This window comes from Saccharibacillus qingshengii, assembly GCF_013185195.1.
In the GTDB taxonomy this organism is placed as follows: domain Bacteria; phylum Bacillota; class Bacilli; order Paenibacillales; family Paenibacillaceae; genus Saccharibacillus; species Saccharibacillus qingshengii.
Map to the genome: position 1 here is coordinate 115,344 of NZ_JAAZWC010000002.1, position 57,671 is coordinate 173,014.

At 56.4% G+C, this 57,671-nt stretch carries 47 protein-coding genes, 1 tRNA gene and 1 other annotated feature (2 of these 49 cut by a window edge); of the genes, 38 read left to right on the forward strand and 10 right to left on the reverse strand.

Annotated elements, in window-relative coordinates:
- Positions 1–174: the beginning of an AraC family transcriptional regulator gene (locus HRQ60_RS02420; RefSeq protein ID WP_172194048.1), read on the reverse strand. Its footprint begins 684 nt before the window's first position; only the first 174 of its 858 coding nucleotides appear in the window; it begins with the start codon at positions 172–174; its stop codon lies off the left edge, out of view.
- A gap of 232 nt (positions 175–406) precedes the next feature.
- On the opposite strand from HRQ60_RS02420, the gene HRQ60_RS02425 reads away from it, so the two are divergent.
- The 3 genes from HRQ60_RS02425 (at position 407) to HRQ60_RS02435 (ending at position 3,983) form a co-directional block, all read left to right on the forward strand.
- Positions 407–2,026 carry an extracellular solute-binding protein gene (locus HRQ60_RS02425; RefSeq protein ID WP_172194049.1) on the forward strand — a complete coding sequence of 540 codons (1,620 nt, stop codon included), beginning with the start codon at positions 407–409 and terminating at the stop codon, positions 2,024–2,026.
- A 37-nt stretch (positions 2,027–2,063) separates the two neighbouring features.
- On the forward strand, positions 2,064–3,026 hold the full coding sequence (locus HRQ60_RS02430; protein WP_172194050.1) for an ABC transporter permease: 963 nt from the start codon (positions 2,064–2,066) through the stop codon (positions 3,024–3,026).
- Positions 3,027–3,122: 96 nt separating this feature from the next.
- Positions 3,123–3,983: a carbohydrate ABC transporter permease gene (locus tag HRQ60_RS02435; protein WP_425501618.1), complete on the forward strand. Its 861-nt coding sequence runs from the start codon at positions 3,123–3,125 to the stop codon at positions 3,981–3,983.
- Positions 3,984–4,092: 109 nt separating this feature from the next.
- On the opposite strand, the gene HRQ60_RS02440 is transcribed toward HRQ60_RS02435, so the two are convergent.
- Entirely contained in the window at positions 4,093–5,052 is a 960-nt protein-coding gene (locus tag HRQ60_RS02440; RefSeq protein WP_172194052.1) for an ArsR/SmtB family transcription factor, read from the reverse strand.
- Positions 5,053–5,585: 533 nt separating this feature from the next.
- Between HRQ60_RS02440 and HRQ60_RS02445 the strand changes: the two genes are divergently transcribed.
- The 4 genes from HRQ60_RS02445 (at position 5,586) to HRQ60_RS02460 (ending at position 9,841) form a co-directional block, all read left to right on the forward strand.
- A complete protein-coding gene (locus HRQ60_RS02445) occupies positions 5,586–6,920 on the forward strand; it encodes an ABC transporter substrate-binding protein (protein ID WP_172194053.1) in 1,335 nt (444 codons plus the stop codon).
- A gap of 109 nt (positions 6,921–7,029) precedes the next feature.
- Positions 7,030–7,923 (forward strand): carbohydrate ABC transporter permease, encoded by an 894-nt coding sequence (locus HRQ60_RS02450; protein ID WP_172194054.1) that lies wholly within the window; start codon positions 7,030–7,032, stop codon positions 7,921–7,923.
- A gap of 43 nt (positions 7,924–7,966) precedes the next feature.
- Positions 7,967–8,806 (forward strand): carbohydrate ABC transporter permease, encoded by an 840-nt coding sequence (locus HRQ60_RS02455; protein ID WP_172194220.1) that lies wholly within the window; start codon positions 7,967–7,969, stop codon positions 8,804–8,806.
- A gap of 39 nt (positions 8,807–8,845) precedes the next feature.
- On the forward strand, positions 8,846–9,841 hold the full coding sequence (locus tag HRQ60_RS02460; protein ID WP_172194055.1) for a glycoside hydrolase family 43 protein: 996 nt from the start codon (positions 8,846–8,848) through the stop codon (positions 9,839–9,841).
- Positions 9,842–10,002: 161 nt separating this feature from the next.
- On the opposite strand, the gene HRQ60_RS02465 is transcribed toward HRQ60_RS02460, so the two are convergent.
- Both HRQ60_RS02465 and HRQ60_RS02470 read right to left on the reverse strand, forming a co-directional pair.
- Positions 10,003–12,582, reverse strand: coding sequence for a beta-L-arabinofuranosidase domain-containing protein (locus HRQ60_RS02465; RefSeq protein WP_172194056.1), 2,580 nt, complete (start codon positions 12,580–12,582; stop codon positions 10,003–10,005).
- Positions 12,583–12,945: 363 nt separating this feature from the next.
- A complete protein-coding gene (locus HRQ60_RS02470) occupies positions 12,946–14,934 on the reverse strand; it encodes a glycoside hydrolase family 127 protein (RefSeq protein ID WP_172194057.1) in 1,989 nt (662 codons plus the stop codon).
- Positions 14,935–15,103: 169 nt separating this feature from the next.
- Here HRQ60_RS02470 and HRQ60_RS02475 point away from each other — a divergent pair, with 169 nt between their 5' ends.
- Positions 15,104–15,979, forward strand: coding sequence for a helix-turn-helix transcriptional regulator (locus HRQ60_RS02475; RefSeq protein ID WP_172194058.1), 876 nt, complete (start codon positions 15,104–15,106; stop codon positions 15,977–15,979).
- A gap of 61 nt (positions 15,980–16,040) precedes the next feature.
- Here the strand turns inward: HRQ60_RS02475 and HRQ60_RS02480 are convergent, their stop codons facing one another.
- Positions 16,041–17,231: an ROK family protein gene (locus HRQ60_RS02480; RefSeq protein WP_172194059.1), complete on the reverse strand. Its 1,191-nt coding sequence runs from the start codon at positions 17,229–17,231 to the stop codon at positions 16,041–16,043.
- Between the two features lie 263 nt (positions 17,232–17,494).
- Between HRQ60_RS02480 and HRQ60_RS02485 the strand changes: the two genes are divergently transcribed.
- The 13 genes from HRQ60_RS02485 (at position 17,495) to HRQ60_RS02545 (ending at position 30,869) form a co-directional block, all read left to right on the forward strand.
- Positions 17,495–18,136 (forward strand): chromate transporter, encoded by a 642-nt coding sequence (locus HRQ60_RS02485; protein ID WP_172194060.1) that lies wholly within the window; start codon positions 17,495–17,497, stop codon positions 18,134–18,136.
- A 54-nt stretch (positions 18,137–18,190) separates the two neighbouring features.
- The gene (locus tag HRQ60_RS02490) at positions 18,191–18,727 is read left to right on the forward strand and encodes a chromate transporter (protein ID WP_172194061.1); all 537 of its coding nucleotides are present in this window, start codon (positions 18,191–18,193) and stop codon (positions 18,725–18,727) included.
- A gap of 198 nt (positions 18,728–18,925) precedes the next feature.
- Positions 18,926–20,056, forward strand: a complete 1,131-nt coding sequence (locus tag HRQ60_RS02495; RefSeq protein WP_172194062.1) for a PP2C family protein-serine/threonine phosphatase — start codon at positions 18,926–18,928, stop codon at positions 20,054–20,056.
- A gap of 32 nt (positions 20,057–20,088) precedes the next feature.
- The gene (locus tag HRQ60_RS02500; protein ID WP_172194063.1) at positions 20,089–22,203 is read left to right on the forward strand and encodes a flagellar assembly protein A; all 2,115 of its coding nucleotides are present in this window, start codon (positions 20,089–20,091) and stop codon (positions 22,201–22,203) included.
- A 42-nt stretch (positions 22,204–22,245) separates the two neighbouring features.
- Complete coding sequence (locus HRQ60_RS02505; protein WP_172194064.1) at positions 22,246–22,557, forward strand: STAS domain-containing protein; 312 nt, start codon at positions 22,246–22,248, stop codon at positions 22,555–22,557.
- Positions 22,558–22,648: 91 nt separating this feature from the next.
- Entirely contained in the window at positions 22,649–24,799 is a 2,151-nt protein-coding gene (locus HRQ60_RS02510) for an HD domain-containing phosphohydrolase (RefSeq protein ID WP_172194065.1), read from the forward strand.
- Between the two features lie 249 nt (positions 24,800–25,048).
- A complete protein-coding gene (locus HRQ60_RS02515; RefSeq protein ID WP_172194066.1) occupies positions 25,049–25,576 on the forward strand; it encodes a GNAT family N-acetyltransferase in 528 nt (175 codons plus the stop codon).
- Between the two features lie 6 nt (positions 25,577–25,582).
- On the forward strand, positions 25,583–26,446 hold the full coding sequence (locus tag HRQ60_RS02520) for a transporter substrate-binding domain-containing protein (RefSeq protein ID WP_172194067.1): 864 nt from the start codon (positions 25,583–25,585) through the stop codon (positions 26,444–26,446).
- Between the two features lie 76 nt (positions 26,447–26,522).
- Positions 26,523–27,305 carry an amino acid ABC transporter permease gene (locus HRQ60_RS02525; RefSeq protein WP_172194068.1) on the forward strand — a complete coding sequence of 261 codons (783 nt, stop codon included), beginning with the start codon at positions 26,523–26,525 and terminating at the stop codon, positions 27,303–27,305.
- Positions 27,305–28,015: an amino acid ABC transporter permease gene (locus HRQ60_RS02530; RefSeq protein ID WP_172194069.1), complete on the forward strand. Its 711-nt coding sequence runs from the start codon at positions 27,305–27,307 to the stop codon at positions 28,013–28,015. Before HRQ60_RS02525 ends, HRQ60_RS02530 begins: the two co-directional genes overlap by 1 nt.
- A complete protein-coding gene (locus HRQ60_RS02535) occupies positions 28,012–28,764 on the forward strand; it encodes an amino acid ABC transporter ATP-binding protein (RefSeq protein WP_172194070.1) in 753 nt (250 codons plus the stop codon). Before HRQ60_RS02530 ends, HRQ60_RS02535 begins: the two co-directional genes overlap by 4 nt.
- 221 nt (positions 28,765–28,985) lie before the next feature.
- Entirely contained in the window at positions 28,986–30,260 is a 1,275-nt protein-coding gene (locus HRQ60_RS02540; protein WP_172194071.1) for an amidohydrolase, read from the forward strand.
- Positions 30,261–30,389: 129 nt separating this feature from the next.
- Positions 30,390–30,869 (forward strand): DinB family protein, encoded by a 480-nt coding sequence (locus tag HRQ60_RS02545; protein ID WP_172194072.1) that lies wholly within the window; start codon positions 30,390–30,392, stop codon positions 30,867–30,869.
- Positions 30,870–30,968: 99 nt separating this feature from the next.
- Here HRQ60_RS02545 and HRQ60_RS02550 read toward each other — a convergent pair.
- Both HRQ60_RS02550 and HRQ60_RS02555 read right to left on the reverse strand, forming a co-directional pair.
- A tRNA-Pro gene (locus HRQ60_RS02550) sits at positions 30,969–31,042 on the reverse strand.
- A 146-nt stretch (positions 31,043–31,188) separates the two neighbouring features.
- Positions 31,189–32,136, reverse strand: coding sequence for a glycoside hydrolase family 43 protein (locus HRQ60_RS02555; RefSeq protein WP_172194073.1), 948 nt, complete (start codon positions 32,134–32,136; stop codon positions 31,189–31,191).
- A 124-nt stretch (positions 32,137–32,260) separates the two neighbouring features.
- Between HRQ60_RS02555 and HRQ60_RS02560 the strand changes: the two genes are divergently transcribed.
- The 5 genes from HRQ60_RS02560 (at position 32,261) to HRQ60_RS02580 (ending at position 38,142) form a co-directional block, all read left to right on the forward strand.
- A complete protein-coding gene (locus HRQ60_RS02560; protein WP_172194074.1) occupies positions 32,261–33,043 on the forward strand; it encodes a helix-turn-helix domain-containing protein in 783 nt (260 codons plus the stop codon).
- A gap of 139 nt (positions 33,044–33,182) precedes the next feature.
- Complete coding sequence (locus HRQ60_RS02565) at positions 33,183–34,259, forward strand: LacI family DNA-binding transcriptional regulator (RefSeq protein ID WP_343044593.1); 1,077 nt, start codon at positions 33,183–33,185, stop codon at positions 34,257–34,259.
- Positions 34,260–34,678: 419 nt separating this feature from the next.
- Entirely contained in the window at positions 34,679–35,548 is an 870-nt protein-coding gene (locus HRQ60_RS02570) for an ABC transporter permease (protein ID WP_172194222.1), read from the forward strand.
- 27 nt (positions 35,549–35,575) lie between these two features.
- Positions 35,576–36,487 carry a carbohydrate ABC transporter permease gene (locus HRQ60_RS02575; protein ID WP_172194223.1) on the forward strand — a complete coding sequence of 304 codons (912 nt, stop codon included), beginning with the start codon at positions 35,576–35,578 and terminating at the stop codon, positions 36,485–36,487.
- A gap of 77 nt (positions 36,488–36,564) precedes the next feature.
- A complete protein-coding gene (locus tag HRQ60_RS02580; RefSeq protein ID WP_172194075.1) occupies positions 36,565–38,142 on the forward strand; it encodes a DUF3502 domain-containing protein in 1,578 nt (525 codons plus the stop codon).
- A 128-nt stretch (positions 38,143–38,270) separates the two neighbouring features.
- On the opposite strand, the gene HRQ60_RS02585 is transcribed toward HRQ60_RS02580, so the two are convergent.
- Entirely contained in the window at positions 38,271–38,876 is a 606-nt protein-coding gene (locus HRQ60_RS02585; protein WP_172194076.1) for a DUF1349 domain-containing protein, read from the reverse strand.
- Between the two features lie 87 nt (positions 38,877–38,963).
- On the opposite strand from HRQ60_RS02585, the gene HRQ60_RS02590 reads away from it, so the two are divergent.
- The 3 genes from HRQ60_RS02590 to HRQ60_RS02600 all read left to right on the forward strand — a co-directional run bounded on the left by HRQ60_RS02590 (position 38,964) and on the right by HRQ60_RS02600 (position 41,200).
- A complete protein-coding gene (locus tag HRQ60_RS02590) occupies positions 38,964–39,470 on the forward strand; it encodes an MFS transporter (protein ID WP_281358033.1) in 507 nt (168 codons plus the stop codon).
- Positions 39,471–39,608: 138 nt separating this feature from the next.
- Complete coding sequence (locus HRQ60_RS02595) at positions 39,609–40,484, forward strand: ATP-binding cassette domain-containing protein (RefSeq protein WP_172194078.1); 876 nt, start codon at positions 39,609–39,611, stop codon at positions 40,482–40,484.
- Complete coding sequence (locus tag HRQ60_RS02600) at positions 40,481–41,200, forward strand: hypothetical protein (RefSeq protein WP_172194079.1); 720 nt, start codon at positions 40,481–40,483, stop codon at positions 41,198–41,200. Before HRQ60_RS02595 ends, HRQ60_RS02600 begins: the two co-directional genes overlap by 4 nt.
- Before the next feature lie 458 nt (positions 41,201–41,658).
- Here HRQ60_RS02600 and HRQ60_RS02605 read toward each other — a convergent pair whose 3' ends face one another.
- A complete protein-coding gene (locus HRQ60_RS02605; RefSeq protein WP_172194080.1) occupies positions 41,659–42,735 on the reverse strand; it encodes a HEAT repeat domain-containing protein in 1,077 nt (358 codons plus the stop codon).
- A 233-nt stretch (positions 42,736–42,968) separates the two neighbouring features.
- Positions 42,969–43,226: a binding site (T-box leader), on the forward strand.
- A gap of 58 nt (positions 43,227–43,284) precedes the next feature.
- Here HRQ60_RS02605 and leuS point away from each other — a divergent pair.
- From leuS to holA, 7 genes are all read left to right on the forward strand, one after another.
- Complete coding sequence (gene leuS, locus HRQ60_RS02610; protein WP_172194081.1) at positions 43,285–45,741, forward strand: leucine--tRNA ligase; 2,457 nt, start codon at positions 43,285–43,287, stop codon at positions 45,739–45,741.
- 187 nt (positions 45,742–45,928) lie between these two features.
- Positions 45,929–46,450, forward strand: a complete 522-nt coding sequence (locus HRQ60_RS02615) for a deoxycytidylate deaminase (protein ID WP_172194082.1) — start codon at positions 45,929–45,931, stop codon at positions 46,448–46,450.
- A gap of 270 nt (positions 46,451–46,720) precedes the next feature.
- Positions 46,721–47,365, forward strand: a complete 645-nt coding sequence (locus HRQ60_RS02620) for a helix-hairpin-helix domain-containing protein (RefSeq protein ID WP_246281067.1) — start codon at positions 46,721–46,723, stop codon at positions 47,363–47,365.
- Positions 47,366–47,373: 8 nt separating this feature from the next.
- Positions 47,374–50,169, forward strand: coding sequence for a ComEC/Rec2 family competence protein (locus HRQ60_RS02625; protein WP_172194083.1), 2,796 nt, complete (start codon positions 47,374–47,376; stop codon positions 50,167–50,169).
- Between the two features lie 276 nt (positions 50,170–50,445).
- Positions 50,446–50,991 carry a sigma-70 family RNA polymerase sigma factor gene (locus HRQ60_RS02630; protein WP_172194084.1) on the forward strand — a complete coding sequence of 182 codons (546 nt, stop codon included), beginning with the start codon at positions 50,446–50,448 and terminating at the stop codon, positions 50,989–50,991.
- On the forward strand, positions 50,992–52,419 hold the full coding sequence (locus tag HRQ60_RS02635) for an anti-sigma factor family protein (RefSeq protein ID WP_172194085.1): 1,428 nt from the start codon (positions 50,992–50,994) through the stop codon (positions 52,417–52,419).
- A gap of 233 nt (positions 52,420–52,652) precedes the next feature.
- On the forward strand, positions 52,653–53,672 hold the full coding sequence (gene holA, locus HRQ60_RS02640) for a DNA polymerase III subunit delta (protein WP_172194086.1): 1,020 nt from the start codon (positions 52,653–52,655) through the stop codon (positions 53,670–53,672).
- Between the two features lie 220 nt (positions 53,673–53,892).
- Here holA and rpsT read toward each other — a convergent pair whose 3' ends face one another.
- The gene (rpsT, locus tag HRQ60_RS02645; protein WP_141446331.1) at positions 53,893–54,168 is read right to left on the reverse strand and encodes a 30S ribosomal protein S20; all 276 of its coding nucleotides are present in this window, start codon (positions 54,166–54,168) and stop codon (positions 53,893–53,895) included.
- 246 nt (positions 54,169–54,414) lie between these two features.
- On the opposite strand from rpsT, the gene lepA reads away from it, so the two are divergent.
- On the forward strand, positions 54,415–56,229 hold the full coding sequence (gene lepA / locus HRQ60_RS02650; protein WP_172194087.1) for a translation elongation factor 4: 1,815 nt from the start codon (positions 54,415–54,417) through the stop codon (positions 56,227–56,229).
- 527 nt (positions 56,230–56,756) lie between these two features.
- Positions 56,757–57,671, forward strand: the 5' portion of a protein-coding gene (hemW, locus tag HRQ60_RS02655; RefSeq protein WP_172194088.1) for a radical SAM family heme chaperone HemW. 279 nt of this gene lie beyond the right edge of the window; the window shows 915 of its 1,194 coding nt (coding positions 1–915); the start codon lies at positions 56,757–56,759; the stop codon falls past the right edge of the window.

Consider the following 57,671-nt stretch of genomic DNA (forward strand, 5'->3'; position numbering starts at 1 on the left):
CACGGTGAAACGCTGGCTTCCGTCGGCCAGATACAAGACGCCTTCCGTGACGACCATCAGTTCGTAATCCGTCAGCGTGCGGCTGAGGTGAATCCAGTTGGCGTCGGGTGCGACGAATTTGCCGGTAATCGCCAGCTCGACGGGAGAATCGACGGACAGCTCGTACGCAATCATCAAAGCGGCCCCCTTTATCCAGTGAAAGTTTTTTTACAAAAAAAGGTCTAAAATAACGCTAACACAAAACATCCCCTCCCGCCAGAGATCGCCCCCTACAAGCTAACCTTTTGACACTTATTCGAACTTTAAACTATTTGCCGAGCCCTGCGATCCGATTAATCTAGAGTCGACAAACGAATATGTAAGCGGATTCAAAAATAGGGTATCGAAAAACGGAGGGGATCGGATCATGGGAAAAAGATTGGCGGTTCTGGCGATTCTGACGCTTGGGGCAGGACTGCTCTCGGGCTGCGGCGGTTCGGAAGAAGAGGGCGGAGCAAGCGGACAGACGACGCCGGACGGCAAAGTCAAACTGACCGCAATCATGACGAAGCACCCGCTGACCCAGGAATTTTCCAAAATGAAATGGCTGCAGGAAGCGGAAGAACGGGCGGGCGTCGAGATCGAATGGCAGGAAGTCAGCGCGGACTGGGGCCAGAAAAAAGGCGCGCTGCTTGCAGGCGGCGATATTCCCGATCTGATCATCGGTCCCAACGCTATTACGGATGCCGACTATGCGCAGTTCCCGGGGCTGTTCGAAGACCTGACGCCGCTGATCGAATCCGGCGCCCCCCATGTCCAAACCATGTTCGGGGAGAAACCGGAAACAAAAGCCATCTCCACCCAACTGGACGGCAAAATCTACGGGCTGCCCAAATACCAACGCTTCTGGCCGGAGACGACCACGCGTCAATTTATCAATAAGCAGTGGCTGGACAATCTGGGTCTGAAAGCGCCGACGAACTGGGATGAGCTGTACGAGGTTCTGGTCGCGTTCAAGGAGCAAGACGCCAACGGCAACGGAGATGCGAACGACGAGATTCCGATGGACTTTGCACCAAGCGGAACAGGCGGTTTCGGTCCGTTTATGCCGACGGTGCTGCTGGGCAGTCAGGGGATCACGCTTACGGATAACGCGGGACAAGGCTACTTCGTGGAAGACGGGCAGGTCAAGAACTTTTTCACCGATGAACGGTACAAAGATCTGGTGGCGTTCCTGCACAAATGCTACGCGGCCGGCCTGATCAATACGGAAGTGTTCACGCAGGATTACACCAAGTACCAATCCGTGGCGCGCGGCAGCGGAGACACGGCGGCCGTCGGCTTCACCTGGGGCTGGGAAGTGACCGACCGCGTCGGCAACACGCTCGCGCCGCAGTACGAATCGCTGGCGCCGCTTAAGGAAACGGCGGATTCAAGCGATACGCTGTCCTGGACGTACGATTACAATTCGCTCAACTACGGGGTCAATATGGTTTCGCTTGCTTCCACCTCCAAAAACAAAGAAGCGGCGGTGAAATTCATCAACGAACTGTACGATCCGGAAGTGAGTATGCAGGTCCTGTTCGGTTCGCTCGGCACCAATATCAAAGACAACGGCGACGGCACCTACGCGGTGCTGCCTCCGGAAGACAAAGCCATGGACCCGGGAACTTGGAAATGGACAACGACATGGGCGGACAACGGTCCGATGTATATCGCGGATTCGCTGAAGCTTGAACTGGGCACGGACATGCAGTCGGTCGGCAAGCAGACGGAACCGCTGAAGGCGGCACTGGACGGGATCGACAAAGAAAAAGACGTGCTGCCGAGCATGTTTATCAAATACAGCGTGGAAGACAACAATACGATGACGCTGAACAATACGTCCATGCTGTCGCTGACTTTGTCCAAATGGGCGGAATGGATTACCAAAGGCGGCGTCGAGGAGCAGTGGGACGGCTATGTGGACAATGTCAAAAAGACCGGCATCGATCAAAATATCGAAATTATTCAAAAATACTATGACGACTATATGAGCAAAAATTAAGCGGTCGTCCGTTCTCCGGGAAAGGAAGTGGCTCTCGATGGTTCCGAAAAATCCGTACGAGCATCCGGTCAATCTGCGCGCCTACAAACGCAAAAAGCCGACGGTGCTCAATACGTTCAGACGCGATTATCAGCTGTGGATCATGATTTTCCCCGCAATCGTCGTTATCTTCATCTTCAATTACATTCCGATGTACGGGATCCAGCTGGCGTTCCGCGACTACAATTTTGCCAAAGGATTGACGGGCGGCGAATGGCGGGGATTGTTTTACTTCAAGCAGTTTTTTGAAAGCTACCAGTTCGCCGATCTGATGAAAAATACGATTGTCATCAGCTTGTCGACGGTCGTGCTCAGTTTCCCGGCTCCGATCATTCTGGCGCTGCTGATCAATCAGCTGCGCTGGAAACGGGCCAAAAAAGCGCTGCAAACGACCGTCTATCTGCCGCACTTCATCTCGATCGTCGTCATGGTCGGCCTGCTGAACGTGCTGCTCTCGCCAAATTCCGGCGTCATCGGCCATCTGCTGCAGTCGATGGGGCTGGGAGACGTGAATCTGCTGGGCTCTACCTCGACGTTCGTGCCGGTCTATGTACTCTCGGAAATCTGGCAGCACTGCGGTTGGAACAGTATTATCTATCTGGCGGCGCTGTCGACGGTCGATCCGCAGCTGTACGATGCGTCGAAGATCGACGGGGCCAGCCGCTGGCAGACGATCCGCAATATCGAGATCCCGGCGCTGATTCCGACGATTATCATCTTGTTCGTGCTCAGTATGGGCAGCGTCCTCAGTACCGGCTTCGAGAAAATATTCCTGATGCAGAATTCGCTCAACCTGCCGGTATCGGAAGTTATCGCGACTTATGTATACAAGATCGGGATCGTGAGCAACCAGTTCAGCTATTCGGCGGCGATCGGGCTGTTCAATACGCTGATCAACTTCTTCTTCCTGTATACGATGAATCTCGTCGCCAGAAGAACATCGGAGACCAGCCTGTGGTAGCGTCGGCGGGTCTGCGAAGAAAGGAGCGGAGTCCTTATGCAGCTTGTGCAAAAAAAGCAAAAAGAAGCGGTGCATAAACGCAAATTCGGCGAGTGGATGTTCGATGCGGTCGTCTTGGCGATCTGTCTGCTGATCTTCCTCAGCATCGTTTATCCGCTGTATTTCGTTGTGATTGCTTCGATCAGCAACTCGACGCTTGTCTCGACCGGACAGGTAACGATTTTCCCCAAAGACATCAGTTTCTTCGGTTATTCGGAAATCTTCAAAGACCAGCGGATCTGGACCGGTTACGGCAATACCATCTTGTACACGGTGCTTGGTACGGCGGTCAATCTGCTGTTCACGCTGCCGGCGGCCTACGTGCTGTCCCGGCAGGAGTTCCGCGCCCGGCGCTTTATCATGTTCGCGTTCGTCGTGACGCTGTTCTTCGGCGGCGGACTGATTCCGACCTACCTGCTGATGAAAGATCTGCATATGCTCAACACGATGTGGGTGTTTATCCTGCCGTTCAGCGTAAACGTGTACAATCTGATCATTGCGCGTTCCTTTTTCGAAAGCTCGATTCCCAAAGAGCTCTACGAAGCGGCCGCCATGGACGGCTGCTCGCATTTTCGCTATTTCGGTTCGGTGGTGCTGCCGCTGTCCAAAGCGATCGTGTCGGTCATCGGACTGTATTATCTCGTCGCGCACTGGAACGATTTCTTCACCGGGCTGATCTATATTCGGAGCAACGATCTTCAGCCGCTCCAGATTGTACTGCGCGATATTCTGCTCTCCAATCAGGTCTTCTCGCAGGGAGCGGGCTCCGGCGGCGCGGCGGGCGGTTATGCCCAGCAGTATGCCGATCAAGTCAAATACGGCGTCATTATCGTATCGACACTGCCGATCCTGCTTGTCTACCCGTTCCTTCAGAAGTATTTCGACAAAGGGGTCATGATCGGTTCGGTCAAAGGCTGACGACGAATTCGGCCATCGAAAAAAATAGACAGCAAAAAAGAGGCCGGAAACGGCCTCTTTTTGCTGTCGCGCCAGTTCGACCAAGCGAAGCGAAGAAAGAATGCACGCGTTATTTGGCGGATAAAGCGGCGGGTCTGTCCGCAGCGGCGAACCCGCCTTCATGCGGATTGTACAGCACCCGTGCGAGCAGATGCTGGCTGTAATTCCCGAAGTGGCGTCCGAACAGCGTAAGACCGCGTTTGTTGGCAGGACGGTCGGTTACGGCCATCCGAAACGTCATTTCGCTCCGGTAATCAAGCCGGATATCTTCGAGCGTGACGTCCGAAATCCGGCAGCCGTCGATAAAACTGCCTTCGCTGTTGATCCGGATCAGCTTGAGCATCCCGTATTGATTCAAGTGGGGCGGCCACCAATCCGGATTGAACGTGCCGCGTACATCGCCGAAGTCGCCGGGGCTGGTCCAGGTGCCGATCGCGATCCCGTTCAGGGAAAAGTCGATATCGGAAGGATAATGATCGTTGTAACCGGGCGCTTCGGAACCGATCTCCATCGAAAATTGGATCTCGCGGAAACTGTGATTGGCTTTGAGGTAATTCGGAATGCGGTATTCGACGAACCCTTCGGCAAGCCAGATGATTTCCGCATGGATCCGCTGAGGATCGGCAAAATAACGCGGATCGTCGAAATCGCCGATGATACTGTCTTTGGTCGCGAGGCCGCAGGTCGGCAGGGCTTTGTAGTCGCTGTAGTGGCCCACCTGGATTTCCACTTCATACAAGTTGTCGGCTTCTTTGCTGCGCAGATCGACCATCAGTTTGTCTTTGTTCAGATAACACAGTTTTTGCAGCCCGTGTTTGCCGCCGGTCGTCCGGATTTCGATCAAGCCGCATTCTTCGAGTTTTTTGATATGGGGCGTGATCGCTCCGTTGCTCAATTCCAGCTTTTTGGCCAGTTCGTTCAAGTTGAGTTCTCCGTTATGCGCCAGCAGTTCAAGAATCCGAATCCGGATTTCCGAACTCAGCGCTTTAAAAATATCGATCCCGCTCATCAAGTCTTTGATATAGATCATGCCGGTTCCCACTTTCCCGAAAGTAGTCCTGAAACGTTTTACTATTTTAAAATATTATAAACGTAAAGCGCGAAAAAAAGCAGTCGGAAGCCAAATTGCCCGAAATACGGCATTTAAAACCCGGAAACAAACGTGAATACGTTATTTTAGTTCAATAAAACCTAAAGTAAAAGTATGAATATGAAAAGGCTCTTTTTCCTCCCCTTTGTTTTAGATTTGCCTCTTATAGCTTTAGAACTTCTTGAAAAGTTTTAAAACTTGTAGTTTACAAGGCCAAATCCTTATGTTATTTTAATCCTGTAAGCGGATACATTCAAGGTTAAATAAATTGTTTTAGATTATTCTAAACTAAAGAGGGGGTTTACCTTTTCATTGCAGGTGCGCCAAACAAGCTATCGAAACAAGCCGCCACAAACGGATCGTAACCCTGCCGGGCCAACCGCCTCTTACATAAACTCCGGCACGGAAAAAGATTCGGTGAGGCAGCCCCGCCAAGACAGTCACTATTCTATTTATATTCGGGAGGGTCAAGCATGATGAAAAAAGGATTTATCGTTTTGACGCTGTGCGCACTTCTGCTCGTGATGGCAGGCTGCGGGAATTCTTCGAGCAACGCGTCTTCGGGTGAGAAGTCGGTCATCGATGCGGGAGCAGGCGAAGGGGCAACCGAATTGTCCTACTGGACCTTCGTTGAACTGCACGGCAAACACTTCGAGAAGATGCTGGAGAAATGGAACAAGGAAAATGCCGATCGCCAGATCAAGCTGAATGTGACGGTCATGCCTTACGACGATATGCACAACAAACTGTCGATCGCGCTGCAGACCGGAACGGGCGCTCCGGATATCGCGGATATCGAGCTGGGCAAATTCCCCGATTTCCTCAAAGGCACACCGCAGCTGGAACCTCTGAACGACGCTATCGATCCTTACCGCGATACGATCGTCAAATCCCGGATCGATATCTACAGCAAAGACGGACAGAACTACGGTATTCCAACCCATGTCGGGGCTTCGGTCGCTTTCTACAACACCGAAATCCTGGAAGAAGCCGGCGTGGATTACACCAAAATCGTAACCTGGGACGACTTCAAAAAAGCCGGACAGCAGGTTTACGAGAAAACCGGCAAATACATGGGTACCGCCGATACCAGCGCGCCTTGGGAAGAATCGATGCTGCTCGCGCAGCAGGGTTCGGACTATACGGATGCCGACGGCAAGCCTCAGGTGAATTCGCCGGAGATGGTCAAAGCATTGACGATGCTCAAAGACCTGCAGGACAGCAATGTGATCTCGACGATTGCCGGCGGACAGCCGGATACGGAAGAAGCTTACGGCGAATATAACTCCGGCAATTATGCAACCGCCTTCATGCCGCTGTGGATGATGTCCCGGTATACGAACTATATGCCGGACCTGGCCGGCAAGATTGCGATCGCGCCGATTCCGGTCTTCGAAAAAGGCATGCCTCGTTCGGTCGGCGGCGGCGGTACAGGCACAGTCGTCACCAAGACGGCCAAAGACGTGCAGCTGGCCAAAGACTTCCTCGCTTTTGCCAAACTGTCCGAAGATGCCAATATCGAAATCTGGAACACGCTGGGCTTCGATCCGGTCAACATGAAAGTCTGGGATATGAAAGAAGTCACGCACAATCCGGAGAACGAATTCGTGAAATACTTCAAGAACAACCCGTTTGACGTGCTGCAAGAAATTCGCGAAGAAATCAAATTCGTCAAATCGGTTCCGGCTTCTCCGACGATCAACAACGTATTCGGCACGGTGACGCTGAACGAGATCTTCGAAGACGGCAAGGACATCAAGCAGGCACTGGACGACGCGCAGGCCCAGATCGAACAGGAACTTCAATAAACCGGCCGATTTCATCGAACGGTTTCCATCCTAACGGAATTCCCGCCTGCCGCGAAAAGTTTGATCTTTTCGCGAAGGCGGGGTTCTCTTTAAAAGAAGGTGCGAAAAGATGATCAAACGATTCCTGTATTCACAAAAAGTCGCTCCCTACGTGTTTGTCCTGCCTTTTATCCTGGTGTTTCTGATCTTCTGGGTGTATCCGCTCGGCAGTTCTTTCACAATGAGCTTTCAGAAACTATCGCTTGGGCAGGAAGCCGAATGGGTCGGTCTGGACAACTATACCAAGCTTCTGGGCGATACCATCTTCCTCAAAGCGGTCATGAACAGCGCCGTGTATATGCTCTGTACGCTGTTGATTCTTATCCCGCTGCCGATGCTGCTGGCGGTGCTGATCAACAACAAATTTATGTGGGGACGCGAATTTTTCAAATCGTCGCTGTTCTTCCCGGCACTGACTTCGGTCGTCGTGGCCGGTACTATCTTCCGCCTCATGTTCGGAGAAATGGACGGCTCGCTGATTAACAGTTTCCTGGGCTTGTTCGGCATCGAACCGGTCAAGTTCCTCAAAGGACAGGTCACCGGATTTATCGCGCTGCTCGCTCTGGCAACCTGGCGCTGGCTCGGCGTGAATATTCTGTACTTCCTGTCGGGACTCAAAAGTATTCCGGAAGATTATTACGAAGCCGCTTCGATCGACGGCGCTTCGGCCTGGCAGAAATTCCGCATGATTACAATGCCGCTGCTCAAGCCGACAACGATCTACGTGCTGACGATCAGTATTTACGCGGGATTGGCTATGTTTATCGAAAGTCTCATGATCTGGAACGGCAACAATTCTCCGAAAAATATCGGTCTGACGATCGTCGGTTATCTGTACCGCCAGGGCATCGAGAAAAGCAATCTCGGTTACGCGGCGGCGGTCGGCATCGTGCTTCTGGTGCTGGCGATGACGATCAATATGATCCAGCTCGCCTTCTCGGGCCTATTCAAGAAGGAGGATTGACATGAAGAAAGATGCAACGCTGAAAATGAACGAAGGCTCGGCGATGCGGGTGAGAAAAGACATTCCGCTCAAGATTCTGCTTTTCGTTCTGTTCACGGTACTGTGCGGCATTATCCTGGTCCCTTTTTATGCAATCGCTCTGGCTTCGTTCAAACCCGGTGAAGAACTGATCCGCTACGGGCTGAACCTGAAGTTCGATTTGTCCGTCATGAGTTTCGACAATTATGCGTATCTGTTCACGGGCGACCATTCGTATTTTGTCTGGTTCTTCAATTCGCTGCTGCTGACGGTCGTCCAGGTGGCGCTTACGCTGATCGTCAGCGCGACGGTCGCCTACGGCTTCTCGGCCTATGAATTCAAAGGCAAAAACTTTCTGTTTATCTGCGTGCTGCTCATCATGATGGTCCCGTTCGAGATTCTGCTGCTTCCGCTGTACACCCTTATCTTCAACCTGAAGCTGATGAATACGTACTCCGCGATTATCCTTCCCGGCATCGCAAGCGCGGCGACGATCTTCTTTTTCCGGCAGTACTTAAGCGGGATTCCCAAAGAGATCATCGCGGCGGGCCGTGTGGACGGAGCAAGCGAATACGGGATTTACTGGCGTCTGATTCTGCCGATCATGAAACCTTCGTTTGCGGCGATGGCGATCCTGAACGGGATGAACAGCTGGAACAACTTCCTGTGGCCGTTCATGGTGCTGAGCGACGAACGCAAATACACGCTGCCGATCGGACTCAAAACGCTGCTGACACCTTACGGCAACAATTACGATCTGCTGATCGTCGGTTCGTTTTTCTCGATCGTTCCGATCTTTATCCTGTTCGTGGCATTCCAGAAATATTTTATCGACGGAATGACGGCAGGCGCGGTAAAAGGCTGAAGACGGTCTACTTATAAGGAAGCAGGGAGAGCGATGGACATGGACGAAGCAAAAAGGTACCGCAATCCTCTAATCGAGCAGCGGGCGGACCCTTTTATCTGCAAGCACGATGACGGCTGCTATTATTTTATGGGTTCGGTACCGGAGTACGATCGGCTCGAGCTGCGACGGGCGCGTACGATCGAAGGTTTGAGGGAAGCCGAGCCCAAAGTCATCTGGACCAAACGCGAAAAAGGGCCGATGAGTGCAAATATCTGGGCCCCCGAGCTGCACCGGATCGACGGCAAATGGTACGTCTATTTTGCGGCCGCCCATACGACCGAGACGAACGAAGGACTGTTCGATCACCGCATGTATGCGCTGGAGAACGAGTCGGAGAATCCGCTGGATGGAACCTGGACGGAAAAAGGCCAGATTGTGACCGCCTGGGAATCGTTTGCGCTGGATGCGACTTCGTTCGAACATGGGGGCCGTCATTATTATGTGTGGGCTCAGAAAGATCCGGCCATCCCCGGCAATTCCAATCTGTATTTGTCGGAAATGGAGAACGGATGGACGCTCCGAGGCCCGCAGGTGATGATCAGCCAACCGGAATACGATTGGGAAAAGATCGGATTCTCCGTCAACGAAGGCGCAGCCGTGCTGAAACGTGGAGGCCGGATCTGGATCACGTTCTCGGGCAGCGCAACGGATCATCATTACTGCATGGGCCTGCTCTATGCGGAGGAAGATGCCGATCTTCTGTCGCCCGACTCGTGGACCAAGCTGGATCGGCCGGTCTTTGCGACCAGCGAAGAGAACGGGCAGTACGGCCCGGGGCATAACTGCTTTACGGTCGGAGAACACGGCGAAGATCTGCTCGTTTACCATGCCCGCAGCTACAAGAAGATCGAAGGCGATCCGCTGTACGATCCGAATCGCCATGCGCGGGTCAAAGCTTTCGGTTGGACCGAAGACGGAATGCCGGACTTCGGCGTGCCCGAAGCGGATACACCAAACGTACGGGAAGAGCAGAAGAGCGGACTCGAACGGTAAGGGTTGAAGATCCCGGCAGAAACGGGACATGAAAGAACGGGTTTATCCAAAAAGCGCTTCGTCCCATTCAAGGGGCGAAGCGCTTTTTCGGGATTCGGACAACGGAAGATCGTCCAACGGTAGATCGGGGAGAGATCCGGTTGGTCCTGCGCAGAACGGCGTCAGGAAAGAGGGTTCACGATTTCGATGATATAGTCCCGCGTTTGTTCGTGATCTTCCGCTGCAGCGGTCAGATGGAGAACGGTCCGCTCTCCATCAAGTTTCACGAGGCGGCGAAGCGTATCTTCGATCAGCACGCCGTCTGCATAGACCAGTCCGTTTCTGCGGACTGGAACGGCGAGAAAGTCGACATGCTCCGCGGTTTCCGGCATATGCAGCGTATAGCCCGTCCGGGAAGGTTCGAACGGAGGCTCCAGTCTGCCGGTACCGAAATCCAGACTCCGCAGCGAAGGGTCGGGATCAAACGGAGTCAGGACGCGCAGGATTCCGAAGATGCCGGTCTCTTCACCGCCGATCTTGAACGTTACATCCAGCTGTTCCCGTTCGCCGATCAGTTCCGCCGGCAGCGTATACCGATGCGAATGGAAACCGCGTCCGATATCGGACGGCGGAACCCCGTCGAAAATCACCGTTCCGCCGGCTTCGATCGTGATCGGCCGGTCGCCTCGGTGGCCGGAGAAAAAGGTTGCTTCCAGCACTTGTTCTTCGCCGGGGCGAACATTCAGCGTGTAGGCGAACCAGCCGCCTGTCTCGGCGCGGCGTGTGGTGCTGCCATCCCAGACGTCGACAAATGTCCGCTCGCCGCGGATCTTGTGTTCCAGCTCGTACTGGTCGTTGCCGACCGGCAGACTGTCGACCGTATGTTCTTCCGTTCGGCTGCCGCGTTTGGCTTCCCGAATATGCCGCTGCATTTCCGCCGAATCGGCTTCGGCGATCCGCCAGTAGATCCCGTAGCGTTCGCCGTGCCGCTTGTAATGCGGCGTGAAGATCAGGCGGTCGTCTTCGTCCGTTCCGCGAAGGACGAATTCAAGGGTGCCGCCGCGCCGTTCCCAGCGCGAAGCGAAAGATTGCAGCCATTCGTCCGGGCTGCCATTGACCGTCAGGAAGTCTTTGACGAGCTTATTTCTCGTCGGTACGCTCACCGCCACGCCGGTGGCGGACTCGGTCAGGTCATCTTGGCCGAGTCCCGCGCTGAGCACGGTAGGGCCGTACTTGAACGCGACCGAATGGGGCGCGTCGGGCAGACCGATCGCGCGCAGCGTCATCGGCAGGCGCAGCTCGACTTGGTCGCCGTCGCTCCAGACGCGGTCCATGACGGCGAAGCCGCTGTGCGCTTGAAGCGGGAAGCGCTCGCCGTTGAGCGTCAGCTCCGCTTCGCCGGCCAGCCATTCCGGCAGGCGGAAGCGGAGCGAGAGGCGGCCGGACTGCGGCCGGGTGAGCGCTACGGTGAAGAGCGCCGTGTCGTTGTCCGGCAGGGAAGAGCGCTGGTTGAGCTTCAAGCCGAATTCCTCGGCGTCAAGTTCCGAGGAGACGTATTGGTGGACGACGATGCCGTCCGCGGAGCGGAAATACAAGCTGTCGTTCAGCTTGGTGAAGCTCTCCATGCCTGTGCCGGTACAGCACCAGAAGTGCTCGAACGGCGAACTGTAGACTTTGAAATAGCCGGTCGCCATCGGTTGGAAATACATCGTCATCCCCGTGTGCGGATGCTGGGACGAGACGATCGCGTTCAGGAACGTATTCTCGTAGAAATCGGCGTATTTGGCATCGCCGCTCAGTTTGAACAGCTCGCGCGACAGCTTGAGCATATTGTACGTATTGCACGTCTCGGCCGTGAAATTGGACCGTTCGCGATCCAGCTTGTCGGGTTCGCCGAAGTGTTCCCATTCGCTGTTGCCGCCGGTAATATAACTGTGATGGTGGACCACCATTTTCCAGAAGGCTTCGGCCGCTTCCAGGTAGAAACGTTCGCTGTCGCCAAGGGTACGGTAGCGGTTTAGCGCCCCCAGGAATTTGGGGATCGTGGTGTTGGCATGTTTGCCGCGCAGGATATCGCGTCCTTCGCGCACCGGAGCAAACAGCGAATCTTCATCGAAACGGTGTGCGGCATCAAGGTGCGCCGGACTGCCGGTCAGTTTGTACAAATCGTACAAACAGTCGTTCATGCCGCCGTATTCCACGGCCAGCACGGCGGCATGGATCTCCGGCGTCCAGGCCAGAGCCCGCTCCGCGATCCAATCGCCCAGACGGGAAGCGATCTCCAGCGCTTGTTGGCTGCCGGCATATTCGTAAGCGGCGGTCAGACCCGCGACAATCTTGTGCATCGTATACCAGGGCACCCAGGCGGGCTGTTTGCGCTCGATCCGGTCAAACAGCTCTTCCGGGAAAGCGGACAAATATCCGCTCCCGAACTGGCACTTGTGCAAGCCTTCCACAAGTTCGTCTATACGTTCGCGCAGCTCGGCATCGCCGGATCCGGCATAAGCCTGCGCCAACGCTTTCAGATAATGGCCGAGCGTGTGACCGCGGATTTCGGTACTTTCCCAACCGGGATATTTCTCGGCGAGCGGAGGCAGTCCCCGGGTTTCCCGGAACCCGGCCAGCAGCCGATCGGGGCTGTAGCTTTTTAGATAGCGGACTTCCTGGTCAAAAGCGTTCCGCAGATAAGCATCATGGATCCGTACACGGTTCAGCGGATAATCGTCGAGCAGCGCCGAAGGCGCGGTGAATTCGGTAGGCATGGCAGTCTTCTCCCTGTTGACGGAAATATGGAATAAGGGCGGTATCCGTTCTGTGTCCAGCTTATCGGCCGCGGCCTTTTGCGTAAATGGCGTGACGTTCGAATAAGTGTCAAAACGTTTGAAAAATAAATAGAATAACGCAGCATTCACAAGCCGGAATTCGTTATTTTGCGCAGAAAGCTTGCAGTAGAGCCTTCTGTTGAGGACGGGTAGCCTGGAAGCTTAGGTGTCAAAAAGACAGAAAATCCGGAGTTTCGAAGTCAAACGTTCATATTCAAATGGGGATCAACCCATCATCCTAACGAAAAGCCCGTCCGCCGGCCCGAAGGCAGGCAAACGGGCAAACGGGCAGGTTATCGGCCGTCAAATCGGGGAGTGCGACGTTGTCAGCCATACGGCCATTTCGCCCCGGCCCCGATTGCCCCACAGATAATAGGGCACCGCGGTCAGGCGGGCCGGTTCGAGCCGCGGAGGCTGCGTGCCGTACAGCGGGCCGCTTACGGAATCCGTATCCGAAGAAGAGGTTACGCTGCGCAGTCCTTGCGTCTCGAGTGCCAGCGCGTCTCCCGGCAGATCTTCCGCCGGCCGCTGCATGAACGAAGCTTGCCGGGGCAGCAGCAGCGAAGAGATCTCTTCGCCATTATCGGCGCTCTCCACACAGTATACGAGGGGTCCCCGCTGAATAGCCGCTTTGTGGGCATCGGCACGTACCCGGCTGTCGGCGTATACAAGCCGGGGCTCGACCTGCAGCTTCGCTTCGACCCGGTCTCCGTTTCTCCACGACCGGCTCAGAAGCAGGTAACCGTCTTGGAAATCGTCGGCCGAGACGGGGATCTCTTCGCCGTTGACCAAGACGGTGAGGTTCGGCGACCAATCGGGCCGACGCAGGGCCAGCGCGAATACGGCTTCGGAATCGGTCTCGATATCGAACGCCGCCGTTCCGCTCCACGGAAGCTCCGCCTGCTGCCGGATCCGGACATTCGTTCCGCCGAGTTCGGCGGACCATTCGCTGCCGATATACAGATTGACGTAGACCGTATCGCCGCGTCGGGTATAGATATAACGCCCCAGGGAAGTCAGCAGCCGCGCAACATTGGGCGGACAGCAGGCGCATCCGAACCAGGCCTGCCGTTCGGATTTGACATGATGTTTGCCCGGATTGTGCGAGCAGGCCTGAGGCCAGACTTCCAGCGGATTAACGTAGAAATAATGCTTGCCGTCCTGGGCCATGGAGCCGAGCACGTTGTTATATAAGGCACGTTCCATCACATCCGCATATTCCGATTTGGGTTCAAGCAGCAGCATGCGCTGGGCGAAGAAGATCAAGCCGATCGAAGCGCAGGTCTCGGCATAGACCGTATCGTTCGGCAGATCGTAATCGAAAGTGAACGCTTCGCCATGATGCGTCGATCCGATGCCTCCGGTGATATACATCTGGGTCCGCGTCACGTTGTGCCAGAGGCGCAGGCAGGCGCGATGCAGCTCCCCGTCCTCCGTCAGGCGGGCCAGATCGGCCATAGCCGTATACATATACACGGCGCGTACGGCATGGCCTGCGGCTTCCGACTGCTCGCGAACCGGTTTGTGCGCCTGGAAATAAGAGACGTCGAGACGATCCTGAAGATTCGGATTGAAGTGGCCGCGTCGCCCGCGGCTTTCCCACTCGGTGCGCAGGAAATTCGGTTCTTGTCCGCGTTCGTTGATAAAGAAAGCCGCAAGCTTCAGGAAACGGTCTTCCTGGGTGAGCGTGTAGAGCTTCACCAGGGCCAATTCGATCTCCTGATGACCGTCGTATCCTTTCAGCTTGCCTTCTTCGGGTCCGAAGACCGTTTCGATATGGTCGACCATACGCCGCATAATCCCGAGCAGCTTGTCTTTGCCGGTCGCTTCATAATAGGAGACCGCCGCTTCGATCATATGGCCGGCGCAGTACAGCTCGTGGCAGTCGGTCAGATTGGTCCAGCGTCTGCCGGGTTCTTTGATCGTAAAATAGGTATTCAGATATCCGTCCGGCTGCTGGGCCGCTCCGATCAGATCGATCAGTTCGTCCGCGCGCCGTTCGAGATCGGGGTCACGCCGGATTTGCAGCGAGTAGCCGACCGCTTCCAGCCATTTGGCCAGATCGCTGTCCTGGAAAACCCAGCCGACGAACTCGCCTTCCGCCTGCTTGGCGGCAATCCGGAAGTTCTGCACAGCACCGCTGGGCTCCGCGCCCGGAGCACGGTCGTGCAGCGCTTCATATTGATAGGGAATTACCACCTGCCGGGCAAGATCGAGATAGCTGGACCAGAATTTGTCGTTCAAGGCAGCGGATACGGCCGTTCCGCCGGAACGTTCGGAGATCGGGTTCATCGGGTTTCTTCCTTTCGTTTCTCGACTAGTCGTTCGATTTACTCCTGTACATTCGTATTATATTCCTTAGAATAAAAGGATACGATTGATAGAAGAAGCTTATTTCTTGTCGGATTTCACACTCAATGAATACGCTTCCCTAAATTTGAAGAAGAAGGGGAGAGATCTGATGGAACAAAGGGAATCGGAAGTTTGTCTGGCGGCTCCGCCGTTTCCGTATTTCACGGAATGCGGCCGCAGCGTGTACCAACCGGGAGACCGTCATCCGAATCGCAGCAATTTGGGAATGTTCGATCTGATCCTGGTGGAGAAAGGAAGACTGTTTATCGGGGAAGAAGATCGGCAGTGGGAAGTTTCGGCGGGGGGAACCCTGCTTCTTCTGCCGGACCGTTATCATTATGCGGTCCGGCCCTGCACGGAAGAAACGAGTTTCGTCTGGATTCATTTTCGGGCTTTGGCGGAATGGGGAGTTCGGACCGATGGCGATACGGCGTTCGTCGATCGGGAAGGTCATATGAACCGGTATGCGACGGCTCCTTATACCATCCGTCTGCCGCAGCTTGGCACGCTGCCTGGAGCTCCCGGCAGCAGCGGAGAAGGAGAGCGCCTGCTCCGTCTGCAGGAACGAAGTTTGTCCGGTGCCGTCTGGGAACGGCAGCGATTATTCGAGCAGCTGCTTCGCTCGCTGGATCTTCGCGGCCGGGATCCGTCCGGCAGTCCCGCTGCAAGCGTCGCCGAACGGACGGAACGTTATATCCGGGCCCATTACGCCAAGCCGCTGACCGGGGCTGCCTTGTCGGAAGCGCTGCATTTTCACTACAATTACTTGACCCGCTGCATGAAGCGGGTCAACGGACTGACTCCGATGGAATATTTGGAGGAATGCCGGCTTGAACAAGCCCGGCTTCTGCTGCTGCGGACCGAATCTTCCGTGGCATCCGTAGCCGAACAGGTCGGCTTCGAGACCGCGCCTTACTTTTCGCGCCGCTTCTCGGAACGCTTCGGCGTACCGCCGCTGAAATTCCGGCAGCGGTATACGCGCTGAGCCGACCGGATCGTATCCGGCCGTCCGATCGAAGAGGTGCAGGGGGCGGCGCGCCGACGCGTCAGACGGACCATTCCTGCAGCAGCATAAAAGCGGCCCCCGCCGCCACGGCATTTTCTTTCAGCTCCGCCAGCGAAAAGGCGGGGCTGTATTCGTTTCCGCGTACAATATTCTTGAGCGCGGTCGCGACAGCCGTTTCATACACAAGCGGATGGGCTTCGATCAGCGGACCGCCAAGCACGACCATGTCGGGATGCAGCACATTGATAAGATTCGCAAGACCGATTCCGAGATAGGCAGCGGCTTCATGGAACTGTTCCTTGACCAGCGCATCGTCGGCATCCAGCGCTTCTGTCAGGTCTGCGAAACGGATCTGGTCCGGATGACGGTCTGCCAGGAGACTGGGCCGGCCAATCTTGAGCTGGGTACGTACCCGGTGTTCGAGCGCACGGACCGATACGAATGCTTCCCAGGCTCCGTGGTTGCCCCGGCCTTCGAAACGTGGACCGTCGGTGGCGATAATCATCTGGCCGACCGCGCCTTCCGCATCGGCCGCGCCGCGGATCAGCCTGCCTTCGGACATCATCGCCGCACGCAGACCGACGCCCGAATGGACATACAGCAGATGCCGGATGTTTTGTCCGCGCAGCGCCCAATGTTCGCCGAGCAGTGCGGTATTCGAACCGTTGTCCAGTCGGGCCGGCACGCCAAGGCGCGTCTGCAGCTGTTCGCAGATCGGAACTTCGTCCCAGCCCGCAGCCGGGAAAAATTCGGGGCCGAGGATCAGTCCGCGTTCGCGGTCCAGCGGGCCGACGGATCCGACGCCGATGCCGAGCAGCTTCTCGCGGGGAATCCCGTGCGCGGCAAGGAAGCTTTCCGCCTCGGCACCGACACGCTGCGTCAGCCGTTCGGGTGTCATATCGGCATCCATTTTCCAGCGGGTGGACGACAGCAGATTGAGATGCATATCATACAAACCCAGTGTGGAATAGATCCGTGAAATTTCCAGGCCGAGCAGGTACCGATAGGTAGGGTGGGTCTGGAACAGGATCGGTTTGCGCCCGCCGGTCGAAGTGCCGAATCCCGAGACCCGAATGATATCCTGGGCGGCCAAATCGTCGAGCAGGCGCGTCATGCTGCTGCTGGTCAAAGCGAATTCGCGCATTAATTCGGCTTTGGATACAGGGCCAAGCTCGAGAATGCGGTGATACACGTGTTTACGGATCGAAGGTTGAGCATGGGCGGTATGCAAGCGAATCTCTCCATTTCCGAGTATGTAAGTTGGTTATGAAACAGTATAAAGGAGCCGCACACTTATTTCTATACTAAATCCATATGAATAATCGACTTTTTGTTGAAATGGTAAAAAGTAGGGCTGTATCCCTCACTATACGGCTTTTTTTTCTCTATATACAATCTTTTTTCATTCTTTTGACGAAACTTAAAACCAAAACGAAGTAATGTGGTATAATGAAAAGATTGCGAAGAGAAGTTTTGCAGGAAAGGAGGAGAAAAATGCAGGTTTCGGCCGCACTAAAAAAGAAAACGCATAGGCTGGGGCAGATTTTCATGGCGTTTCTCAAGATCGGCCCTTCCACATTTGGCGGCGGATACGCGATGATTGCAACAATCGAACGCGAAATCGTGGAGCGGCGGAAATGGATGGAGACCGAGGAAATGGCCGATATGGTCTCGGTAGCCGGGTCGGCGCCGGGCGGCGTGGCGGTGAATTCGGCGGCTTTTGTCGGATACCGGCTGGGAGGCTTGGCCGGAGCCTCGGCCGCGGTCCTCGGAATTACGCTGCCAACCTTGGCTATTGTGCTGGCGCTCAGTTTCACTTTCGCCTGGTTTCGTGACAACCCGAAGGTGGAAGCCGCACTCCAAGGCGTGCATGCGGCCATCACGGCCCTTATTCTGCTGGCAGCCTGGAAAATGGCGCGTACTTCGCTGTTCGACGCGGTCACTTTCGGTATTACGGCAGCGGCACTGGCGATTCTGCTCCTGACCCAGGTGCATTCGCTCTGGCTGATTGCGGGCGGTCCGCTTGTCGGCCTGGCCGCGTCATTCATTCGGCGGAAGCGGGGATGGGAAGTGCGCACGGAACCTTCGCACCGTACCGAAGAAGACCGGGCCATGCTGCCGGAATACTATATTTGATCCGATATTCGCATCGGGAACGATCCGGAAATGTAAGGATTAAGGAGGGAACTTATGCTGTGGGAGCTGTTCGCCCTCTTTTTCAAAGTGGGCTGCATGGCATTTGGCGGCGGATATGCCGTCATGAGTCTGATCCAGCGCGAGACGTCGGACCGGGGCTGGATCGATGCGGAGTCTTTTCGCGAGATCGGTTCGCTTGCCGGAATGGCTCCCGGTTCGATCGCGACCAACAGCGCAACGCTGATCGGGTATGCGCAGGCGGGAGCCGCGGGCGCGATTGCGGCCACGGTCGGTATTGTTCTTCCGTCGCTGCTGCTCGTTGCGGTGCTGACCGCCTTTTTCGTCCGGCTGCACGATCGATTCGGAGTCAAGGCGGCTTTTTACGGGCTGCGTCCCGTTGTCGTGGCGCTGATCGTGTATGCGGGGATTCATTTTGGCCTGGGAGGTCTGCTGTCGAATCCGCAGCCCGCCTGGACGATAGCCGGAACGCTGTTGATCTGCGGCGGCTGTCTGGTTGCGCTCGTGAAGACCAAACTGCATCCGCTGGCGGTTATTTTGCTGTCGGCCGCGGCGGGCATCATCTGGTTTTGAAAGACTTTGCTTTTCGGATTCCTTTTCCGGAGCAAAGTCTTTTTTGGGTTTTCATGGTAAACTCTCAGAGAAAGAGATCGCTTTCCTGATTATCTTCACAATCCGGGTCCCGAAGTCGATGATATAGATAACCTGTTCACTGTTGTTCAAAACCCGACAGGCGATCGATCACGACTTTTGCGCCGGAGGAGAAACGCCATGAGCATACTGATCGTCGACGATTCGATGATGAACCTCGCTTATTTCAAGCAGGTACTGTCGGAAGCCGGTTACTCGGCCATCGAGACGGCTTCCTCGGCGGAGCAGGCACTCGAACGGCTCGGCATGAGCGGAGGACGCGTTCCTCGCAAAGCCGCCGCCTTCGACCTGATTCTGCTCGATATCGTCATGCCGGATATGGACGGAATCGAAGCCTGCCGCCTGATCAAAGAATGTCCGCCTTATACCGACCTGCCTATTATTTTCCTGACGGGCGACCGCAGACATTTTAAAGAAGCGTTCGGAGCGGGGGGAATGGATTTTATCGAAAAAGGAGCGCCCGAATACGAACTGCTCGCACGCGTTCAATCGGCGATCCGCCTCAAAAAAGAAACCGATATTCGCAAAAGCCGCGAAATCGGTCTTGTCAAAGAACTGCAGCTTGCCAAACGGGTCCAAAAAACCGTTCTGCCCCCGCCGATGATTGAGCCGGGGATCGAAATCCACGCCCAGTATATCCAATCGGACGAAGTGTCCGGGGATATGTTCTACTGGACGCGGATCGACGACAAACGCTGCGGAGTCATGCTGATCGATGTGGCGGGACACGGTTTGTCGTCGGCACTGATCAGCATGTCCGTCCGTTCGCTGCTGGACGGTATGGTCAAGCGGATTTCCGATCCGTCCGAAGTCTGCCTGGAACTCAACAAACAGGTGTGCAGCCTGTTTGGCGGCAGTCGGGATTCCATTTATCTGACCGCTATTTATTTGTTGATCGACCAGGAAGCCCGGGAGATCCGCTACTTCAACGCTGGACATCCGCCGGGTCTTTTTTTTCAAACCGACCGTAAAGCGCATTATCTGGAAAATACGGGCGTGCCTCTGGGCATCCGCAAAACGATCGAAGGAGCCAGCGGCGTCTTCCATTATGAAGGGTCGGGAAAAATCCTGCTGTACACCGACGGACTGGTCGAGACTCCAAGGCAGTCGATCCGTGCGGGAATCGGTCAGCTGGAGCAGTACGCATCCCGGATCCGGTATCTGCCGAATGATCGTTTTACCGAGAAGCTGGCGGTGCTCGGGCAGGGCAAAAGCGATGACGTCTGCATCGTATCCATTCAATTGAATTGAGACGCGATTCGGCCGAAAGGAAGGGAATGTCGATGGAAAGATCTATTATTACACGAGCCAAAAGTGCCGAGACGGCAGTGGAAGAAGCGCTGAAACTCTTGGCGGTCAATCGGGAATCCGTACAGATCGAAATTATCGAACCGGGCGGCCGAGGACTGCTGGGCCTGGGCAGCCGCCTGGCGGTGGTCAAGGTCACGGTGCTTCAGATGCAGGAAGGACGCGGATCGGCGGCGCCCGATTCGGCCGCGGCTTCGCCTGGCCAAGCCGATCAGACCCTGTCCGCAGAAGCAGCCGCTTTTTCTAGGGAAGAACAGCCGACTGCCGCTCCGCCTCGCGCGGCCGAACAGATACAGGCGGTTCAAACCAAGCCGGTGTCCGCCGATGCAGAACCTGTGCAGCAGGGAGAAATCGGGATCGAGAACGGGGTTTTCCGAATTGTGGCTTCCGGCGATCGTCTGCCGCTGCTGACCGCGCCTGCAGGGGCTGTGCTGTACAAAAACGGGGTTCCGGTCGAAGGACGGGTCTCGGTGTCCCGGGAAGACCGCCTGGAACTCGAGTCCAAGCCGCAGGTCGAACCGGCCGTATGGCGGATCGAAATCGACGACTTCTGCCTTCGGGCCGAACTGCATATACAGCCGGGCTTCGAGACCCGCTATACGCTTATCGACTGCAAACCGCAGACGCATCTGAGCGTACCGGTACAGGCAAGCCGGACATTGCTTCCGGTTTCGGAAGCCGAAGTCGCCGCACGGCTCAAAGAAATGGGAGTTCTCTACGGGATCCGGCCAGCCGAGATCAAGGCGGCCTGTTTCACGGAGCACGCCGGCGTCTATACGGTGGCCGAAGGTTCTCCTGCCGTGCAGGGGACCAACGGAAGTTTTGAAATGAATTTCGAGACCGAAACCAAACATCTGGGTCCCAAAAACCGTGAAGACGGTACGATCGACTACCGGGAAATTGTCGAATTCCCAACGGTAGTCGAAGGCGATGTGCTGGTACGTACCCTGCCGGCCAAGCCGGGCCGTCCGGGCCGCGATCTGATGGACCGTCCGATCCAGCCGAACCCGGTACATCCGATCCAGCTGGCGGCCGGCGAAGGGGTCTCCGTCACGGAAGACGGCAGACGGGCGGTTGCGATCCGCTCGGGCATGCCTCGGGTCAAGCATCAGGCATTTCGCGTGCATTTGTCGGTACTTCCGAAGTTGTCGCATCGCGGCGATGTCGATTTGAAGTCCGGCAATATCCGGTTCCACGGCGATGTGGAGATTTCCGGCGGGATTCAAAATGGGATGAAAGTGGAATCGTTCGGCAGTCTTGCGGTTCGCGGGGCAGTCGGTTCGGCGACGATCGACGCGGCCTACTCGCTGATCGCGTCGGGCAGTCTGATCGGCGCGCAGGTGAATGTTGGCAAACGGAACGAATTTGTCGATCAGGCGGAGCCGATGCTGCTCGAGATCGCTTCGCAGACCTTGATGCTGCAGTCGGCGATCGAACAGCTCAGCCAGACGGCCGCGTTCAAGCTGAACGACCTGCAGCAGACGGGACTCGGCGCTCTGCTGAACGTCCTGCTGCGCGGCAAATTCAAGACGCTGCATGCCGTGTTGGTCCGTTTCTCGGAGCAGGCCGGCAAAAACGAAGCGCAGCTGGACGAAGAATGGGCGGCCTACGCGACTCGTCTCAAGACCGGTTTTCTCGATTTGAGGCTGGGCGGTTTCCGCAACGCTTCGGAACTCGATCTGTTCCGCCGCCGGACGCTCGAATTGTATGAATCCCTCTGCGGACCGGAAGACCGGCCGATCTTTGCGGATATCCAATATGCCCAGAACAGTCATCTGTACTGCGGAGGCAGCGTTCGGGTCGCGAAAGGCTGTTACAACACGACCCTCTACTGCCAGGGGACGCTCGATTCGGGCGGAACGCTGCGGGGCGGGGTGTATTTTGCCGGAAAAGGAATCAACGTCAAGGAAGTCGGGGCGCACGGCGGCGTGGCAACGAAGCTTCAAGTATCGGAAAAGGCTTCGATCAAAGTAGGAAACGTCATGGAAGGCACGATCGTCCAGATCGGCCGGCGTTCGTTCCAGTTCATCGAAGCGGCTTCGAATGTACACGGGCGGCTGGGGCCCTCCGGTGAACTGCTGCTTTTCTGAACGGGGAAGCGAAATCGATCTACGAATAAAAGGAGGAACAGCATGTTTGCTTACCGGATTGACCAAAATGAAGATGAAGTGGTTGTAGTCTTTGAAGGGGATCTCGATATTGACAGCAGCGAGGTGCTGGAAGAAGATATTTTGCCCGTCGTTTCGGAATATCCGAATATCCGGCTTAATTTCGGCGAAGTCTATTTCGTCGATTCGTCGGGGATCGGCCTGATTATCCGTACGGTCGATGAACTGAGAGAAGGAGGGCGCTCCGTCAAGATTCAGAATGTGCGTCCCGAGGTGCTGGAAGTATTCGAACTGCTGCAAATTCGTGAGATTCTCGGCGAAGAAGTATTCGAGTAGACCTTTCGCTGCGCATCCCGATAGAGAAACATAAGGTCGACACCGCAGGACCTTACCGGTCCTGACTTCCCGAAGAAAGGAGCGGATGAGCGTGAACTTACCCCCGAATGCGGCAAAAGGCAAAGAGTTGGCTTATCCGTTCTGGGCACTGGCCGGCTTTCTCTATGGAGCCATGCTGGCCGTCGGGGCCGGACAGGTACCGTGGAGACTTGTTCTGCCGATTCTGCTGCTTACGCTGCTGCTGGATTTACTGCCGATTCGGCTTATCAGCGGAGACGAATTCGGAGCCGGGCTGATCGGGTTTCTGTCGCTCTTGATCGGATTCGGCCTCTATACGGCGCTGCTGGGCGTATTTATCAGCAGTCTGGCGAATGAAGCGCGTCAGTGCGGATTCAGACCCAAAGCGTTCGATCCGGTTCGCTGGTTCGCGAGGCTGGCCGTTTATACGCTCAGTACATGCGGAGCCGCGCTTACGCTGCAGGGACTGCACGCGTTGGAGGCCGACAGTTCTCTGTACGTGCAGGCTGCCGCAGCGGCGTTCGCATTCAAAGCGGTCAAAATGTCGCTGGATGCCGCGATGCGTAGAATGCTGTCCGATATCGCACTGCTCGCGGATATTCGAGGCCGGCTGCGGGAAGCGGTGATTCCGATTCTGCTCTGCATCCTGGTGATTCCGCATTTTCTCGGTACGCTGAACCGGAGCGATATGGTCTACCAGCTCGCTTTTACCGGGCTGCTGCTGTTTTTTATTCTGTACTTCTCGAGTGTTTACGTGCGGGAAGTCACCGGATGGCGCCGCACCTTCGAACGTTTCAGCCTGCTGTTCGAGTCCCGGCTGTCGCCGGATCTTGAAGGTCACGGCATACGTACCGGCGTGATTGCCGATCATCTGCTGGACCGTTTCTCCTATCCGCGCGAGAAAAAAAGAGTGCTGGTCCAGGTAGCGATCCAGCACGATATCGGCAAGTCGGCGCTGCCCGCTTATTTGTTCAACAAACGGGGGGCCTTGTCGCTGTCCGAAGAAGACGAATATCGCTCCCACAGCGAAAAAGGCGCCGATATTATCCGGACGCTCACCGAAGACGCACGGGCGTCCCGGTGGGTACGGCATCATCACGAGCGTTGGGACGGCAAAGGATTTCCATCGGGCCTCAAAGGAAAAGATATTCCGTACGAGTCCCGGATCCTTGCTCTGTGCAGTCGACTCGATCATCTGATCCGGCGCGAACCCGACGACGAAGCGGTCTGCCGGTCTGTTCATAAGCTGTCCGGTCGCGAACTGGATCCGGCACTGGCATCGGCGGTGGACACGAACCTGCTGCAGCGGCTGCGCGAGCAGCTGACCCAGCGGGGGCTGATGTTCCTGCCGATTCCGGAACCGGAAGGCAAGCAGGCGGGGGAAGCGCACCGCACCGGGCCGGAGTCGTCCGCCGGGAACGAACAGGGTTCGTACGTCGGAGCAAGCGTGCTGCTTAAGCTGGCTTCGGACGGTCTGCTGTACGGACTGGAACAGCCGGAGCTCGAAGCGGATATCGTCCGGCTGGCGCGCCGGGCCCAGGAGGAACAGTCTTCGTTCTACGAGATTCTGCCCTGCGAAAAACGGACTTACGAAGCCCACTTTTATCCGGAACACGGAGAAGTCCGGATCGTGCTGACGGATATTACGCCGGCGATCGCTTATCGGGAGAAACTGCACAAAGAGATGATGCTGTCGTACCGGGAGATCATGTCGGCGCTCTCGTCAGGCAAAGTCTCGCTCTGCTTGACGGAGCGTGAACTGCTTGAGCGACTGGGTGAGCGTTTAGCTGCCATTCAGGTTGCCGAGCGTACGGATGTAGGGCGAAGCCGGGATCTGGCGGCGGGATTTATGCAGCCGGGAGATCCCAAACGCATCATGCAGATCAAGCTGGCGGTATCCGAAGCGGCCACCAATGTGCTCAAACATGCTTTGGGCGGCGAAGTCACTTTGTTTGTCCGCGAACAGGGCCTGCAGGTACTGGTCCGCGACGACGGTTCGGGTATTGCGCTGCATGAGCTGCCCAAAACCTTTGTCGTTTCCGGCTACAGCAGCAAAAAGTCGCTTGGACGCGGCTTTGGCGTCATGTATGCTTCGGCCGACCGGATATTTCTGTATACGGATGCCAAAGGAACGCGGGTGCTGCTGGAATTCGACGGCATCCAGAATCTCGGCGAAACCGTTCTTCAAACGGGAGACGTGCAGGCGCAGGGAATGTCGCGCTAGATTTCGAACGGCAGCCGGGTCCGTCGCGGCGCCCGAGCAGCAGAATCGAATAGAGTGGAGCAAGAAGCGGACCTGCAGGTCCGCTTTTTTGTGCAATCCGGAGCGGACGGCCGCAGCCGCTTATCAATCTTTTGTATAAGCGAATCGAAAAACTCTATTAGCCCCGCCGTGTTTCCGGTGATAAAGTTAACAGCAATCAATCCCGAGTAAACAAATCGGCGATATGTAATTAAAGCGGAGGTGCCGAAAATGAGTGAAATTTACCGGAGAGCCGAAGCGCGGGATGCGGAGCGGCTGGTCGATATTACGTACCGGGCTTACGAGGTGATCCGCGAGCTGGGTCTGCACTGGCCCGCAGCCCATGCTGATCTGCCGCTGGTGCTGCAAAACATTGAGGAGAACGAATGTTACCTGCTGGAAGCGGACGGGGTCCCGGTCGCTACGCTGACCCTCTCCACCAACGGGGAAAGCAAAGCGATTACGGATCTTCCTTTTTTCAAATGGTTCGCAACCGATCCGGCTTTTTCCGGCAAAGGGTACGGGGGACGGCTGATCGATTGGGTCGAGCGCGAGATTGTATGGGGCCGGTACGGACACCGCGAAGTGACGCTGGCAACGGCGCAGAAGCATCCCTGGTTGGTACAGATGTACGAACGCCGCGGATATGAACGCATTCTGGAGATCGATACGAAGAACGGGGACGGCCTCATGTACCTGTTCCGCAAAAACATCGCCGATTACCGCTATTCGGATCCATACGCCATTCAAAGGGGATAAATAAAAATGAAGATCGAGACGAGCGCAAGAAAAAGAAAAAACGGGTTGATCGTATCCGCACTGGGTTTGATGCTGCTGGCTTCCGGCTGCGGAGCAAGCGGCGAAAAGACGGCACAGGCATCCGGCTCGGCCGCGGACGCGTCCGGCGAGAAGGTTACGAAGATCGTGGTCGGCACGGGAACCGGCTTCCCGCAGGTCTGCTTCCTGGACGAGAACGGCAAGCTGACCGGCTTCGACGTCGAACTGCTGCGCAAGATCGACGAGCGGCTGCCGCAGTACGAGTTCGAATTCCAGACGATGGATTTCGGCAACCTGCTGCTGAGCCTGGAGACGGACAAGATCGATCTTGTCGCTCACGTGATGGAGAAAAATCCGGAGCGCGAGCAGAAATATGCGTTCAACTCCGAAGCGTACGCGCATTGGCGCAACCGGATCGTCGTCGCCAAAAACAACGATTCCATCCGTACGCTCGATGATCTGCAAGGCAAAAAAGTACTGACCAGCGCCACGAGCGCCGAAGCGCAGATCGTTGAGAACTACAACAAGGAACATGACGCCAAGATCAATATCGTCTATCAAAGCGGTCAGGCCAACGATACGGTCAGCCAGATTGCTTCCGGACGCGTCGACGCGACGATCGCGGCCGATTTCGTGGTTCCGGTTATCGATCCGCAGGGCCAGCTCAAGCAGGTGGGCGAAGAACTCACATCCGACGATGTGCTGTATGTATTCCGCAAAGACGATGCCGATTCCGCGGCACTGTCGGGCGCCATCGACGGAGTGGTAAAAGAACTCAAACAAGACGGCACATTAAGCGATCTGAGCGTGGAATGGCTGGGCAGCGACGTCACGGGCGATCATGCCAAATAAAAAAGAACCGAGTCTTTTCGTTGACGCATGCAGATAACCTACCCGGAAGTCCGGGATAAAAGAAAGGAGATTGTCGATGGGCGCACCTTTTGAAATCGGCTACGTCTTTTCGTTCCTGCCGAAGCTGCTGGAGACGCTGGGCGTTACGCTCCTGATCGTCGCCGGTTCGCTGTTGACGGGGATCGTGGCCGGATTTCTGGTCGCGCTGCCCCGCATGTACAAGATTCCGGTCCTGCGTACGCTGTCCGGTCTGTACCTGTCTTTTTTTCGCGGAACCCCGATTCTGATCCAGCTCTTCTTGTTCTATTACGGCCTGCCGGAGCTGCTGAAGCCGCTGGGCTTCGACTTGAGCCGCGCACCGGTGCTGTTCTTCGTCATTCTCGCCTATGGACTGCACACCGGAGCCTACGCGGCGGAGATGATTCGCGCTTCGGTCGAAGCGGTGGACCGGGGGCAGGTCGAAGCGGCTTACGCATCGGGTATGACCTCTTATCAGGCCTTCTCCCGGATTGTGCTGCCGCAGGCGCTTGCCATCGCGGTACCGGTCTTCTCGAATCTGGTCATCGCGCTGCTCAAAGACACTTCGCTTGCATTCACGCTCGGCGTGATGGAGATGACGGGCAAAGCGCAGACGCTCGGCACGCTGACCCAGCATTTTTTCGAGACGTATATCGCGCTGGCGCTTATCTATCTGGTCATCAGTTTCACGCTCGAAAAGGTGCTGCTGGCCGCCGAATACCGTTTGAAACGTCATGAAGTCCGGGAAGAGAAAGTCGGCCGCAGCTTCAAACTGAGACGAAAAGGCTCGTACCGGGCCGTGCTGGCGGATATCGATGCCGGAAAAGGAGGGAGACTCTGATGCAGCTTGATCCTTCGTTTATTTGGACGGCATTCTGGCAAATTCTCCGCGCGATTCCGACCACGCTGTCGATCACGGCCGTATCGGTGCTGCTCGGTTTTGCGATCGGAACGGTAACGGCCCTGGTCCGTCTGTACCGGGTTCCGGTGCTGTCGCAGATGGCGTCGGCTTACGTCACGTTCATTCGCGGCACGCCGATGCTGACGCATCTGCTGCTGATCTACTTCGGTCTGCCGATGCTGATCGACGGATTGGCCGAATCGCTTGGCTGGAGCTTCCGCTCCGTGTCGATTCCCATGATCGGCTTCGCCTATATTTCGTTCTCGATCACGGCCGGCGCCTATATGTCGGAAGTGGTGCGGGCCGGTATGCAGGCGGTCGACCGCGGACAGGTCGAAGCGGCGCATTCCGTCGGGATGACCTCGTTTCAGGCGCTGCGCCGGATTTCGTTTCCGCAGGCTTTGGCCGCCGCGCTGCCGAACCTGGCCAACTCGGTGATCGGGATGCTGCACGGTTCGACGCTCGCTTTTGCCGTGTCGGTGGTCGACATCAATGCGCAGGCGCAGATCGTCGCTTCGACCAATTGGAAATTTTTCGAAGCTTATCTGGCGGCGGCCTTGATCTTCTGGGGGCTGACGGTGCTGATCGAACGCGCCGCGGCGCTGATCGAGAAACGGGTCGGGGCTTACAATCGGGGAGGTGTGGCATGATCGAGTTGAAAAAGATCTCAAAATCGTTCGGACGCCACCGGGTGCTCCAAGATATCAGCCTGAGTGTCAAGACGGGCGAGGTAGTCGTGATTCTCGGCCCCAGCGGATCGGGGAAGACGACACTGCTGCGCTGCGTCAATTATCTCGAAAAGCCGGCCAGCGGCGAGATCGCGGTAGGCGATTTCAAGATGGACTGCGCGCAGGCCAAGCGCGGCGATATTCTGCGATTGCGGCGCAAAACGGCGATGGTCTTCCAGCAGTATAATCTGTTTCGTCACAAAACGGCGCTGGAAAACGTCATGGAAGCTCTGCTTGTCGTCAAAAAGATGCCGGCCGCCGAAGCGCGGAGCCGCAGCGTCGCCCTGCTTGAAAAAGTCGGCCTCGGCGGTAAGTTGGACGAGTATCCGAGCCGCCTGTCCGGCGGCCAGCAGCAGCGGGTCGGCATTGCCCGGGCACTTGCGCTCGAACCGGAAGTAATCCTGTTCGACGAGCCGACATCCGCCCTCGACCCCGAGCTGGTCGGCGAAGTCCTCGAAGTCATCCGCGATATCGCCCGCGAAGGCATCACCATGATCGTCGTGACGCACGAAATGGGCTTCGCCCGCGACGTGGCCAACCGCGTCGTCTTTATGGACGGCGGCGTGGTCGTCGAAGAAGGCACGCCCGACGATGTCTTCCAGCATCCGAAAGAAGAACGCACCAAACAGTTCCTTCGCCGGATCACCCCCGAAGCTAACTGGGTGATTTAGTGCGTTGAACGAAATCTGCCGAAGCCTACGGGTAGGCGTGATTGCGTTCAATGCACCGGACTTCGGCAAAGCTGCCGAAGCCAAAATGAAGGGCGCGCTGTGCGGAAGTCTTTCGTGCGTTGAACGAAATCTGCCGAAGCCTACGGGTAGGCGCGATTGCGTTCAATGCACCGGACTTCGGCCGAGCCGTGTAAGCCCAATCGAGAAAGGAGGCTGTGCCCATGACTCGTGTCAGAGAGTCCTTGTTTAATCGGACAGACCCGCTTCGTATCGGCGAAGCCAAGCCGGCGTACTCTCCGGATGCCGGGCTGCCCGCTTCTGCGGATTCCACGGCCGAACCTTCGATTATCTGCGAATCCGAAGAATGGATTGCGATCCGGCGCCATCTGCACCGGTATCCGGAGCTGTCCGGCGAGGAATACGAGACGACCGCCTATCTGCGGGAACGCCTGGAGAATCTTGGCATCCGGATTGTCGATTACGGCCTTGAGACCGGTCTGGTCGCCGAGATCGGCAGCGGGGAAGGTCCGATTGCCGCGCTTCGCGCCGATATCGACGCACTGCCGATCGAAGAAGAGACCGGATTGGAGTATGCGTCAACCCGTCCCGGCAGGATGCATGCCTGCGGCCATGATTTTCATGCCGCGGTGCTGATCGGCGCGGCGCAGCTTCTCAAGCGGCGCGAAGCGGAGCTGCCGGGAACGGTCCGGCTGCTGTTTCAACCTGCCGAAGAGCGGGCCAAAGGCGCCAGGCAGCTGATTCAAGCCGGAGTGCTGCAGGGCGTAGGCGCCGTGATCGGCCAGCATAACAAGCCGGATCTGCCGGTAGGCACGATCGGGATTACGGCGGGGCCGATCATGGCGGCCTCGGACGGATTTACGGTAACGGTCAGAGGCACGGCGTCGCATGCCGCCGTGCCGGAAGCCGGGATCGATCCGATCGTGACCGCTGCCCATATCGTCACGGCGCTGCAGACGATCATCGGCCGCAGTATCAGCGCCCAAGAGCGGGCTGTCGTCAGCGTGACCCAGGTACACGCCGGGAATACATGGAACGTCATTCCCGATACGGCCGTGCTGCAGGGCACGATCCGCTCGTTCGACGAGTCCGTGCACAGCCGGATCAAAAAACGCTTCGCGGAGATCGCCGGCGGCGTGGCATCGGCGTTCGGGGCGGAAGCGTCCGTCCGGTGGAGCGGCGGACCTCCGCCCGTTGTGAACGATGCGGCGCTGACCGCTTTGGCCGGAATTTGCGCGCACGGACTCGGGCTTCGGGTCGCGGAGGGCATCACTTCGCCCGCCAGCGAAGATTTTTCTTTTTACCAGCAGAAGGTGCCCGGTGTCTTCTTGTTCGTCGGCACTTCCGGCGATAGGGAATGGCATCATCCGGCGTTTGAATTGAACGACGCTGCGCTGCCCGGAGCCGCATCGCTGTTGGCGGAGCTGGCGGTCCGGACGCTGCTTCATCTGTCGGAAACCGTGGAAAAAGAGGATTGATTATGTATAATCATTATATGAAAAATTCACAATAATGACCCTGAATAGATCCGAAAAATCGAATATCCAGTAAATCGGAAAAACCAAACGAAACCAGCAGCAGACTTATTCGAACAGGGAGGGAAAAAGATGAGCGAATCGGGGATTGCCGACTTTTCGGATACATCTCGCCGCCTGCGGCAGGCGATCGAAGGATTGGATGAACGGGAACTAACCTGGAAAGCCGCTCCCGGCAGTTGGAGCATTACGGAAGTGCTCGGCCATCTGTCGGATCACAGTCTCGTGGTCTCGTTTCGGCTGCGGGCCGTTTTGGCCGGATCGACCGAGACTCTTCCGGCGTTCGCCCAAAACGCCTGGGTAGAGAACCAGCATACGAATGAAGGGGCAACAGGCGATATTTTGGAAGCTTTTCAAGCGCTGCTGAAGTTTAATACCCTGCTGCTCCGCCGCCTCGAACCCCACGAATGGGAGTACGGCGGAGTAAACGCGCAGGGCAGCAGGGTCACGATCGCCGATATAGTCCGTGGGTTTTCGGCGCATGTGGATCGGCATCTGGGCCAGATCGACCGAATCCGTGCGGCGCAGGCCGAAGAGAGCCGCAGGGTCTAAGCGCCGCGATCTGCTGCAAACTATCAAGAGAGCCGCATAAAAAAAGGATAAGAAAAAGCCCGTTCGCATGTGCGAACGGGCTTTTTACGGTATAACGGATCGGGATGACACGATTTGAACATGCGACCCCCTGGTCCCAAACCAGGTGCTCTACCAAGCTGAGCTACATCCCGAAATAAATAATTCCTACAGCATTAGATTATACGTACTTCTAACCTAGCTGTCAACTATTTTTCGAAAAATACGCACAAGAAAAATATACGGAACCGGCAGGCTGCAATGGGGAGCCGTTCTGCCGGTTCACGTCACAGGACTTGTGTTACGCCCGCTGCTCCCAGTCATACGCCCGAATCCGCTCATACTCGCTTTGCGTAATCCCGAGCACGGTGCCGTGCTTGAAGCCATAAGGGAAGCTGAAGCTTGCGTCGGACCGGATAAACCGCCCATCCGCCAGGCTGTCCGCGATAAACGGAACGTAACCCTGACCTTCGCCTTGCACGCCGTAGAAATCAAGCATGAGGCACCATTTGCCGTCGCGCAGCCGGAAAGCGGTGGGAGCTTCATAGACGCCCTGCTCAAGCTTGGCCATTTCTTCGTCAAAAGCGGTATTGCGCACATAATCGTCGCCCGTCAACGAAGAGCCTTTTTCCAGGATCAGCGTCTCGGGATTGGCTTCGCTTTTGAGGAACCGGTAGAACAAGCCGTCTTCTTCGTAGATCGCCGAGTCGATAATCCCGCTGTCCGCTTTGCGGCAAAGCAGTTTCGGTTCGGTAAAATGTTCGAAGTCCCGGGTGCGGGAATAATAGATGGCTTTCGGCCCGTAATCGTTGGACGCATGCGAAGACGACCAGTGCAAGAGGTAATCGCCTTCCTGCGGGTCGCGAATGATATCGGGCGCCCACAGGCAGCCGAACTCTTCGCTGCCGAGCTCGATCAGCCGCTGCTCCGACCAGTTGACGAGATCGTCCGACGACCAGAGCGACAGACTTTTGCTTCCGCCGGTTCCGATATTGGCCCAATCCCCTTGGTATTTGCCGTGAAAAGAGTTTGCCAGGCTGAGGTCGGTCGCAAGAATATGGAACCGGCCTTCGTCCGTACGGACGATCGTATGGTCGCGAACCCCTTTTTCCCCGAGCACGCTTTCCAGGACCGGAAGTCCGCCGTTCACTTGTTCCCAATGAAAGCCGTCCGTGCTGAGCGCGAAGTACACCTGCTCGCCGTCCGGCGTCTTTTTTTCTTTGAAATGCACGAATAGGTAAGCGTCCAAGTTCGATCCCTCTCCTTCGTCGATATCCTTTTCACCATACCCGTTTGCCGAAAGGCGAAGCAATGAATTATAATGGCTAAAAACTGACGGATCGTGCTTGAAAGGCGATTGAAGGAGGGACGCAATGATCCGGTTGGTCAGCTGCGGTTGCCGGTTCACGCACCGCGAAGGCATATCGATCGAACGCCCGCATGGTGCGGGAAATTACGCTTTCGTCTTCTTTCGCTCGAAGGCGGAAGTCACCGTGAACGGACGAAGCCGGCAGGCGGAATCGAATTCGTATATCCTGTTCTCGCCGGATTCGCCCCATGCTTATCGAGACCTTGAACAGCCTTATGTCAACGATTGGTTTCACTGTGAAGGCGAAGGGATTGAAGAACTTCTGCGGCGGCTCGGGTTTCCGACGGACCGGCTGCTCCCGGCTTCCGATCCTTCCCTCGTCCCGAGGCATATTCTGGAGCTTCAGAACACCGGGCGGGAAGGCGGACCTTTTCAGGAAGAGATCGCGGAACTCGAACTGCGCAGTCTGCTGACCAAACTTGCGGCGGCGCAGGCACGCGATACGGCCCCTGCCCGGACGCTCCGCTACGCGGAACAATTATCCCGGCTGCGCGCCGACTTGTACGGTTCCCCGGATGCCCGGATCTCGGTAGAAGAACTAGCATCCCGGGTCAACTTGAGCAAGTCTTACTTTCAACATTTGTACAAAGAAACATTCGGCTGCTCTGTCGTCACCGACATGATCCGCGGCCGTGTGGAGTATGCCAAGTATCTGCTCGCCAGCACCGCTCTATCCGTCGGAGAAATCGGGAGACTATGCGGGTATGATAGCGAGACGCATTTCATGCGGCAGTTCAAGCAGTTTGCGGGCATGACGCCGGGTGCGTACCGCAAAGGATTACGCTGATAAATACCCGCCGCCGATACCGCTATCGATCCGCCGTTCGGCGAGCTTCTTTTTCGTTGCTTCCGGCAAAAGGGGCGCGTATAATCGAACCCAGGATGAAACCCGTTTCACAAACAAAAAATTCCAAGGGGAAAGAGGAATGCCGATGCGTCCGGTAACCGTCTACGATATCGCAAGGGAAGCCAATGTGTCCGTAGCTACCGTCTCCCGAGTGCTCAACAACACCGCTCCCGTCAAAAAAGAAACCCGGGAACGGATCGTCGCACTCATGCACAAGCATCAGTTTCAGCCGAACGCGCTGGCCCGAAGCCTGTCGCGCAAGGAGACGGGGATGATCGGATTCATTCTGCCGGATATCACCAATCCTTTTTTTCCCGAGGTGCTGTCCGGGTTCGACTACGAAGCGCGCAAATTGGGTTATACCTATTTCCTGTGCGATACGATTTCCACGAACGAAGAAAACGAGCGTCTGTACGATCGCCAATATGAACGCGAGTCCCAGTATCTGAGTCTGCTTATGGAGAAGCAGGTCGACGGCATCGTAATCATCGGCGGACGGGTCGATCTGGCCAAACCGGGCGAAGAACTGGCGCGAGAAGTCGAAGAAGCGGCCAAGCGGGTGCCGGTTCTGCTGCTCAACGGCAATCTGCCGCAGACCCATCTCAACCGGATCGCCGCCGACCAGAAGCTGGGGGCGCAGCTCGCCGTGCAGCATTTGATCGACCTGGGCCATCGGGATATTGCCGTGATCGGCGGTTATGCCAAGATGACCAATACCCAGCAGCGGCTGCTCGGCTTCCGCACGGCAATGAAGGAAGCAGGGCTGAACGTACGCAAGGAATGGGTGCTGACCGAAGGGTTTTCCGTGCAAAAAGGTCAGGAATTCGCTTCGCGCCTGCTGGGAGCGAAGCGCCGTCCGTCGGCTATTTTCTGCATGAACGACCTGCTGGCGATCGGCGCGCTCAAAGCGGCTCACCGCCTCGGGATCCGGGTGCCGGAGCAGCTGTCGATCGTCGGATACGACGATATTCCGCAGGCGACCTACAGTATTCCGGAGCTGACGACCGTCTCGTTGCAGTCTCAGGAAATCGGCCGTCAAGCCGCGAAAACACTGGACAAGATGATCGCCGGCAAAAAAGTTCCGCGTCTGCAATCCATCATGCCGGAACTGATCGTACGCGAAACGACGGCTCCCTTCACGGAGCCGTCCGCCTAAAAAATATTGCGAAAAATATTGACAACAGCAGAAACAGGGATTATTCTGATGTCAAAAGAAAGCCCTTACATTTTGATTTCGAATGAAACGGGTTTCACTAAAAGTCGCCGCACTGGTACCTTGTCAACTCTTAACCTTACCTCACCTCCAGCGTTGACAAGGTACTAACAGGGAGCTATCCGGGAATATCGCTTAAACTCGTATTTTAAGTATGAGAAGAACGCATAAACCTGACAAGATAGGTCCCTTTTTACGGCCGCAAAAATGTAATCGGTTTCATAGTTGGACGTTCTCGTCGACCTGAGAAGGAGGGGATTGCATTGTCCGTATTGACCGAGAAAGAAAGAAGCCTGGAGCTGGAGAATCGGCGGGCAGGTTCCTGGTGGAAAAAGTTCAAGAACAACCGCACGCTGCTCATCATGTGTCTGCCCGCCATTGTCTTTTTCGTCATCTTCGCGTACCTGCCGATGCCGGGACTGTATCTGGCCTTTATCAAGTACAACTACTCGGACGGTATTTTTAACAGCCCGTTCGTCGGATTCGAAAACTTCCGCTTCCTCGTGATTACGGGAGACTTGTGGAAGCTCACCTTCAACACCGTCGCGTACAACCTGGCGTTTATCCTGCTGGGCAACGTGCTGCAGATCGCGGTGGCGGTGCTGCTCAACGAACTCAAAGGCAAGTGGTTCAAAAAGATTTCCCAGACGCTTATGTTCCTGCCCCACTTTATCTCCGCTGTTCTGATCGGCCTGATCGCCTACAACATCCTCAGCTACGACTACGGCCTGCTTAACGGAATCCTTCAAGCCCTCGGAATGGAACCGCTCAAAGTCTATTCGACGCCGAACGCGTGGCCGTTCATCATCGTGCTTACCTACCTCTGGCAGGCGACAGGCTACGGATCGATCATTTATTTCGCCGCCATCATGGGACTCGACAACGAAGTGGTGGAAGCCTCGGAGATCGACGGAGCGAACGCGTTCCAGCGTATCCGCCATATCGTGCTTCCGTGGCTCAAACCGACGTTCATCATCTTGCTGCTCTTCTCGCTCGGGGGCGTGCTCAAAGGCAACTTCGGACTCATCTACAACCTGGTCGGAGCCAACAATACGGCGCTCTACGCGACTACCGATATTATCGAGACGTACGTGTTCCGCTCGCTGATGACCAACTTCAACTTCTCGCTCGGCAGTGCGGTCAGTTTGTACCAGTCGCTGTTCGGCTTTGCGATCGTATTGACGGCCAACTGGCTGGTTCGCAAATTCTCGCCGGAGAATTCACTCTTTTAGGAAAAGGAGGAGTACACGATGGGCGTTATGGATGAAGAAAGGGTCAGCACTCGAAAAACGACGGATCGAAGCAGTATCATCATTCGCGCAATCAGTTATGTCTGTATCGGCGGGTTCGCGCTCTGCTGTCTGCTGCCGTTCCTGCTTGTACTCGGGACTTCGTTTACTTCGGAAGCTGCCGTCAAACAAAGCGGCTTCAATTTCTGGCCCAAAGAATTCAGTACGTTCGCTTACCGGATCGTGCTGGAGAACCCGACACAGATCCTCGGTTCTTACCTCGTGACGATCGGCATCACGGTGACGGGGACCGCCGCAGGCCTGCTGATCGTGGCTATGACCGGCTACGCGCTGCAGCGTCCCGACTTTATTTTCCGCAACAAAATTTCGTTCTTTATCTACTTCACGACTTTGTTCTCCGGGGGACTGGTCCCGTTCTATCTTCTTATCACCCAGTACCTGCACCTCAAGGACAATTATCTGGCGGTTCTGCTGCCGGGGCTGCTCAGTCCGTTCCTGATTATCATGATGAAAAGTTTCGTCCGTTCGATCCCGCATGCGATTACCGAATCGGCCAAAATCGACGGCGCCGGCGATTTCACGATCTTCGTCAAGCTGATTCTGCCAATGACGACGCCTGCACTGGCCACAATCGGATTGTTTATCGCTCTCGGCTACTGGAATGAATGGTACAATTCGATGCTGTTCCTGTCTTCGGATATGGAATTCAGGCCGCTTCAGCTGTATCTGTACAATGTAGTCACCAAAGCCGACGCCATCCGCAACTCCGCGGCTGCTTCGAATGTACCGCTCAGCGATGTGCCGATCGAGACCATGAAGATGGCAATCGCGGTTATCGCGACAGGGCCGGTCATTCTGTTCTACCCGTTCGTACAGCGTTACTTCATCAAAGGCATTACGGTAGGAGCGGTCAAAGGCTGATCGTTTCCCGTTTCATACGTAAGCCAGCCGATTTGAAAAGTTTGGCCACCACCAAATTGTTCGAAGGGGGTATACAGATGTTGAGATGGAAAAAGGGATGGGCACTGCTGATGACGGCGATGCTGGTTGTGCTGACGGCCTGCGGAGGAAGCGGGGGCGGAGGCGGAGGAACGAGTGCTTCGGGCGGAACGACGGCCGACGGCAAACCCGATACTTCGAAGTTCGTGAAGATCAGCTACGTGGTTCTCGGCGACAAACCTCAGAACGGCCAGTTCGAAGCGGTGATGGACAAAGTCAACGTCATCATGAAAGAAAAAATCAATGCCGAACTGGAATGGAAATGGGTCGAGTGGGCGGATTGGCAGACCAAATACAATCTGCTGCTGGCATCCGGCGAACCGGTTGACCTGATTACGATCGGAACGGATTGGCTGGATACGTGGGCGAATGCGCAGCGCGGAGCGTTCATGAATCTGGACGAACTGCTGCCGACCTACGCGCCGGAGACCTGGAAATCGATTCCGGAAGAAGACTGGAACGAAAGCAAATACAACGACAAGATCGTTCTGATTCCTGAAAACGATTACACGCAGTGGGTCAACCACGGGTTCTTCTACCGCGGCGATTGGGCCAAGGAAGCGGGAATCACCGAGCCGATCAAGAACTGGGAACAAATCGGCGATTACCTGCAGTATATCAAAGACAACAAGCCGGACGTCGTGCCGTGGGATATGGCTTCGGGTGCCCAGACTTGGGGCGGTTATGTTCAATCGTACACGGACAACCTCGATCTGCCGATCTCGACCGGCTATATGCCGATCTTCACCGCCGTATCGAACGACGAGAAATACACGGTAGCCGAGCCGGTATTCAGCGATACGCTGGTCGATTACGCGACGATGATGAAAGACTGGGCGGACAAAGGGTTCTGGCGCGAAGATGCCCTGAACAACAAAAACGATAACCGCGTTGCGCTCAAAGCCGGCCTGTCCGGTATGGACCAGCATCATACGCAGACCTTCTCGGGACTTCGCGTCGAGATGGACAAAGCACAGCCGGGTTCGGAACTGCAAATGTTCGCCTTTAATACAACGGGCGGCAAAAACCTGATGGAGCTGTCGATTACGCACGGCGGCACCTCGCTCGGCGCGCACAGCAAGAATCCGGAACGCGCCCTGATGGCTTATGACCTGATCCGCAACAACGAAGAAATCTACCACCTGCTCAATTACGGTCTCGAAGGCGTACAGTACGAACTCAAAGACGGCAAGCGGACACGTCCGGAAGGCTACGAAGAAGCGCGCGATCAATTCTACTCCGACTTCTGGGGCGGACGCGTGGACAAGTTCGAAATTCCGAGCGATACGACTTGGGACAAGATCGATACGGTCTATGCCGAATACGACAAGATCAAGATTCCTTATCCTTACGGTCAATTTGTCTTTGACAAGACCGCAGTCGAGAGCGAACTTACCGCTATCTCGCAGGTAGCGGGCGAGCTTGGTCCGGCGCTTAACTTCGGTAAAGTCGCCGATCCGGTTCAGGCGGTCGAAGAATTCCGAGCCAAGCTCAAGACGGCTGGCTACGACAAAGTCAAAGCCGAACTGCAAAAACAGCTCGATGCGTACAAAGCGAAGATGGAAGCACAGCAGTAAAGGCGCAAGCTTTTACTCGGGGCGAAGCGGAGAAATCCAAACGAACGCTGCATGCGATCCGAAGAAACCCTCGACTGTCCAATCGGCAGTCGAGGGTTTCTTTTTGATATTCGGTTTGCGGTTCGGGATCAGATTCCGGCCCGAATGTTTTTGACCGTCTTGTTTTCCAGCGAAAAGTCCGAATAGATGCGTTCTCCGCCTTGTCCGGTCGGGGCCTGCGGCACGAATCCGACTTTGACCGTATCGCCGACAGGCAGCGTGAAGTAGCGAATCATATCGTAGCGAATCCCGTCTACCGAATAGTGGAAAGCAAACGACGGACCGACGCGTGCGATCTGAAGCCAGGCCTGCTTGCCGTCCAGATTGCTGCCGTTGGCATCGTCGGATACTTGATTGGTGACAACGCTGACGATCGCATTCGTTTCGAAATCGGTACGCTCGAAGCAGAGTTTGGCCCAGACGTTCAAGTCCTGCATGACCATGACCGAAGCGGAATCGTAGACGTCTTTGAAATCATGTTCGACCTTGACGCGCATCACAAAATCGCCTTCCGCTTCCGTGTAAAAGAAAGGAGCGTTAGTGAGTGATTCGGGAGTCGTCCCTTCTTCGGAAGCGTTCCCATGATTGCAGAAAAAATCGCTGTTCGCAGGAGCTTCCAGAACGATTCGTTGCTCTTCGAAACGGATCTTGCTTTCGTTCAACCAGCGGAAATGTTGGAAATCGGACGGATTCAAACGAAATTCCTCCTTAGGTAATCCGGATTGGAGAAGCTTCCTGTCAAGGGACCCTTCTCTCTATGATTATACCCTCTATTACTGGTGATGCTTTTCTATAACGGTTCGGAAACGGCGGTCGGCTTGTGGGCGGCGTCTTACCTCATTGCGGGCAAAGGTTTGGCCGTCAACGAAGCCGCCGCGTATTCTTCGCTTTATTTTATCGGGATTATCGTCGGCCGGATCTTGTCCGGGTTTCTCTCCGAGCACCTATCCGCCAAGCGGCTGATCCGTTACGGCATCCTGATCGGCGCTTTGGGTTTGTGGGTGCTGATCGGCTCTTCGGGGATGATTCTGGCCGGCATCGGGTTGTTCGTACTTGGTTTCGGCGGCGCTCCGATCTATCCGAGCCTCGTACATATGACGCCGGAGCGCTTCGGGAAAAAAGCTTCGCAAAGCGTCATCGGCCTTGAAATGGCCAGCGCTTACACCGGGTCCACCGTCATTCCGCTGCTGGTAGGTCTCGTTGTGGGATCGCTTGGCATGGCCGTGATGCCCGTGGTCTTTCTGCTCTTGTTCGCGGCTATGTTTGTTTCGTCGATATTGATGCGATAACCGCGAAGAAGCCGAATATTCGGGCATACACATAGAGATCGGCCTCGATTCCCGCAGCGGGATTCGGGGCTTTTTGTCAGGGGCTTTTTTGAAAATGCGATGCAATTCCCTTAAGATGGGAAAGGAGGAGATGAATTTATGGATATGGCGAAAACGGCAGCCGAACCGCTGCTGAGGTTGGAACAAGTTAGCAAGATTTACGGTTCAAAGCAGGTGTTGAACGGGATTTCGTTGATCCTGTACCGGGGAGAAAGTCTGATTCTGCGCGGCGGCAACGGTTCCGGCAAGAGCACGCTGCTCAAGCTGATCGCCGGACTTATTCCGGCTAGCACAGGCAGAGCGGCAGGTGCGGCGTCCGGACTGCGTATCGGGTTCGCGCCGGACCGGCTGCCCAAGCTGCGCATGACGTCCGAAGAATATTTGATGCATATGGGCCGGATCGCCGGCATGGCGAAAGCTTCCGCAGCCGAGAGGATCCAAGAGCTGCATACGCTGTTGGAACTGCCGGCAGGCAGTCGGTCGATGCTGATCCATTATTCCAAAGGCATGCTGCAAAAAGTGAATCTGATGCAGGCCTGCCTGGCCGAACCCGACCTTCTTCTGCTGGATGAGCCGTTCTCGGGTCTGGATGTCAACGCTTCGGACAAACTGCTGGCTCTGCTGCACGGTCTCCGGGCGAAAGGGACGGCGGTTGTCACCTCGCTGCATGACCCGCTGCCCTCCTGGGAAAGCGCGAGTACCACGTATCGGCTGCACGAAGGACGCCTCGTTCCGGAAGAAAGCGGCCGAAGCGGCGAGCCGCACACGGAATCCGCTTTTTACGAGTTGGACGGGCTGCTGCCGGAATTCTCGCGTCTCGTTCTGGCCGGACACTTCCCGGATACGGCTTGGACAGCGGCCGGACAAGCGGTGCGCTGCCGGATTCCGGCTTCCGACTGCCAAGCGTTTCTGCATGAATTCTGGCAGGCGGAAGGGACCGTATTGTCGCTGAATCGGAAGGAGGAGAGCCGGTGATCGCCATGCTGGAGTACGTACACCGCTGCTTTATCCGTTCTTACCGTTACGGGGCGCCCACGGTCATCTACATAGGCATCCTTCTGCTGATCTACAGCATGGGCAATAATGCCATTATGGACAGCTATGCGTTTACGTCTTCGATGCTGTTCGTCGCCGCAGCGGCGATCGGAAGTCTGGTGATCGATGTCGAAGTCTTCAATCAGGAGATGGCGACGACGCTGCATGCCCGCAGTCTGGTTCGGCTGAGCGCCGCCAAACTGCTTTACGGTTGGATGTTCGCTTCGGTACTCGGTTTGTTCGCCGTGCTGTATCCGGCCCTGCTCGGCCGGTTCGAACGGCTGCCAAACGTCGAGGAACTGACGATGGGGCTGCTGTATCATGTCTTCTTGGCCGGACTCGGAGTCTCGCTCGCCGGCTGGTTCAGCGTCAAGCTGTTCGAGTCGCGCTTCTATGCGATGCTGGGGTTGTGCATCTGGATTGCGCTGGCGTTTGGCGCGCGCGGTATCGCCCATGCGCTTCCGGACGGTTGGAGCGGGATCACTTACCTGCTGCCGCCTATCCAATTGACGCTGCATGCGCTTATGTTCTACGACGGACTGCCGACCGGAGCCAAATGGAGGCCGCTCGGCGCTTTGCTGCTGTATGCGGGAGTCTCGGTTGGTCTGCTGCTGGCTGTGCTGAACCGGCGCCGGCTCGATTATCCGGGAGAATGAATCTTTCCGGATTTGGTGACGTTGGCCAACGGGATAATGGAATGCTAACGGAACCAGGAGACGCTTAGCGGGTATTTTGGAACGTTTGAGAATTTTAACGGATTCAGATGACGCTTAGAATGAATTTGGGCTTGTTTTTGGCGGAAAAAGAGTACGAAAAAGCGGCTAACGGAACTACGACCCGTTAAAGATAGGGAAAGGCTGGATTCGGCGCTCTAACGGACATACAATCCGTTAGCCGAGCCGAGCCGAGCCGAGCCGAGCCGAGCCGGAAGGAGGCCCGTCCGGCTCTTTTGCCGGCAGCGGGGAATCGAATCAGCGCTTTGCCCGGCGTACCACTTGCCCGACAGCAAAAAGAGCAGACATTAGTCTGCTCTTTTTGCTGGGTTTATTTGGCGTGTGCTTGCCGTGTTCCCGGCCGAATTTCGGATTCGCCGGTCGAGCGTAACTTCAGGGATTTAACCCTGCAGTTTCTTCGCCCGTTCTTCGTCTTCGGCCGCGATCTCGCGGCGCCATTCGTCAAGCTCGGGCAGCGGGCGGCCCAGGATGACGCAGCAGGCGTAGACCGATTCTTTGAGTTCGACGTAGTCTTTGTCGTAGCCGATCTTCACGAGTTCCTGCACGACCGGGAGCGCCTGCTCGGAGCCGAGGCGGCACAGGCCGTCTGCGAGTTTGGCAATGCGGGTGAAATGGTCTTCTTTTTCCAGCAGGGCAATCAGCGCTTCTTCGGCGGACGGCAGCAGAATACGCGACAGGATATCGACGATGCCCAGCAGCAGGAAGCCGTCTTTTTCCTCGGCGTACATCTGCACCAGCTTCTCGACCACTTCTTCGCTGCCGACGCGAACGAGCGCATCCGCAGCCTGCTCGGCCACAAGATCGTTGTCGGACTTGAGAGCATCGTAGAACAGCGGCAGCGCGTACGCGATCTTCAGTTTGCCGGCCGCCTGCATCAGATACACCGTGCGGACGGATTCCGGTTCTTTCGTGTATTGTTCCTGCAGTTCGTCCATCGTCTCGCGCGGCTGCAGCATCTCGCGTTCGATCATTTCGCCGAGCAGCAGATCCAGCGTATCGTAGTCGATCTCGCCGTAATCCAGACCGCTGTTTTTTTGCGTTTCTTCATTAAACATGCGGCGTACCCATTCGTCGGTTAATTCCGACACGCGCACGCGCTCGGCCGCTTCGTCGTACCAGTCTTCGTCCAGTTCCTTGATTGCCGGAAGATGGGACTTCAGCAGGTCGGGGCTGCTGCCGAGCAGCATACGGGACAGGAAGATGCGCGCATTGCCCGTTACGAGATTCGCTTTGAGCAGATGGAGCATCGCCTGCACCGTGACTTTGGTCTGCGGGAAAGCCGCGGCGCGGTGCAGATATACGTCTTCTTTGCGCGGGGCGGCCACAAGCTTTTCCAGGACCAGCGCGGAGATGTCCTGCGGGTATTTATACGTCTCGGCCAAAAACCGGATTGCCGCGTTGCTGACAAGCGGGTCGGCGTGCGTGATAAACGGTTTGACCTGTTCGGGTGTGAACATATGAAAATTCCTCCTCAAGTGCTTCGAGTGCGCCTACCAGTATACCACAGCTGGGGAGGAGAAGGCGCAGAGTATCCTGTCAACGCTAGAAGTAAGGTTACGCCCCCTCGAACGCACCTAAAGCGTGTGCATTTGACGCGGACGTAAACCTCGGATTAGGAGTTGACAACACACGGAGTCATTGACTTTTCGCTTTTGTTTTCTATATAATAGGGGCATTGCACAGGTAGAAAAACTAGTCGATGATGAGGAGCAGTAGGCAGGGGTGCGTTTCCAAGAGAGTCGGCGGATGGTGGAAGCCGGCAGCGAACCCTGTACGAACTCGCCTCGGAGATATGCGGCAGAAGGCGGCTCGTCCGGTATGACCGGCAGGCGCGCGGTAAGTCGCATCGGCTCATCCCCGATAACGGATGCTTAAGTGAGCGGCAGCAGAGAACATTCGGCCGCTAACTAGGGTGGTACCACGGGAAGCAGCGCCTCTCGTCCCTAGCGTCGTTGACGCTGGAGACGGGAGGCTTTTTGATTTTAGAAGCGAAGGGACAGATGACGATGAGCGAAAGAAACGAGCAGGGAGCCGGTTCGCAGGGCTACCGCGCCCAGACGATCGAACCGAAATGGCAGCAGAAATGGGACGAGGAAAAAACATTCAAAACGGATGACGCCGATCATTCCAAACCGAAGTTTTACGCGATGGACATGTTCCCGTATCCGTCCGGCGCCGGCCTGCACGTCGGTCACCCGGAAGGCATGACCGCAACGGACATCGTGTCGCGCTACAAGCGGATGAAAGGCTACAACGTCATGCATCCGATGGGCTGGGACGCGTTTGGCCTGCCGGCCGAGCAGTATGCGATCGACAAAGGCGGCCATCCGCGCGAATTCACGATTCAGAACATCAACAATTTCCGCCGTCAGATCAAATCGCTTGGTTTCTCGTACGACTGGGACCGCGAGATCAGCACGACCGACCCGGAATATTTTAAATGGACGCAGTGGATCTTTATTCAGCTGTACAACAAAGGACTGGCTTACGTCGCCGAAATTCCGGTGAACTGGTGTCCGGCGCTGGGTACGGTGCTGGCGAACGAAGAAGTCATCGACGGCAAAAGCGAGCGCGGCGGCCATCCGGTCATCCGCAAGCCGATGCGCCAGTGGATGCTGAAGATTACCGAATATGCCGACCGCCTGCTGGAAGATCTGGACGAACTGGATTGGGCGGAAAGCATCAAGGACATGCAGCGCAACTGGATCGGCAAATCGCAAGGTGCGGAAGTGACGTTCCAGGTGGAAGGCACGAACGAGTCGATCGCCGTGTTCACGACCCGTCCGGACACGCTGTACGGCGCGACTTACTGCGTGCTGGCGCCGGAGCATCCGCTCGTGGACGCCATCACGACCGAGCACGAAAAAGAAGCGGTCAAAGCGTACCAGGAAAAAGCTTCGCATAAAAGCGACCTGGAGCGGACCGATTTGAACAAGGATAAAAGCGGCGTGTTCACCGGCGCTTACGCGGTCAATCCGGTCAACGGCGCAAAACTGCCGATCTGGATCGCGGATTACGTGCTGGCTGCTTACGGCACCGGCGCGATCATGGCCGTACCGGGCCATGATACACGTGACTGGGAATTCGCCAAGAAATTCGGCATTTCGATCATCGAAGTCGTCAAAGGCGGCGATATCGAGACGGAAGCGTATACGGGCGAAGGCGAACACGTCAACTCCGGCTTCCTGGACGGCCTGAACAAGGAAGACGCGATTGCGCGCATGATCGAATGGCTGGAAGAAGGCGGCAAAGGCGAAGGCAAAACGACTTACCGTCTGCGCGACTGGCTGTTCAGCCGTCAGCGTTACTGGGGAGAGCCGATTCCGATCCTGCATCTGGAAGACGGCAGCATGAAGACCGTGCCGGAAGACAGCCTGCCGCTGCTGCTGCCGGAAATGGACGAGATCAAACCGTCGGGCACCGGCGAATCGCCGCTCGCGAACGCGACCGACTGGGTGAACATCATCGATCCCGAGACGGGCATGAAAGCCCGCCGCGAGACGAACACGATGCCGCAGTGGGCCGGCAGCTGCTGGTATTACCTGCGCTACCTCGATCCGACCAACGATCAAGAGCTGTGCAGCAAAGAGAAGCTGGATCACTGGCTGCCGGTCGATCTGTATATCGGCGGCGCGGAACACGCGGTCCTGCATCTGCTGTATGCGAGATTCTGGCATAAAGTGCTGTACGATCTCGGTGTGGTCAGCACCAAAGAACCGTTCCAGAAGCTTGTTAACCAAGGCATGATCCTCGGCCCGAACAACGAGAAAATGAGTAAATCGCGCGGCAACGTCATCAACCCGGACGAGATCGTGAACGAATACGGAGCGGACACGCTGCGCATTTACGAGATGTTCATGGGACCGCTGGAAGCGACCAAACCGTGGAACACGAACGGCGTCGAAGGCGCGCACCGTTTCCTGTCCCGCGTCTACCGCATGTTCGTCGACGACAACGGCGGCTTGAGCACCAAGATTTCCGATACGGCGGCCGGTACGGACGAATTCAAGCGTACCTGGCACAAAACAATCAAAAAAGTCACGGAAGACATGGAAGCCCTGCGCTTCAACACGGCAATCAGCCAGCTCATGATCTTCACGAACGACGCGTACAAGCAGGAAGAACTGCCGCGCCAGGCGATGGTGGACTTCATTCAACTGCTGTCCCCGCTTGCGCCGCATCTCGCGGAAGAGCTGTGGGAAAAAGTCGGACGCGGCGACAGCCTGACCTATGCGGCCTGGCCGGCGTTCGATGAAGCGTGGACGACGGAATCCGAAGTCGAGATCGTCGTGCAGGTAAACGGCAAAATCGTGCAGCGCGCCAACGTCCAGAAAGACTGGGACGCCAAAGCGCTGGAAGATCACGCGATGAGTCTGGAAAACGTGCAGAACGCGCTGGCCGGCAAAACGGTCCGCAAAGTGATCGCCGTACCGGGCAAATTGGTGAATATCGTCGCAAACTAAAGATTTGCACGGCCGGACAAGCCGGACTCCGTTTGCAGGTTGCGCACGGGCTCAAAGCGCGTATCCGGCGGAAGCACGACAATTTACGGCATACGAAGCGGGCTGCGGCTCGAACAGAGGCGGGGCGAATCTTCGCTCCGTCTCCTTTGCGCGCATTCCGGCGGAGCGGCCGACAACGGGAGTGGGAATGACAGTGGGGAGCAGTCCGCGCAAAGATTGGGATACGTATTTCATGGATATCGCTTTTATGGTGTCGACGCGTTCGCAGTGTCCGAGGCGGCAGGTCGGCGCGGTGCTGGTGCAGGGCAAGAAGCTGCTCGGCACGGCTTATAACGGAGCGCCGATGGGCGTGCCGGACTGTTCGGAAGCGGGCTGCATGATCGCCGAAGAGTACGAGCTGGTGCAGGTGGGCGAAGCGGAACAGGTAGTCAAAAAGCAGCGCTGCGTGCGGACGATCCACGCCGAGCAGAATCTGCTGCTGTTCACCGACCGAGCCGACCGCGAAGGCTCGACGGTATATGTGACCGACGAGCCGTGCTGGACATGCGCCAATATGCTGGCGAACAGCGGCATTACGGAAGTCGTCTACTGCCGCGCCTATCCGAAAGACAGCGGCAAAGTGCAGGCGATGATGGAGCAAAAAGGTATTTCTTTTCGCGGGATCGGACCTTACAGCCCGCCTACGAAGTCTGCGGAACCGGTCTCTTAAGCAGGCGAGCATTGACTTCAAGTTTCCTCATTCCCTATAATAAGGAAATCAGGATATTCCAGCGATCGGCTCATCCCCGTTATCGGATGAAGGGAGACGGCAGGCGAAGCACGCTTGTCCGTCGACCGGGGATCTTACGGGAAGCACAGCCTCCCGTCCCTGGCGTATATACGCCGGGGACGGGGGGCTTTTTTTGTGTGGGCGTACGATCGAGCAGCCTATTACCTTTAGTGTTGACAAGGTACTATTCCATTCGGGAGGAAAAAAGAGATGAAAAAGGAAATATGGATCGCGGCTTGTTTATCGGCCGTATTGGGAGCCGGTGTGTTGGTGCTGTCCGGAGGAGGCGAAGCCGAAGGAGGACCGTGGGAACCGCTGAACGGGAAGATCGAGGCCGTATTGGCCGCTCAGGAACACCCGGAAGAAAAGGGAGATTCGGACAGGGGCATCGTTAAAAATGTCAAAAGTGAAGACTCCATGCCAAAGGAGACCGGGGAAGCCAAATCAAGCCCGGAAAAGGCTGCGGTTCAGCCCGTGCAGGAAACCGCGGTACAGCCGATCGGACCGGATCCGGCTGCGGAAAAAGCCGTCTCAACAGGAAGTGCCAAGGATCGTTTGCCGCCGCCTGGGAAAGACAGCCCGGTGCCGTCCGCAGCAGAAGAAGGCCCCGGTTCTGCGCAGAACGTTCCCGCCGCTTCCGCTCCTGCCGGACTTTCCGAGGCCGGGAAGATCCATATCAATACGGCCGATGCGGCCGGGCTGATGGAACTGCCCGGAATCGGGGCGAAGAAAGCTCAAGCGATTCTGGATTATCGGAGTCAGAACGGTCCGTTCCGCAGCGTGACCGATATCGTCAAAGTTAAAGGGATCGGGCCTAAAATGCTGGAAAAAATGATGCCGGATCTGGCCTTATAGGGGCCGTCATGAACCGTAGACCTTTAATCGTATTTACTATCTGTTGGCTCGCCGGAGCGGCTTCCGCCCAACTGTACGGAGGGCTGCGCTTGGCGGCCGTCCTGGCGGGGCTTACGCTGCTGCTGGCTGCGGCCGTTCTGTTCACCCGGACTTCCGCCAAGCTGCTGTTAATCTTCGGGCTGGCCTTGGGGTCCGCCGCCGGCTATGGCCTGCTGCGGGAAGCGGGCAGCCTTTCCGTCCTGCCGGAAAGACTGGGCGTCTCGCCCGGAGAAGCAGACGGTTATTCCGGTATCCGGATCGAAGGCCGTATGGCCGGTCCGGCCAAAATCGATGGCGATCTGGCCCAGTTCGTATTGAAAGCCGAACGGGTGCTGGAGCCAACCGGCCCGCTGTCCGGAGAAACGCCGGGCGGCGCAGGCGGTAAGCTTGGCTCGGCTGTACCGGACGAGAACAGGAGATCGGAAGCGAAGCCTGCGGCCTTCGGACCGTTATCCCATACCGAGAAGGTCGTCGTACGCGTCAAATTGGCGGCCGAAACGGAACAGGCAACAGCGGCTTCCTGGCAGCGGGGAGATCTGCTGATCGTATACGGAGATCTGGAAGCTCCTTCGGAAGCCCGCAATTTCGGAGCTTTCGATTATCGCGATTATCTGCGGAACCAACGTATTCACTGGATCGTCAAAGCGGCCGGCGCATCAAGCGTGGAAACCGCCGATGCCGCCTCCGGCGGGCTGCAGCTGCTTCGCCGCAGCGACGAGCTGCGCATGAAGCTTGCGGATACGCTTGCGAAGCTGTACCCCGGGATCGGAGCCGGTTATATGCAGGGACTGCTGCTTGGTCTGCAGGAAGGGCTCGATCCCGACACGTATACGAACTTCGTCCGGCTCGGGATGACGCATGTACTGGCTATTTCCGGCATGCATGTCGGCTTATATGTCGGTGCGCTGCTGCTTATACTGCGCCGCTTCCGCGTCTCCAAAGAATCTTCGCTGCTGGCGGCGCTGTACTTCGTTCCTCCTTACGTGCTGCTGACGGGTTCTTCGCCTTCCGCGGTCCGGGCCGGCATCATGGCCATGATCGGTCTGTATGCGGCCAAACGGGGCTGGCTCAAAGACGGTCTGCACATTCTGTGTCTGGCCGCCCTGCTGATGCTGATCTGGGATCCGGGCTACCTGACTTCGATCAGCTTTCAGCTGTCGTTTGCCGTGACGGCCGGCATCATTGTGCTGACCCGCCCCATGCGGCAGCTGCTGTTTTTTCTTCCGAAGACTCTGGGCGGCGCGGCAGCGATCTCGCTGGTTGCGGACCTGGTTTCTTTTCCGCTGAGCATTTATTATTTCAATCAATATCCGCTGCTCGGACTGGCCGCGAATCTTGTCCTCGTTCCCCTGATCAGTTTCGTATCGATTCCGCTCGGAACGGTATCGCTTATGCTCGGGACTTTCTGGATGCAGGGAGCCGAATGGGCCGCTTATCCTGTCCGGCTGGTCAATGCCGCCGTCTTCTGGTGCGCGCAAAGCGGCGGTTCCGTGCGCTTGGCCCGAACGATCTGGGCTTCGCCGCCGCCCGTCTGGATCCTGCTGTACGAAGCCGCTCTGATCGGAGGCCTTTTCGCACTGGCCGCGCACCTGGCCGCGCGGAGGCCGGATCCGTCCGCCGGTGTGCCGCAGGCCGGCGGGCGGCACGGGGGAATATCGGGATTCCCCGCGCATCGGCCTCTTCCCGGCGGCGACACCATGCCGCTCGGACCGCTGCCTGGCGAAATACGTCCCGAAGCGGGACGCGGAACAAGCTTTGCGCCGTCCGTGCGCTACGGCGTCGATCCAAGCCGCCGCCGGACCGTGACGCGGCTTGCGCTTGGCGCGTTGTCCGCTCTGCTGCTGGCCGGAATGGTCGGCGCTGCCTACGCGCCCCGGCCCGACCCCGCAGGATTGGTGCAGATGCTGGATGTGGGACAAGGAGATGCGATATTGATCACGACGCCCACCGGCAAAAATCTGTTGGTCGACGGAGGCGGGACGGTCACTTTCGAGCGTCCGGGCGAAGCCTGGAGGCAGCGGCTCGATCCTTACGAAGTTGGCCGCGATGTCGTGGTGCCTCTGCTCAAGAAGCGCGGTATCCACCGTCTGGATGCGGTGATTCTGACACACGGCGACCGCGACCATTACGGCGGGCTGCTTGCGGTGCTCGACGAGATTCCTGCGGATCGCCTGATCATGAACGGAACCCGCAGCGGCGGTGAAGATCTGGACGCGCTGCTGGCTTCGGCGCTGCGTTTCGGGGCCGAAATCGATGCGCCGCAAGACGGCGATATATGGAAAGCGGATGAAGCCACCTCTTTGGAATTTCTCAATCCGTCGGGAGTGTTCGCCGGGACCGTGCCCGAATTGGAAGAGCAGAACGAATACTCGGTGGTATTCCGCCTTGCAATGAACGGTCACTCTTTTCTGTTTACCGGCGATATTGGTCTTCAAGCCGAACGCGAGATTCTGGACCGACTCGAAAAACGCGGGGACGGAGGCAAAGTCGAAGTGCTGAAAGTCGGTCACCACGGCAGCAAAAACTCTTCTTCGGACGAATGGATCGCGGCTTGGTCGCCGCGGTTGTCCCTGATCTCGGTTGGAGCAAAGAATACTTACGGGCACCCGAATCCCGGCGTGATTCAGCGGCTGGAACTCGCGGGTTCGGCCGTTCTGCGTACGGACAGGAACGGGGAGATCCAGATTTCGGCGCCGCTAGGAGGACCGCTGAGCTACCGTACCCGTCTGGACGAACAGGCAAATCCTGCCCAAGCGTCCGACTAAACGGCGGCAGCCGGGCTCTTTTCCCCGACAAATTGGGGAAAGGGGCCTTTTGTATGTCCGGCCGATAGGGTATAACTAGAACAGGTGCTTGCTTGCATAGGCGGCAGGCCGCAAAAAGGCGGACTTCTTCACGCAAGATGACGCCTAAAAGCGTTTCTGGTAGACTGATGGGAGATATAGGCCCGAAGCGGCAGATGTTTTTTGAAAAACAGAAAAAGAACGCAACCTTTTGGCGGCTATGCTCGTCTGAAAAGGTGCAAGAGAGGGGGACCCTTAGTGGTCGAGCAGGAACTCATTAGAGCCGCTCAATCGGGCGATCGCGACGCTCTTATCACCCTATTGCGAGAGATTGAACCGGCCGTCTACAAGACGGCTTATTATACGCTGAATAACGAACAGGACGCGATGGACGCCGCTCAGGAAGCCCTGATCCGCATTTACACGAAAATCGGGTCCTATGAAGAAAAAGCGCAGTTCAAAACCTGGGTGCAGCGAATCGTGACCAATATTTGTATCGACAAATTCAGACGCGCCAAACCTACGGTGTCGATCGAAGAACACGAGATGGTGTTCGAAGGAAACGACAGCGTGGAAGGCGAAGTGATGCGGGCTTATACCCGGGAAGATATCGACCGGGCGATCAACCTGCTGCCGGAACATCACCGTACGGTCGTCATCCTTCGCTACGTGCAGGATATGTCGTATGGCGAAATCGCCGGATGCCTGGATCTGCCGCTTAACACCGTAAAATCGTATTTATTCAGAGCCCGGGGCCAGCTTCAGCAGCTGCTTCGAGATTATCAGAAAGGAGGTGCGCTGTAGATGAAACGCGAAGAAGCGTTGGAATATATGAACCGTTACCTCGACCATGATTTGAACGCGCAAGAAACGGAAAAATTGTTCCTTCATCTCGGCGACTCTCCGGAGGCACGGGCGGATTTTGATTTTCTTCAGGGTCTGTCGGACAAACTGGAATCGCTGCCCGACGTGACGCCGCCGGTCAGCCTGGTCGATTCGATCCTGCCCCGGCTGGAAGAACTCGACCGCACGGCTGCAGCCGCCGTTCCCAAGGCGGAACCCGAGAAATTGTCGGAGATGGAAAGCAAACGGATGTTTGGCGACGAGGTGTCTCAGCGCCGCAGACCGGCCGGATTCTGGCGCTCCACTTTGGGCCGGACCGTCGGTGGTACGGCTGTTGCCGCCGCCGTATTGGGGATCTTCGTGGCCACTTACGAGCCGCAGGAAATGCCGAATGCGGAGATGACGTCTTCGACGGCCGTGTCCGGCGCGATGGACGATACACTCGTTCCGTCGGAATCGGCGGCGAAGACGGAGAGTCAGACGATGCCGGATGTCACCGACCCGAGCACCGAAGCCAAATCGATTCAGCCAGAGACAAAGCTTGTACCCGGCGACGATACAGCCAATCAGAAGTCCGTAACACCGGAAGATTCTGCGGCGGACGGAGCTCCTGCCAACAAAGAACCGAATGTGGATACAGCTACGCCGCAGGCAGATCTCCCGACTTTGTCCGTCGAACCGGACAGCACTTCGCCTTCGGAGCCCAAGACAAATTCGGCCGAACCGGATACAGGTACGCCTGCGGCCAGTCAGAACCGGGACCGTTCGCAGACTCCGTCTGACGATTCGGCATCTTCGACCAAGTCCGGACCGAATACGGACCAAGCCCCGGATCAATCGCCCGAGCCGGACAAGTCGACCTCGGCCGGTACACGTACGGAAAAAGACCCGGATAAATCGGTCAAGTCGGGCGGCAAAGCGCCGTCGGATAAATCGAACCCGGCCGCCAGTCCGCCTGCTTCGGGCAAAGAACCCGCTGCCGGAAGCGCAGAACCGGACAGTCAGCCGAACGAAGGAATCGAAACGTTCTCGGCTTCCGAAGAGGCTCCGGGCAATCCGGAAGAAAGCGGAATTTCCGATTCGGAAAGTGCCGATGTGGCTCCCGACCAAGCGGCAGACAGCCGGGTATACGGGCTGACCATGGCTCCTTCGGAATGGAACTCGCCGGATAACGCTTATCGCTTCACGTATTCGGACCATACACTGAAGCTTCTGAAAGGCGACGGTTCCGCGGAACTGGGCAGCCGCAAGGTTGACGGAAGCGTAGCCGGAGGCGTCTGGTCCGCGGACGGCAAAACGTTCACGTACGATTTGATCAAGTCCGACGGCACCACGGCCCAGGAAACCTGGACTATCGAAGAAACCCTGCTCAAACAGGGCGGTAAATAAAAAACCACCGGCCGCAGGCCGTTTCAAGAATCCGCCAGACGGAGGAAGAAACGTGCTCCGGCCGGTTTTTTGTCGCTTGAGGCAGACGAAAGAACCCGATGTCCGGATGCGTTTTTCGGCGGAATTCGGTACAATGGGTACAGCGGGATTCCAACTGCTGCGCAGGCAGGCTCCCAAGCAATGCGGCGGACGATCGACGCGTCCTTCGGAATCGGAAAAGAGGGTTAAGATCTATGGATTTGAAAATGGCGGTCAAACAGGTGAAAGCAGGCGAAGTATCGCCGCTCTATCTGTGTTACGGGACCGAAAAATACAGAATGAAGGAATTCGTTTCCCTGCTGGAAACGGAACTGATCGCCGAAGATCAGCGTTCTTTTGCGGTCGCGAATTACGATCTGGCGGAGACCCCGATTGAACTCGTGGTGGAAGAAGCGGAGACGGCTCCGTTCCTGTCCGAACGCAAACTGATCGTGGTGCGCGACAGCAGTCTGTTTACGGCAGGCAAAGAGTCGGCGAAAGTGGAACACCGGATCGAAAAGCTGCTGGAGTATCTCGCCAATCCGGCGGATTACAGTGTGCTTGTTTTTCTGGCCTACGCCGAGAAGCTGGATGAGCGCAAAAAACTGGTCAAAGCGTTCAAAACTTCGGCTGCGGTGATTTCGTTTGCGCCGATGGGGGAGAGCGAGCTGTCCGGCTGGGTAACCAAACAATTCGGGCGAAGTTCGGTTGCAATCGGACCGGAGGCGGCAGCCCTGCTGTTGAAACGGGCCGGCACATCGCTTGCGGGGCTGTCGGGAGAAATCGAAAAACTGTCTTTGTTTGCGGGGAAAGGCGGCACGGTCGGGACGGACGATGTGGAAAAACTGGTGGCGATCGGAACGGAGCAAAGTGTGTTCGTGCTGGTCGAACATATCGCCAATCTCAAACTGCAGCAGGCGCTCGACGTTTTCTACGATCTGCTCAAACAGCGGGAAGAGCCGATCAAGATTGTTTCGCTTATTGCGCGGCAGTTCCGGATTATTTTGCAGGTCAAAGAGATGTCCGGACAAAATTATTCGCAGCAGCAGATGGCGGGACAGCTTGGACTGCATCCGTATGCGGTCAAGATTGCTTCCGAGCAGGCAAGGCGGTTTGAGACGGTTCGGCTGCGGCATATTCTGTCTTCGATCGCGAAGCTGGATCATCAGATCAAGACCGGAGCGGTGGATAAAGTATTCGGGCTGGAAATGTTTTTGCTGAGGTTGGGAGCCTAAGTCAAGGCCGCGGCGGGTGAGCTTAAGGCGGCGGAATCGGGGGTAGGGCGGTGGTCGGAGCGGCGGAAAAAGAGTTTCGCAGGTGCCGGGCTGCCGCTTTTCTTCTTTTTACAGCAGGTTTCGCTTGGTAGAAAAACTTAAAAACCCCGATATCCTAAAGGATTCCGGGGTTTCGTAAGCGGTGTTGTATCGTGCGATTATATCGCAAAACGCGATTGTCTTAGGCTTTTTCAGCTGTCAGAGCGTTCGCTTTTTTAGCGAGACGGGATTTTTTGCGCGCTGCCGCGTTCTTGTGGATCAGGCCTTTAGTTACGGCTTTATCCAGCTTCTGCGAAGCGTTCTTGACTGCAGTTTGGGCAGTTTCCACATCATTGCTTTCCAGTGCTGTCGTAGCGGTTTTTACTGCGCTGCGAAGTGCGGATTTTTGCGAAGCGTTAAGCGCACGGCGTTTCTCGTTCGTTTTCACGCGTTTGATAGCGGATTTGATATTAGGCATTGCATTCACCTCCTGTAAAGCATATACGAAACATCGAAAGTTTCACAACTTAAAGTATCTTAGCATGGCGGGCGTAAAAAAGCAACCATTCCGCAAGATTTTAGATTTTGATTTTGCCGGAAACAAACGGTATTCCAAATTTAAGACGCTGCCGATCTTTTGGGAGCCCAAGTGGGATTGCTGGGACTATCCCCAACTGCTATAATAAATGGATTGATTCTTGTCAAATTGAGGCGGAGGTAAGGAATGACTGACATTGCAGCAAGACAAAAGAAAATAAGAAACTTCTCTATTATAGCGCATATCGACCACGGCAAGTCCACACTTGCCGACCGGATTCTCGAATATACGGGAGCCCTGACTTCACGCGAAATGCAGGAGCAGGTCCTGGATCAGATGGAACTCGAACGCGAACGCGGTATCACGATCAAACTGCAGGCGGTCCGCCTGACCTACAAAGCCGACGACGGCGAAGAATATCTGCTTAACCTGATCGACACGCCGGGACACGTCGACTTTACGTATGAAGTCTCGCGTTCCCTGGCCGCCTGCGAAGGCGCGCTTCTGGTCGTCGACGCCGCTCAGGGGATCGAAGCCCAGACGCTGGCCAACGTATACCTGGCGCTCGATAACAATCTGGAGATTCTGCCGGTTATCAACAAGATCGACCTGCCGAGCGCGGACCCGGAACGGGTCAAACAGGAAGTGGAAGACGTGATCGGCCTTGATGCAAGCGACGCCGTATTGGCTTCCGCCAAAGCGGGGATCGGCATCAAGGAGATTCTGGAACAAGTCGTGGCCAAAGTGCCGGCGCCGACCGGCGATCCGGAGCAACCTCTCAAAGCCCTGATCTTCGACTCCCATTATGATCCTTACAAAGGCGTTATCGTCTACATCCGCGTACTGGACGGCAAGATCAAGTCCGGTTCCAAGATCAAAATGATGGCTTCGGGCAAAACATTCGATGTCATTGAAGTCGGCGCTTTTATGCCGCGGATGACCATGGTGGACGAGTTGAACGTGGGCGACGTAGGTTTCGTGGTTGCGGGCATGAAATCCGTCGGCGATACGCAGGTCGGCGATACCATCACCGATGCGAAGAACCCGACAGCCGAACCGATGCCGGGTTACCGCAAGATCAACCCGATGGTGTTCTGCGGCCTCTATCCGATCGAATCGTCGGATTACAACGATCTGCGCGAAGCGCTCGAGAAGCTTCAGCTCAACGATGCTTCGCTCACTTTCGAGCCGGAAACGTCCAGCGCGCTGGGCTTTGGTTTCCGATGCGGATTCCTCGGTCTGCTTCATATGGACGTCATCCAGGAGCGGATCGAACGCGAATTCGATATCGCGCTGATCACGACCGCACCAAGCGTTGTGTACAAGATCGGATTGACCGACGGTTCCGTGATGCAAATCGACAACCCGTCGCACTATCCGGAAGTCGGACGGATCGACTACGTCGAAGAGCCTTATGTCAAGGCGGCCGTCATCGTCCCGAACGATTACGTCGGTACCGTTATGGAACTGTGCCAGAACAAACGCGGCGAGTTCGTCAACATGGAATATCTCGATACGACGCGCGTTACGCTGACCTATCAAGTTCCGCTGTCGGAAATCGTCTACGATTTCTTCGACCAGCTGAAGTCCGGCACGAAGGGATACGCTTCGTTCGATTACGAAGTATCCGGCTACCGCAAGTCCAATCTTGTCAAAATGGACATTCTGCTCAACGGCGAACAGGTCGATGCGCTGTCGTTCATCGTCCACCGCGATCGCGGCTACCAGCGCGGACGCATCATCTGCGCCAAGCTGCGCGAGCTGATTCCGCGGCAGATGTTCGAAGTGCCGATCCAGGCTTCGATCGGAACGAAGGTCGTCGCGCGCGAGACCGTCAAAGCGATGCGCAAAAACGTCCTCGCCAAGTGTTACGGCGGCGATATCTCGCGTAAGCGCAAACTGCTCGAGAAGCAAAAAGAAGGCAAGAAGCGCATGAAGCAGGTCGGCAACGTCGAAGTGCCTCAGGAAGCATTCATGGCTGTGCTGAAGCTGGACGAGTAGTTTTTCTTTGCGCGGAGTAGGCGCGAAAGTTCAAGGGCGGCTCGGGCGCGGCAGTTCGTGCCTCGGTCGGCCGGGAAAAGGGATCGGGCTTAACCGCCGTTGGAATCGGGAAATAGGATGGAAGCCGGATAAGGTGGATTTCCCGATTTCCAAATGCGGCCGCTTCGCTTTTCGCCTTGATCCCTTTTCCCTCTTCCCGCCGCACGCCGACTTACGCAGAGCCGCCCTTCCCGAGCCTGCTCCTCCGGCTTTTTTGGGGGAGTAGGGGAAGGGCGACGGATGAAGAGCGAAGGGGATGCGGCCTTGGCTGGGCCTGTCCCCTTGAGTGGAACGGACAACTGATAAGTGATAGGAAATTATAAGTGAAACAAGCAGCTTATAAATGAAAAACAGCGTGCGGAATATTCGCCGCTGCGCATGCAGAAGGAAAGCCGGACTCCGGCTTTCCTTTTTGAAGATTTAAGGCGCTTTTACGCGCCGGCATATTGGATAGAATCTGTCCAACCATTAGTTAGGAGGCTCCACCCATGACTACAGAAATCGACCGGAACCGTGCCGCAGCAGCGCCGGAAGCCGTCTATATCCATATTCCGTTTTGCACCAACAAATGCTTCTACTGCGATTTTAATTCCTATGTCCTCAAAGACCAGCCCGTGATGGATTATTTGCGCGCGCTGGACCGGGAAATGGAGCAGACCGTCGCGCTTACGCCTCCGGGCGTCATCAAGACCATCTTCGTCGGAGGCGGCACGCCTACCGTACTGAAGCCGGACGAAATGGCCTTTTTCCTGGCATCGGTCCGCAAGCATTTTCCGAACTGGTCCGATGATATCGAGTTTTCGATGGAAGCCAATCCCGGCACGACCGATCTCGACAAGATGAAAGTGATGAAAGACGGCGGCGTGAACCGTGTTAGTTTCGGCGTACAGGCGTTCCAGAACAGTCTGCTCGGCGAAATCGGACGGATTCACAATACGGACGACGTGTACCGCTCGCTGGAGAACGCGCACAAGAGCGGCCTGCACAATCTGTCGATCGACCTGATGTTCGGGCTGCCGAACCAGACGGTCGCGATGTTGGACGAGAGCATCACGCGCGCACTTGAACTCGATCTGCCGCATTACTCGATCTACAGCCTCAAAGTCGAAGAGAACACGCTGTTCCATACCCTTTTCAACAAAAACAAACTGCCGCTGCCCAACGAAGACGACGAGCTGGCGATGTACAAGCTGCTCATGGACCGGATGCGGGGCGCAGGCTACAAGCAGTACGAGATCAGCAACTTCGCCAAACCCGGCAAAGAAAGCCTGCACAATATCACGTATTGGAAAAACGAAGATTATTACGGCTTCGGCGCGGGCGCGCACGGCTACGTCGGACGCAAACGCCACATCAATATCAAAGGCGTCAATCCGTACAACGAAGCCGCGGGCAAAGGACTG

Bases quoted from the DNA above. Each gene is read 5' to 3' on its own strand.
- HRQ60_RS02425 (WP_172194049.1), top strand. From the start codon at position 407: ATGGGAAAAAGATTGGCGGTTCTGGCGATTCTGACGCTTGGGGCAGGA.
- HRQ60_RS02430 (WP_172194050.1), top strand. From the start codon at position 2,064: ATGGTTCCGAAAAATCCGTACGAGCATCCGGTCAATCTGCGCGCCTAC.
- HRQ60_RS02435 (WP_425501618.1), top strand. From the start codon at position 3,123: ATGTTCGATGCGGTCGTCTTGGCGATCTGTCTGCTGATCTTCCTCAGC.
- HRQ60_RS02440 (WP_172194052.1), bottom strand. From the start codon at position 5,052: ATGATCTATATCAAAGACTTGATGAGCGGGATCGATATTTTTAAAGCG.
- HRQ60_RS02445 (WP_172194053.1), top strand. From the start codon at position 5,586: ATGATGAAAAAAGGATTTATCGTTTTGACGCTGTGCGCACTTCTGCTC.
- HRQ60_RS02450 (WP_172194054.1), top strand. From the start codon at position 7,030: ATGATCAAACGATTCCTGTATTCACAAAAAGTCGCTCCCTACGTGTTT.
- HRQ60_RS02455 (WP_172194220.1), top strand. From the start codon at position 7,967: ATGCGGGTGAGAAAAGACATTCCGCTCAAGATTCTGCTTTTCGTTCTG.
- HRQ60_RS02460 (WP_172194055.1), top strand. From the start codon at position 8,846: ATGGACGAAGCAAAAAGGTACCGCAATCCTCTAATCGAGCAGCGGGCG.
- HRQ60_RS02465 (WP_172194056.1), bottom strand. From the start codon at position 12,582: ATGCCTACCGAATTCACCGCGCCTTCGGCGCTGCTCGACGATTATCCG.
- HRQ60_RS02470 (WP_172194057.1), bottom strand. From the start codon at position 14,934: ATGAACCCGATCTCCGAACGTTCCGGCGGAACGGCCGTATCCGCTGCC.
- HRQ60_RS02475 (WP_172194058.1), top strand. From the start codon at position 15,104: ATGGAACAAAGGGAATCGGAAGTTTGTCTGGCGGCTCCGCCGTTTCCG.
- HRQ60_RS02485 (WP_172194060.1), top strand. From the start codon at position 17,495: ATGCAGGTTTCGGCCGCACTAAAAAAGAAAACGCATAGGCTGGGGCAG.
- HRQ60_RS02490 (WP_172194061.1), top strand. From the start codon at position 18,191: ATGCTGTGGGAGCTGTTCGCCCTCTTTTTCAAAGTGGGCTGCATGGCA.
- HRQ60_RS02495 (WP_172194062.1), top strand. From the start codon at position 18,926: ATGAGCATACTGATCGTCGACGATTCGATGATGAACCTCGCTTATTTC.
- HRQ60_RS02500 (WP_172194063.1), top strand. From the start codon at position 20,089: ATGGAAAGATCTATTATTACACGAGCCAAAAGTGCCGAGACGGCAGTG.
- HRQ60_RS02505 (WP_172194064.1), top strand. From the start codon at position 22,246: ATGTTTGCTTACCGGATTGACCAAAATGAAGATGAAGTGGTTGTAGTC.
- HRQ60_RS02515 (WP_172194066.1), top strand. From the start codon at position 25,049: ATGAGTGAAATTTACCGGAGAGCCGAAGCGCGGGATGCGGAGCGGCTG.
- HRQ60_RS02520 (WP_172194067.1), top strand. From the start codon at position 25,583: ATGAAGATCGAGACGAGCGCAAGAAAAAGAAAAAACGGGTTGATCGTA.
- HRQ60_RS02525 (WP_172194068.1), top strand. From the start codon at position 26,523: ATGGGCGCACCTTTTGAAATCGGCTACGTCTTTTCGTTCCTGCCGAAG.
- HRQ60_RS02530 (WP_172194069.1), top strand. From the start codon at position 27,305: ATGCAGCTTGATCCTTCGTTTATTTGGACGGCATTCTGGCAAATTCTC.
- HRQ60_RS02535 (WP_172194070.1), top strand. From the start codon at position 28,012: ATGATCGAGTTGAAAAAGATCTCAAAATCGTTCGGACGCCACCGGGTG.
- HRQ60_RS02540 (WP_172194071.1), top strand. From the start codon at position 28,986: ATGACTCGTGTCAGAGAGTCCTTGTTTAATCGGACAGACCCGCTTCGT.
- HRQ60_RS02545 (WP_172194072.1), top strand. From the start codon at position 30,390: ATGAGCGAATCGGGGATTGCCGACTTTTCGGATACATCTCGCCGCCTG.
- HRQ60_RS02560 (WP_172194074.1), top strand. From the start codon at position 32,261: ATGATCCGGTTGGTCAGCTGCGGTTGCCGGTTCACGCACCGCGAAGGC.
- HRQ60_RS02565 (WP_343044593.1), top strand. From the start codon at position 33,183: ATGCCGATGCGTCCGGTAACCGTCTACGATATCGCAAGGGAAGCCAAT.
- HRQ60_RS02570 (WP_172194222.1), top strand. From the start codon at position 34,679: ATGTGTCTGCCCGCCATTGTCTTTTTCGTCATCTTCGCGTACCTGCCG.
- HRQ60_RS02575 (WP_172194223.1), top strand. From the start codon at position 35,576: ATGGATGAAGAAAGGGTCAGCACTCGAAAAACGACGGATCGAAGCAGT.
- HRQ60_RS02580 (WP_172194075.1), top strand. From the start codon at position 36,565: ATGTTGAGATGGAAAAAGGGATGGGCACTGCTGATGACGGCGATGCTG.
- HRQ60_RS02590 (WP_281358033.1), top strand. From the start codon at position 38,964: ATGCTTTTCTATAACGGTTCGGAAACGGCGGTCGGCTTGTGGGCGGCG.
- HRQ60_RS02595 (WP_172194078.1), top strand. From the start codon at position 39,609: ATGGATATGGCGAAAACGGCAGCCGAACCGCTGCTGAGGTTGGAACAA.
- HRQ60_RS02605 (WP_172194080.1), bottom strand. From the start codon at position 42,735: ATGTTCACACCCGAACAGGTCAAACCGTTTATCACGCACGCCGACCCG.
- leuS (WP_172194081.1), top strand. From the start codon at position 43,285: ATGAGCGAAAGAAACGAGCAGGGAGCCGGTTCGCAGGGCTACCGCGCC.
- HRQ60_RS02615 (WP_172194082.1), top strand. From the start codon at position 45,929: ATGACAGTGGGGAGCAGTCCGCGCAAAGATTGGGATACGTATTTCATG.
- HRQ60_RS02620 (WP_246281067.1), top strand. From the start codon at position 46,721: ATGAAAAAGGAAATATGGATCGCGGCTTGTTTATCGGCCGTATTGGGA.
- HRQ60_RS02625 (WP_172194083.1), top strand. From the start codon at position 47,374: ATGAACCGTAGACCTTTAATCGTATTTACTATCTGTTGGCTCGCCGGA.
- HRQ60_RS02635 (WP_172194085.1), top strand. From the start codon at position 50,992: ATGAAACGCGAAGAAGCGTTGGAATATATGAACCGTTACCTCGACCAT.
- holA (WP_172194086.1), top strand. From the start codon at position 52,653: ATGGATTTGAAAATGGCGGTCAAACAGGTGAAAGCAGGCGAAGTATCG.
- rpsT (WP_141446331.1), bottom strand. From the start codon at position 54,168: ATGCCTAATATCAAATCCGCTATCAAACGCGTGAAAACGAACGAGAAA.
- lepA (WP_172194087.1), top strand. From the start codon at position 54,415: ATGACTGACATTGCAGCAAGACAAAAGAAAATAAGAAACTTCTCTATT.